We start from the raw sequence: 57,671 nt of genomic DNA on the forward strand, positions 1-57,671 counted from the left end.
GGCCGCGGCCGCCGGGCGGGCGAGCGCCACGGCCGCCGCCGCGGCACCGCCCAGTCGCAGAGCGCTTCGACGCGGCAGGTCGTACAACATGGCACCCTCACAGGAACGTGCGTCGGAGACGATAGGCCGAATGAAAGGTTTCACTCAGGTGCGCGGAAGGCTATGACTGCCCCTTCGGGGGCGTCAATACGTTCAACGACAGCTAATGCGCGGTGCATTGAAACGTTCAAGGGTGGCCATGCCACTGTCCGCCGACAGTGCGGGCAGGGTTCGCGCCCTCGCGCCGCATGCGACGCCTCACTCCGCCCGCCCCACCTGACCCCGCCCCGATCACCGAACGTCACCTGCGATCACAGCACAGACAACCAACCCCACCTTCCGAATAAAGGCTCAATCAACCCATCACATGGGATATGCCCGGAATGGTGCTACAGTGAGCTTGTGAATGTTTTCACGATCTCTCTGGAGGTGGCCCCGTGGTCACAGAAGCGGAATCCCAGGTCGACGCGCTCGTAGAAGCCGCCCGCAAGGCGCTCCTGGACTTCGACTCGCTCGGGCAGGCCGAGGTCGACCGAATAGTCGGCCAGGCGTCGCTCGCGGCCCTCGCCGCCCACGGGGAGCTCGCCGAACTGGCCGTGCAGGAGACCGGCCGGGGCCTCTTCGAGGACAAGGCGGTCAAGAATCTCTTCGCCTGTGAGCACGTCTCGAATTCGCTGCGCGGCCTGAAGACCGTCGGCGTCATCGGCCGCGACGAGCTGACCGGCATCACCGAGATCGCCGAGCCGGTCGGCGTCGTCGCCGCCCTCACCCCGGTGACCAACCCGACCTCGACCACGGTCTTCAAGGCGCTGATCGCCCTCAAGACCCGCAATCCGATCGTCTTCGCCTTCCACCCCTCCGCGCAGCGCTCCAGCGCCGCGGCCGCCCGTGTCGTGCGGGATGCCGCGATCGACGCGGGCGCGCCCGCGCACTGCGTGCAGTGGATCGAGCACCCGTCCGTCGAGGCCACCGGCACCCTGATGAACCACGACGGCGTCGACGTCATCCTCGCCACCGGCGGCAATGCGATGGTCAAGGCCGCGTACTCGTGCGGCAAGCCGGCCCTCGGCGTCGGCGCGGGGAACGTCCCGGCGTACGTCACCAAGTCCGCGAAGCTGGGCCGCGCCATCCATGACGTGGTGCTCTCCAAGGCCTTCGACCACGGAATGATCTGCGCCTCCGAGCAGGCGGTCGTCCTCGATACCGAGGTGTACGAACGCGGCATCGCCGAGCTGCGCCGCCTGGGGACGTACGTGGTGACGGCCGAGGAGAAGGTGCTCCTGGAGGACTTCGTCTTCCCGGGCGGGGCGAGCGGCCGGAAGCTGAACGCGGCGGTGGTCGGCAGGTCCGCCCGCTGGATCGCCGAGCAGGCGGGATTCGGCGTCCCCGAGGACACCCTCGTACTCGCCGCCGAGGTCGCATCGGTCGGGCCCCAGGAGCCGCTCACCCGCGAGAAGTTGTCCCCGGTGCTCGCCGTGCTGGAAGCGGGCAGCACCGAGCAGGGCATTCGACTCGCCCAGCAGATGGTGGAGTCGGGCGGGCTCGGGCACTCCGCCGCGATCCACACCGAGGACGAGGAGCTCGCCGAGGAGTTCGGCCGGCGGGTCAAGGCGATCCGGGTCATCGTCAACGCCCCTTCCACCTTCGGCGGCATCGGTGACGTCTACAACGCGTTCCTGCCGTCGCTGACCCTCGGCTGCGGGTCTTACGGACGCAACTCGGTCGCCGGCAACGTCTCCGCGGTGAATCTGCTCAACATCAAGCGGGTGGGGCGGCGGAACACCAACATGCAGTGGTTCAAGGTCCCGCCGCGGATCTACTTCGAGCGCAACTCGCTGCGCCACCTCGGCGAGATGGACGGAATGGGCAAGGTCACGGTCGTCACGGACCGCACGATGGGCGAGCTGGGCGTGCTGCGCAAGGTCACCGATCTCCTGGCCGGCCGCGAGCAGCCCGTCACCGTCCAGGTCATCGACGACGTCGAGCCGAATCCGGAGCTCGCCACCGTCGAGGCCGGCGCGGCCAGGATGCGGGACTTCGGACCGGACACGATCATCGCGCTGGGCGGCGGCTCGCCGCTGGACGCGGCGAAGGTGATGTGGCTCCTGTACGAGCACCCCGAGGTCGCCTTCGCGGACACCAAGGAGAAGTTCTTCGACATCCGCAAGCGCACGTACACCTTCCCGAAGCTCGGCGAGAAGGCGCGGCTCGTGGCCGTACCGACCACCTCGGGTACCGGCTCCGAGGTCACCCCGTTCGCCGTCATCTCCGATCCGGTGGCTGCGCAGAAGTATCCGCTCGCGGACTACGCGCTCACCCCGGACGTCGCGATCGTCGACCCGGTCCTGACCAGGACCCTGCCGCCGAACGTCACCGCCGACTCGGGCTTCGACGCGCTGACCCACGCCACCGAGGCGTACCTCTCGGTGTACGCGAGCGACTACACCGACGGCCTCTGTCTGCAGGCCATCAAGCTGATCTTCGGGAATCTGGAGCGCTGCGTCACCGACGGCGCGAACGACCCGGAGGCACGCGAGAAGATGCACAACGCCTCGACGGTCGCGGGCATGGCCTTCGCCAATTCCTTCCTCGGCCTGGTGCACGCGATGGCGCACACCCTGGGCAACACCTTCAAGGTCCCGCACGGCCGCACCAACGCCCTGCTCCTGCCGCACGTCATCCGGCACAACGGCACCGTCACCGGCAAGGCCACCCCCTGGCCGAAGGCCGAGACGTACCGGGCCCCGGAGCGGCTGCAGCAGATCGCGCAGATGCTCGGGCTGCCCGCCGCCACCCCCGAGGAGGGCGTGGAGTCCTACGCCGCGGCGGTGGAGGAGCTGCGTGCCAAGTGCGGGATGCCCGCCTCGTTCGCCGAAGTGGGCGTGGTGGAGCGGGAGTTCCTCGACGCCCTGCCGCAGCAGATCCGCAATGCCTACGCGGACCAGTGCGCCCCCGCCAACCCGCGGATGCCGATGCTCGGCGACATCGAAACCCTCATGAAGCAGGCCTACTACGGCACGGCCGCCCACGACAGCGAGAAGGATGCGTGACCCGGCGATGACCACCACACCCGCGGAGAAGAGCAGCACCGGCGCCTGGGACGGCTTCAAGGGCGGCCTGTGGCGCGACGCGATCGACGTCCGCGACTTCATCCAGCAGAACTACACGCCGTACGAGGGCGACGCGGACTTCCTGGCGGGTCCGACCCTGCGCACCCGGATGGTCTGGCAGCGCCTTGCGGCGATGTTCCCGGTGGAGAACGAGCGCGGCATCCACGACGTGGACGTGCACACCCCGTCCCGTATCGACGCCTTCGGCCCCGGATACATCGACCCGGACCGCGACCTCATCGTCGGCCTGCAGACCGATGCCCCGCTGAAGCGGGCGATCATGCCGAACGGCGGCTGGCGGATGGTCGAGTCCTCACTGCGCGACTACGGCTACGAGCCGGACCCGCGAGTGAAGGAGATCTACACCAAGCTCCGCAAGACCCACAACGCCGGCACCTTCGACGCGTACACCCCGGAGATCCGCGCCTGCCGCAGCTCGGGCATCATCACCGGGCTGCCGGACGCGTACGGCCGCGGCCGCATCATCGGCGACTACCGCAGGGTCGCGCTCTACGGCGTGGACCGTCTGATCGAGGCCAAGGAGGACGAGAAGGCCGCCGTCGGCGCGCACTGGCCGACCGATGCCAACATCCGGGACCGCGAGGAGCTCTCCGAGCAGATCGCGGCGCTCGGTGAGCTCAAGGCGATGGCCGCCTCGTACGGTTACGACATCTCGGGCCCCGCCACCAGCGGCCGCGAGGCCGTCCAGTGGACGTACTTCGCCTATCTGGCGGCGGTGAAGGAGCAGAACGGTGCCGCGATGTCGCTCGGCCGCACCTCCACGTTCCTCGACATCTATCTGCAGCGGGACATCGAGCGCGGGCTGATCACCGAGGAGCGGGCGCAGGAGTTCATCGACGACTTCGTCATCAAGCTGCGCATCGTCCGTTTCCTGCGCACCCACGACTTCAACCAGGGCTTCTCCGGCGACCCCACCTGGGTGACCGAGTCCATCGGCGGTGTCGGCGAGGACGGCCGGCCGCTGGTCACCCGCAACTCCTTCCGGTTCCTGCAGACCCTGTACAACCTGGGTCCGGCGCCCGAGCCCAACCTGACGGTCTTCTGGTCGCCCCGACTGCCGCAGGGATTCAAGGAGTTCGCCTCGAAGGTGGCCATCGACACCTCGGCCATCCAGTTCGAGTCGGACGAGCTGATGCGGCCCAAGTACGGCGACGACACCGCCATCGCCTGCTGTGTCTCGCCGTCCGCCACCGGGAAGCAGATGCAGTTCTTCGGCGCGCGGGTCAATGTCGCCAAGGCACTCCTGTACGCGATCAACGGCGGCCGGGACGAGAAGTCTGGCAAGGTCGTGGCGGAGGGCTTCGAGCCGATCACGGACGAGATCCTCGACTACGACACCGTCGCGGCCCGCTACGACCAGCTCCTCGACTGGCTGGCCCGTACCTATGTGCATGCGATGAACGTCATCCACTACATGCACGACAAGTACGCCTACGAGCGCATCGAGATGGCGCTGCACGACCATGCGCCGCTGCGCACGATGGCGTTCGGTGCCGCCGGCCTCTCGGTGGCCGCGGACTCGCTCGCGGCGATCAAGTACGCGAAGGTGCGGCCCGTCCGCGACGAGAGCGGCCTAGCCGTCGACTTCGAGATCGAGGGCGACCACCCGGCGTACGGCAACAACGACGACCGGGCGGACGAGCTGGCCGTCAGGATCGTGCAGGACTTCATGGCGAAACTGCGCCGGTACCCGACCTACCGCGACGCGGTGCACACCCAGTCGATCCTCACGATCACCTCGAACGTCGTCTACGGAAAGAAGACCGGCAACACCCCGGACGGCCGCCGCGCCGGCGAGCCGTTCGCCCCGGGCGCGAACCCCATGAACGGCCGCGACGAGCACGGCTACATCGCCTCCGCGCTCTCGGTCGCCAAGCTGCCGTACGACGACGCGGAGGACGGCATCTCGCTGACGAACACGGTGACCCCGGACGCGCTCGGGCGCACCCAGGAGGAACGGATCGGCAATCTCTCGGGCGTCCTCGACGGCTACATGCAGTCCGGCGGCTTCCACATGAACGTCAACGTCCTGGACAAGGCCATGCTCGAGGACGCCATGGAACACCCGGAGAACTACCCGCAGTTGACCATCCGGGTCTCCGGCTATGCGGTCAACTTCGTCCGCCTGACCCGCGAGCAGCAGCTGGACGTCATCAACCGCACCTTCCACGGGGCGCTGTGATGACGGCGACCACGCTCGACGCCGTGACTCCGGCCGGGGCGGCCGCGCGCCGCCCCGTCTCGGGCACGGTCCACTCCTGGGACCTGTCCACCGGGGTCGACGGGCCCGGCAGCCGCTTCGTGACCTTCCTGTCCGGCTGTCCGCTGCAGTGCCTGTACTGCCAGAATCCGGACACCCTGCGGATGCGCAACGGGCGCCGGGTGGCCGCGGACGAGATCGTCGCGGAGGCCGCGAAGTACCGGCGGTTCATCCGTGCCGCGGGCGGTGGCGCCACGATCAGCGGGGGTGAACCGCTGCTGCAGCCGGTGTTCGCCGGCGAGCTCTTCCACCGTTTCAAGCACGAGTTGGGCTATCACACGGCGCTCGACACCTCGGGGTACCTGGGCGCCCGCGCCACCGACGCGCTGCTGCGCGATGTCGATCTGGTGCTGCTCGACATCAAGTCCTGGGACCGGGACACGTATCGCAAGGTCACCGGCCGCTCGCTCGAGCCGACCCTGGACTTCGCCCGCCGCCTGGCCGATCTCGGCAAGGAGGTGTGGGTACGTTTCGTCCTGGTGCCGGGCCTGACCGACGACCCGGCGAACATCGAGCGGGTGGCCGCCTTCGCCGCCTCTCTCGGCAATGTCTCCCGGGTCGACGTACTGCCCTTCCACAAGCTCGGCGAGGCCAAGTGGGCCGCGCTCGGCATGGACTTCGCGCTGCGCGACACCCCGTCGCCGACACCGCGGGAGGTCGCCGAGGCGCGGGAGATCTTCGCCTCGCAGGGGCTCACCGCCGTCTGAAGCGTCGCAGGGCGGCCCTGCGCGGTCCGCCTCCCGCCCCGTGACGTACTCGGAGGCAGGAGGCGTACGGTCCCGGGTCAGATCGCGCGGACGCCCGCGAGCGCGCCGTGCGGGTCGAGGACGTATTTGCGGCTCGCGCCCTGGTCGAACTCGGCGTAGCCGCGCGGGGCGTCCTCAAGTCCGATCACCGTGGCGTTGACCGCCTTCGCGATCTGCACCTTCTCGTGCAGGATCGCCTTCATCAGGGCGTGGTGGTACTGCATCACGGGGCACTGGCCGGTGGTGAAGCGGTGGCTCTTGGCCCAGCCGAGGCCGAGGCGCACCTTCAGGGTGCCGGCCCGTGCGTCCTGGTCGACGCCGCCCGGGTCGTCCGTGACGTAGAGGCCCGGGATGCCGAGTGCACCGCCAGCCCGGGTGACGCCCATCAGGGCGTTCAGGACCGTCGCGGGCGCCTCCGGGGAGTCCTCCCCGTGGGCGCGCGCCTCGAAGCCGACGGCGTCCACCGCCGCGTCCACCTCGGGTTCGCCGAGGATCTGCGCGATCTGGTCCTCCAGGCTTCCGGCGGTGAGATCCACGGTCTCGCAGCCGAAACTGCGGGCCTGGGCGAGGCGTTCGGCGTTCAGATCGCCGACGATCACCACGGCGGCGCCGAGGAGCTGGGCCGATGCGGCGGCGGCGAGTCCGACCGGTCCTGCGCCCGCCACGTACACCGTCGAGCCCACGCCGGCGCCGGAGGTGACCGCCCCGTGGAAGCCGGTCGGGAAGATGTCCGACAGCATCGTGAGGTCGAGCAGCTTGGCGCGTGCGGCGTCCGGGTCGGGGAAGCGCAGCAGATTGAAGTCCGCGTACGGGACCATCACGAACTCGGCCTGACCGCCGACCCAGCCGCCCATGTCGACATAGCCATAAGCCGCCCCGGGGCGGGCCGGGTTGACGTTCAGACAGATGCCGGTCTTGCGCTCCTTGCAGTTGCGGCAGCGGCCGCAGGCGATGTTGAACGGGACCGACACGACGTCGCCGACCTCGAGGGCCTCCACGTCGGGTCCGCGTTCGACGATCTCTCCGGTGATCTCGTGCCCGAGTACCAGGCCCTCGGGGGCCGTGGTGCGGCCGCGGACCATGTGCTGGTCACTGCCGCAGATATTGGTGGCCAGGACCTTGAGGATCACCCCGTGCCGGCATTTGCGGCCGACGTTCTCGGGGGCCACCCCCGGTCCGTCCTGGAGCTCGAGAGTCGGGTGGTCGATGGTCCTGACCTCCACGGTTCCCGGCTTGAGATAGGCGACTGCCCGGTTTCCGCTCATGGCTCGCTCGCCGTCCCTTCGGCTTTCGGCAGCAGATGCTCGGCCCCCGCAGGGCGGAGTCTGCTACCGAGTGCGGGGTCCGGCCAGGGGCCGCGCACGCATCTGCTGCGCTCGTTCCGGGGGTACGACGAAACCGCGTACCGTGCCCCGTCGGGTGGGTGGACGGGGCACGGTACGCGGCGGATCTCACCGAGTGCTCCGAGAGAGCGCCCGGTGCCGGGTCAGCAGCTGAGGTTGTCGCCCGGGGTCGTGCCGAGCAGCTGCACGAAGCGCTGGTACAGGTCGATGCGGCTCTGCACCTGGCCCGGGTTGCCGCCGTCGCACTCCAGGGATCCGTTGATCGCGCGGATCGTCTCGCCGAAGCCGGCGCCGTTCACCATGGCGTCGTGCGGGGTCATGGTGCCGGGGCCGGACTGGGTGTTCCAGTACCACAGGCCCGTCTTCCAGGCGACGGCCGCGTCCTGCTCGACCTTCCACGGGTCGTTCAGGAGGTCGATGCCGAGGGCGTCACCCGCGGCCTTGTAGTTGAAGTTCCAGCTGAGCTGCACCGGTCCGCGGCCGTAGTAGGCGTCATTGCCCGCGGGGCAGCCGTAGGGCTGTGAATCGTCGCAGTAGTGGGGGTAGTTGTCCTGGTTCTCCTCGACGATGTGGACGAGGCCACCGGTCTCGTGACTGACATTGGCGAGGAAGGCCGCGGCCTCGCGCTTCTGTGTGGTCTCGTCGCCGGTGGTGGCGAACTCCGGGTAGGCGCTCAGGGCGTCGGTGAGTCCGCTGTAGGTGTAGAAGGAATTCCTGTTCGGGAACATCTCGTTGAACTGGGCCTCGCTGACGACGAAGTCGGCGGCGGCCGCCTTCTCCTTCGCGGGCTCGTCGACCGTCGCCTGCGAGGTCATGGGCATGACAACCAACAGCGCACAGGCCGCCACCAGGGCGGTCAGCAGTGCGCCCAGGCGCTTCTTCGGCATTCGAACCATGCGTGCACTCCTTGCTCGTGGGGGTGGCAACACCCAAGCCCATTGGTCTGGACCAGGTCAAGGTGTGGGGTGAAGTTGGCATAGTCGGCGCCGGATTCCGCTTTACGGCAAAGGCGTTCGCACACAGACATTCGCGCAAAGACGGTGCCGCAAAGGCCCGCGCCGCCCCGGACGTGGTGGGGCGACGCGGGCCGAACGGGCTTGACGCGTACGTCAGTTGAGGGTGTCGGGGTCGGGACCGGTGCGCAGGTCCCGGTCGAGCCCGGTGATGGCGTCGATCTCCGCGGGGCTGAGCTCGAAGTCGAAGACGTCGAGGTTCTCGCGGATCCGGCTCTCGGTGACCGACTTGGGGATGACCACATTGCCGATCTGCAGATGCCAGCGCAGGACGACCTGGGCCGGCCTCTTGCCGTGCGCGGCGGCGGCCTCGGTGATGGCGTCGTCCTTCAGGACGGCACCCTGCGCGAGCGGGCTCCACGCCTCGGTGGCGATGCCGTGCCGGTCGTGGAAGGCGCGCAACTCCGCCTGCTGGAGGCCCGGGTGGAGCTCGATCTGGTTCACCGCGGGGACGACGGAGGCGCTGCCGAGCAGCCGCTCCAGGTGCGCCGCCTTGAAGTTGGAGACTCCGATCGCACGGGTGCGCCCGTCGGCGTACAGCTTCTCCAGCGCGCGCCAGGTGTCGGCGTACAGATCACGGGCGGGGGTCGGCCAGTGGATCAGATACAGGTCGACGTGGTCGAGGCCGAGCTTGTCCAGGGAGGCGTCGAACGCGGTGAGCGTGCTGTCGTAGCCCTGGTCGGCGTTCCACAGCTTGGTGGTGATGAACAGCTCGTCGCGGGCGATTCCGGAGTCGGCGAGCGCCCGGCCCACGCCGCGCTCGTTGCCGTAGATCGCGGCGGTGTCGATGCTGCGGTAGCCGGCCCGCAGGGCGGCGGCGACGGCGGGGGTGGTCTCCTCGTCGGGGACCTGGAAGACGCCGAAGCCGAGCTGGGGCATGGCGACGCCGTTGTTGAGGGTGCGGGTGGGGACGGAAGTCACGAGGGGGCTCCTTCTCGGTGGTACGTGATCTGTAGTGCGTGTTCTGTGGCGTGTGATCGGTGGTGCGTGATCGGTGATGCGTGATCGGTGATGCGTGATCGGTGATGCGTGATCGGTGATGCGTGATTAGTCGTGATCAGTGGTGTGCGGGGACGGGGCGTTCGACGGGGATCGGGACCGTCACCGGCGCGGGGGCGCGGCGATCGGGTGCGCGGCGCTCCAGGGCGCTGGAGACGATCGCGAGGACCAGGGCCGCGCCGGCCAGTGCGGCGCCGACCCAGTTGGGCGCCGTGTAGCCGAAGCCCGCGGCGATGACGAGGCCGCCGAGCCAGGCCGCGAGGGCGTTGCCCAGGTTGAAGGCGCCGATGTTCACGGCCGACGCCAGGGTCGGCGCTCCGTGCGCGAAGTCGAGTACCCGCTTCTGCAGCGGCGGTACGGTCGCGAAGCCGAGCGCCCCGATGAGGAACACGGCGACGGCCGCGGTGATCTTGTTGTGGGCGCAGGCGGTGAACAGGGCGAGGACCAGGGCCAGGCCGCCGAGCGCCGTGAAGAGCATCGGCATCAGCCTGCGGTCCGCGAACCTCCCGCCGGTCAGGTTCCCGGCCACCATGCCGAGTCCGAACAGCGCGAGCAGCCAGGTCACGGAGGAGTCCGCGTAGCCTGCGACCTCGGTCATCATCGGCGCGATGTAGGTGACGGCGGCGAAGACTCCGCCGAAGCCGAGCACGGTCATCGCCATGGCGAGCAGCACTTGCACATTCTTGAACGCGATCACCTCGTGGCGCAGCCTGACGCCCTCCGGCTTGGGCAGATCGGGTACGAGCCGGGCGATGCCGGCGAGGCCGAGTACGCCGAGCGCGGCGACGACGAAGAAGGTCGCGCGCCAGCCGGCCCCCTGGCCGATGAACGTGCCGAGCGGTACGCCGACGACGTTGGCCACGGTCAGGCCGGTGAACATCATCGAGATGGCGGCGGCCTTCTTCTCGGGTGCGACCAGCTCGGCGGCGACGACGGCTCCGATGCCGAAGAACGCTCCGTGCGCCAGTGAGGCGACCACGCGGCCGACGAGCATGACGCCGAAGACGGGGGCGACGGCCGAGACGACATTGCCCACGATGAACAGGCCCATCAGCAGCATGAGCATGTTCTTGCGGGAGATCTTGGTGCCGAGGGCGGTCATGAGCGGTGCGCCGAACATGACACCGAGGGCGTATCCGGTGACGAGGAATCCGGCGGTGGGCACCGAGACGCCGAAGTCGGCGGCGACATCGGGCAGCAGGCCCATGATGACGAATTCGGTGGTGCCGATGCCGAAGGCCCCGATGGCGAGGGCCAGGAGCGCGAGAGGCATGGGGGTGGCCTTCCAAGCGAACGTTGCGGTAGCGCCTTACGAGCGAAGACAATAATTGCACACGCGGGCTAATTGCAAGCGCGCTATAGTGGCGTACGCCGCATCAAGCCTCGGAGGCCTTCACCGGACTCCGCGGACAGCCCCAGGAAGGACGCGTGACCATGACCGCCACCGACCCCGCGCTCACCGCCCTCGCCCAGGGCTGGTGCGCCCTCTCGCTGCTGCACGGCAGGATCGAGGCGCACATCGAGCGCGCGCTGCAGGCCGGGCACGGCCTCAGCGTGCGCGAGTACTCCCTGCTCGACGTGCTCAGCCGCCAGCACGACGGGGAGGGCGGCCATCTGCAGATGAAGCAGGTCGCCGACGCGGTCGTCCTCAGCCAGAGCGCCACGACCCGCCTGGTCACCCGCCTCGAGGACCGCGGGCTGCTGTCCCGGTACCTGTGCCCGACCGACCGGCGCGGCATCTACACCAATGTCTCCGAAGCGGGCCTCGCCCTGCTCGAAGAGGCGCGGCCCACCAACAACCGCGCCCTGCGCGAAGCGCTGGACGCGGCTGGCGGCGAGCCGGATCTGGCCCCGCTGGTCCAGGTCCTGGACCGGATGTCGGTCCCGGGCGGCCAGGCTGCCTGAGCGCGCTGGGGCTGAGTGCGCTGGGCGTCAGCGTCCGTACGGGAAGTTCCTTCGGACGTATGGGAAGTCCCGCCGGACGTACGGGAGTTCGGGGCGCCGGGGCGAGGAGTCGCCGGGCTCGGGTCTCGGGGTGAGGAGGCGGGTGAGGTGTGCGGCGGAGGCGTCCCAGGTCCACATCCGCTCGACCCAGCGCCTGCCCGCCGCGCCCATCGCCGCGCCCTCCGGTGTGCACAGCAGACGTCCGACCGCGTCGGCCACGGCCCGTACGTCTCGACCGTCGACGACCGTGCCGGTGCGGCCGTCAAGGACCGCGTCCGGGGCCCCGCCGGAGTCCCCCACGACCACGGGCAGACCGCCGGCCGCGGCCTCCAGATAGACGATCCCGAGTCCTTCGGCCTCCAGGCCGCCGCGGCGCGTACGGCAGGGCATGGCGAAGACGTCGGCGGCGGCGTAGTACCCGGGGGTCTCCGCGTGGCGTACGCCGCCGGCGAAGACGACCGATCCGGGCGGCTGTGCGTCGGCCAGGCGTCGCAGCCGGCGTGCGTCCGGGCCGTCGCCGACCACGAGCAGCACCGCTTCCGGGACGGTGCGCCGGATGATCGGGAGCGCCCGGATGAGCATGTCCTGGCCCTTGCGCGGGACCAGGCGGGCGAGGCTCAGGACGACCTTGCGCCCCTCGAGACCGTGGCGTGCCCGCAGTGCGCGTCCCTGCTCGGCCACGGCGTCGCCGCGGAACGCCGGCGGGTCCACGCCGGGGACGAGGCGGCTCATCCGGACGTCGGGATCCAGTGCCGGGGCGATCCGGTTACGGGTGTGGTCGCCGAGGTACGTGACGACGTCGACGCCGGAACCGATGCGCCTCAACAGGCCGCGGGCGCCCGGGACTCGGGCCCACCAGATCTCGTGGCCGTGGGTGGTCGCGACGATCCTCCGTACACCGGCCCGGCGGAGCGCCGGGGCCATCGCCCCGAGCGGGGCGGCCGCACCGAACCACACCCGGTCGCAGCCGTACTCCCGCACCAGGTCCAGCGTCCGGGCGGTGGCACGCGGAGTGGGCAGCAGGGTGCGGGCCGGGTCGCGGATCACCGGGAACGGCAGGGTGGCGTCGAATGCGGACGCGCCGGGCTCGGAGGAGGTGTGCACGACCACATCACCGCCCGGGAAGCGCGTGGCCATGGCGTGGACGAACGTCTCGATCCCGCCCTGCCGCGGCGGGAAGTCGTTGGTGACGACGAGTGTGGTGCTCAAGACGGCTGCTCTCCTCGGAGTCCGCACGGTGGCGGGCGATCGGGTGTCGGGGTTCCGGACGGGGTACGGGCCGGCGCGCCGGTGTCGCGATACGCACCCAGGCGACGAGGACCAGAGGCAGGACGAAGTAGCCGAACCGGCCCGCCGGCGCGCACAGGAAGGCGATGCACAGGCCTGCGGCGAGCCGGTCGACGGCCGTGAACGCGTCGGCGGGCGGGCGCAGCACCAGCGAGACGCCGACGGCCACACCGCCGCACACCAGCAGGGCGATCGCCGCGTACCAGCCGGGCGGGCCCAGATCGGCGAGGAGCCGGCCGGGCAGCGGGCTGTCCGCGGGTGTCGCGACGGCGGCGCGACCGGTCGGGAAGGCGACCACCTGGTCGAGCAACGGGCCCGGCGCGGCCAGGGCGAACGGCACCACGGCGGCGAGCACTCCGGCCGACCAGGCCGCCAGGCACCGGGTTGCGGCCCGGGCTCCCGACCGGGACGCGAGCAGGGCGCAGGCCACCGTGACAGCCGGTAGCGCCGTCCACTTGAGCGCGCAGGCGGCCGCGAGCGCCAGTCCCGCGGCGTACGGCCGGTCGCCGGCGGCGAGCGCGAGGCCCAGGCAGCACAGGCCGACCAGCGGCAGGTCCACGCCGCTGACGCAGAGCGGGAGCGCGACGAGCGGCGACGCGACGAGAACGCTCAGGGCGGCCCAGGGCGTCGAACTCCCTCGAGTTGGAGGCTTGTTGGGGCGGTGGGCTGCACCGCGGCGCAGCACCGCGCAGGCCCCCGCCAGGCATGCCACCAGGACCAGGGCGCACCACAGCCGGGGGTCGCCGAACAGACGGGCCGCCGCCGATTCCTCGCCGAGCAGGGCCGCGGGCAGGCCGAACAGGCTCATCCCGGGGAGGTACGGGTTGTAGTCCGTGACGGTCGCCGGGTCGGCCAGATACGGCGATCCGGTGGTCCGGAGCAGTGCGGCGGATCGTTCCACCACACCTACCTCGCTCTGCGCCCGTCCGGTGAGCGCCAGTTGGAGGAAGGGGACCGCGACCGCGCCGGTAAGGGCTGCGGCCGACGAATACGTACGGGTGCACCGTCCAGGGAGCACATGGGCGAGCAGGGCCGCGCTCAGATAGCCGATGGCGGCGGTCCGGCCCCAGAGGCGGTGCGGGGCGGGTTCGGCGAGCAGACCGACCGCCGCCGCGCAACAGGCCGCCGCCGCCCAGCCGATGGCCCACAGGGCGCGCCGGCTAGGGGCTCGCACGAGTCCGGCGCGGGCGGTGCGGACGGTGCGTGGTGGGGCGGGAGGGGTGGTGAGGGCGAGTGTTCCGACGGGTCGCTGAGGCACGCTGCCAGTCCAGCCGGGCGCGGGGACAAGGTCATGACAGCTGGGTCGAGACCTCGCGGTCGGGTTTCCCCGACCCTCGCGGCGGCCTCCGGTGCGTGGGCTGGCCTCCGGCCGGCCGGCGGTTGCGGTTTCCCGCAGCTCGAATCCCGCCGCTTCCGCTACGCGCGGGGCGCGGCTCTCCGCCGGCTCGGGCTGGGGCTTTTCGCTGGCGCAGACTGCGGTTTTCCGCCAGCCCGGGCTGCGGCTTTCCGCGCACGCGGGTTGGGGTTTTCCACCTGCACATGGGTGGTTTTCCCTACCGACAACGCCCGGTTGTGCGCACTACGTTGTGGACGATCACAGACGCGGGCGGCTCCGACGCCCAGGACGGTACGCGCTGCGCGGCGGCGCGGCGGGAAAGGCACAGCATGTCCACGGCGAAGGGACCCGGCGGGCCAGGCGGCCCCGACACGGCGGTGCGGGAGGCGCTCGCGCGGCGGCCGCGGCGCTTTCTGTTCTCGCTGTGGCCGCTGCTCTGTTGGGCCCACCTGTTGAGCGGGACGCTGTTCGGACTCGGGGTGCTCCTTGCACTCACCGTGCTGGTCTCGCTCGGCGCGATCCTCTCCGTGCTCGGCGTCGGCCTGCTGCTGCTCGTCTGCACCGCGCTGCTCGGCGTCCCCGTGGCGGCGGTGGAGCGGCACCGGCTGCGCCTCGTCGCCCCGGTGGCGATAGCCGATCCGTACGAGCGGCCGCAGGACGGCACGGCCTGGCACCGCCTCCGGCACCGGCTCACCCAGCGGGCCACCTGGCGCGAGCTCGGCTATGCGGCCCTGCTGGCGATCGTCTTCGCCGGGGCCGGTCTGGGCGTGCTCGTCCTCCTCGTCCTCAGCGCGATCCTCGTGTCCGTACCGGTGCTGGTGTGGGCGCTGGCGCCCGAGGCGGTGATGGTGATCCCGGGGCATGCCATCCCCAGTCCATGGGCCGCCGTCCCGTTCACGCTCGTGGGGCTCGCCGGCGTCGCACTGTCCGCGTACGCGGCCGGCTGGCTGACCTGGGCCCAGGTGCGTATCGCCTGGCTGTTGCTCTCACCGCGCCAGGACGAGACCTCGAGGCACGTCGTCGAGCTCACCCGTTCCCGGGCCCGGCTCGCGGACGCCTTCGAGGCAGAGCGGCGCCGCATCGAGCGCGATCTGCACGACGGCGCCCAGCAGCAACTCGTCGCGCTGACCATGACGTTGGGCCTCGCCGAGTTCGAGCTCGGCGACGCGCATCCCGAGGCCGCGGCCCTGATCGGCCGGGGCCGCGCGGAGGCTCGGCGCGCCCTTGACCAACTGCGTGATCTGGTCCGTGGCATCCATCCGCAGGTGCTGACCGATCACGGTCTTGCGGCCGCCGTGGCGGAGATCGCCCTGCGCACGCCCCTGGAGGTCACCGTCGGCATCGATCTGCCGAATCGCCTGCCCGGACCGGTCGAGACGACGGCGTACTTCACCGTGGCGGAGGCCTTGGCCAATGCGACCAAGCACAGCGGTGCGGGCCGCATCGAGATATCCGGCCGCCTCGACCGGGACCGGCTCGTCCTCGTGGTCACCGACGACGGGATGGGAGGTGCGGACCCGTCGAAGGGCACCGGCCTGTCCGGACTCGCGGACCGCCTGGCGATCCTCCGGGGCCGCCTGACCGTGGCAAGTCCGGTCGGTGGCCCGACCCGTGTCCGAGTGGAGGTCCCGTGCTCCGCGTAGTCCTCGCCGAGGACGCCGTCCTGCTCCGCGCCGGACTCGCCGAACTGCTGCACCGCGGCGGCCATGTGGTGGTCGAGGCGGTGGGCGACGGTACGGGCCTGGCCCGGGCGGTGGACGACCACCGCCCGGACGTCGTGATCACCGATGTACGGATGCCGCCCGGCTTCCGCGACGAGGGGCTGCGTGCGGCGCTCGAACTCCGCGCCCGGCACAGGAGTCTGCCGGTCCTCGTGCTCTCCCAGTACGTCGCGACGGCCTACGCCACGCAGCTGCTGAGCGGGGGCGGTCCGGGGGACGGCGGGCTCGGGTATCTGCTCAAGGACCGGGTCGGCGAGGTCGCAGAGTTCATGGACGCGGTGCGCCGGGTCGCCGGAGGGCAGACGGTGATCGACCCGGAGGTCGTACGGGTGCTCCTGGCGCAGCAGACCGCGGAGAAGCCGCTGAGCCGGCTCACGCCGCGCGAGCGCGAGGTGCTCACGCTGATGGCGGAGGGTCTCAACAACCAGTCCATCGCCCGCAGGTTGACCGTCACCGAGGCCTCGGTGGTCAAGCACTCAGGCAACATCTTCATGAAACTGGACGTCGATCCGACGGAGGGGAACCGCCGCGTCCTGGCCGTACTCGCGCATCTCCGCGGGGAGGAGGCCTGACGCACGTCAACGGCCGGCACGGCCGCACACCGGCCGGAGGACAGCTCGCCCGAGGACAGCGCGCCGGACGTCCGGACATTCCTCGCGGACTCTCGGCCATGGTCGCGGGTCGCCCGGCACGGCCAGGGTTGCCGTATGACACATGCGAACATCACGACAGGCACCGGCCCGACGACTGACACGAAGGCGGCGACGGACGCGGCCGGTAGGCCCGCCGTCGGCACGGTCCTGGTCACCGGTGGCACCGGCAAGACCGGCCGCAGGACCGTGGCGCGGCTCCGTGAGCTCGGCGTGGACACGCGGGCGGCGGCACGGTCGGGAGACACCCTGTTCGACTGGACGGACCGCGCCACCTGGGCCCCCGCACTCGACGGGGTCGACACCGTCCACATCGTCCCTCTCGACACATCGCCGTCCCCGACCCCGGCCTTCGTCGAGCAGGCCGTCGCCGGCGGTGTGCGGCGCATCGTGCTGCTCTCGGCCCGCGGCGTGGACGTGCCCGGCTACTTCGGGCCCGACCTCGCCAACGGCGGCCCGCATGCCGAGGGCGAAGAGGCCGTCCGGTCCTCCGGCGCCGCCTGGACGATCCTGCGGCCCGGATGGTTCGCCCAGAACTTCAGCGAGGGCTTCTTCCTCGACGGCGTACGGGCCGGCGAACTGGCCCTGCCCACCGGCGAGGGGAAGGCCGCCTTCGTCGATGCCGAAGACATCGCGGCAGTCGCCGTGGCAGCCCTCACGGAGGACGGCCACGACGGCCAGGCGTACGACCTCTCCGGCCCCCGAGCGCTCGGCATCGCCGACGCACTCGACGAGATCGCGAGAGCGACCGGCACCCGCGCTGCCCGCTATGTGCCCGTACGGGACACCGAGTTCCGGGCCGGCCTACTGGCACAGGGCGTCTCCGCGGAGGAGGCCGCGCTGTGGACGGAGGCGATGCGGCTGATCCGGACCAGCCAGGAGGCCCCGGTCGTGGACGGCGTACAGCGGGCACTCGGCCGCCCACCACGTGACTTCACCGCATTCGCCCAAACCGCGGCGAGGAACGGCGCCTGGAGCTGAGAGGGCGGGCCCCGGGAGGACGGGCGAGGGCCGGGTGCCGGGGCGTGGCCCGCACCCGGCCCTCCCCTCCGGCACCGCACACCCGCCCATCCGCCGCCCGACGCCTGCCCGCACGTGCTCGGACGCTCACCCCGCCGGCACCGCGCGTCCCGGCACCCCGCTGCCGCCCGCACCCTGCCGGTACGCGCTCGGGCTCTCACCCCGGAGCCGCTTGAACGCCGCGCTGAAGCCGAACGCGTCGGCGTAACCGACTCGCCGCGCCACGGCCGCCACCGTCAGTTCCGGGCGGGTCAGGAGATCGGCGGCCAGCGTCATCCGCCACTCGGTCAGATACGCCACGGGGCCGTCACCGACCAGTTCCGTGAACCGCTTCGCCAGGGTCGTCCTGGACGCTCCCGCCCGGTTCGCCAGCTCCGCCGTGGTCCACGGATGCGCGGGATCCGCATGGATCGCCCGCAGGGCAGGACCCACCACCTCGTCGCCGAGTGCGCCGTACCAGCCGGGCGGTTCGGCCTCCGGACGATCGAACCAGTCCCGCAGCGTGCACACGAGCAGCCAGTCGAGGAGCCGGTCGAGCACGATCTGGTGGCCCGGCCGCCCACCGCCGATCTGCGCCGCCAGATAGTCCCGCAGCGGAGCGCAGTCCTCCGTGTCGGGCACCACCACGACCGGCGGCAGCGCACGCAGCAACCGCTGCGGGACCTGCGCGCGTACGTCGTAGGCGGCAGCCAACAGCACGGTGGAGCAGTCCAGTTCGACGTCCAGGTCCACCGGCTCCGGCGCGTCCTCGCCCCAGTGCACCTCCCGGGCGCCGGTCACCTGCGCATCTCCCGGACGGGGCGCCGGATCGTCCGTGAAGGAGAACGGCGCCGGCCCTCGGACGATCGCCGCCTCACCGACCGCGATGTGCCGCGGCTCTCCCGTCTCCGGCACGATCCACCCCGCTCCCCGCAACGGCAGACACAACGTCAGATACGCACCGTCGGTGAACCGCAGCGACCACGGCGCCCACAGCACCGACCGCCCGAACACCGCACCCCTGCCCCGCACACCCTGCAACAGCTCGTCCACCAGGTCCATGCCGCCCACGATAGGCAGAGCCTCCGACAGTACGGCGCACGTCCCGGACGATCACCCATGCACGGCGGACGGACGCCCATGGTCCCGGCGCCGGCCCTCGGATGCACTGGTGCCATGACACCGACCACGCCCACACCCGCCCCCACGCCCACACGCACGACCGGGCAGCGCGCCTCCTCCGACATCCTCGTCCTCGGAGCCACCGGCAAGACCGGCCGCCGGCTCGTCGCCCGGTTGCGCGACACCGGCGGCGCACGCGTCCGGGCCGCCTCCCGCTCCGGCGAGACCGCCTTCGACTGGACCCGGCCCGACACCTGGGAGCCGGCGTTCGCCGGCGCCGGTGCCGTGTACCTCGTGGCGCCCGACGACCCTTCTCCCGTACGGGAGTTCGTGCAGCGCGCGACGGAGTCCGGCGTACGCCGCTTCGTGGCCCTGTCCGGCCATGGCATCGAGAAGGCGGGGCCCGACTTCGGCCAGGGCATGGTCGCCGGCGAGGAGGCCGTCCGTACCTCCGGCGTCGAGTGGACCGTCCTGCGGCCCAACAACTTCTTCCAGAACTTCGACGAGGATCTGTGGCTGCCACCGCTGCGGGCAGGCCGGCTCGCCCTGCCGATCGGGGCGATGCCGGAACCGTTCATCGACGCCGACGACGTGGCGGCGGTTGCGGCGAAGACACTGACCGAGGACGGTCACGCGGGCCGGGTCTACGAACTGTCCGGCCCGCGCGCCCTCACCTTCGCCGAGGCCACCCGGACCATCGCCGAGGCGGCCGGCCGGCCCATCCGCTACGAGGAGCTCACGCCCGCCGCCCACCGCGCCGAACTCGTCGCCGAAGGCTGGCCGGAGGCCGCCGCCGATGCGCTCGGCGCCATGTTCGCCCTGCACCGGGCGGGCCACACGGCCGAGGTGACCGACGACGTCCACCGGGTGCTCGGCCGCCCGCCCGCCGACCTGGCGCCCTGGGCGCAACGCGTCGCGGCACAGGGGACCTGGGCGCCCTGACCGGGTCTCACTTCCACGTCAGGACGGGGCCCGAGGCGGTGAGCGTGACGGGGGTGGCCGCGATCCGCCAGCTGCGGCCGTTGTCGTCGTTGCCCTGGAAGAAGAGATAGCGGTCGCCGTTGTGGACGAGCGTGCCGGGGTGGCCGCTCTCCGAGGAGTTCCAGGTGCCCGGTGCGCCGTTGGGGAGGAGGGGCTCGGTGCTGCCGCGCTCCCAGGTGGCGCCGTCGGTGCTGGTGGCCCAGCCGATCTGCTGCGGGGCGTTGTTGTAGGCGCCGGCGTAGAACATGCCGAAGCGTTCGCCGTCCCAGGTCAGGGCGGGTGCCTCGATGCAGTCCTGCTCCCAGGGCAGCTCGGGTCGCAGCGCCGGCCCGTCCGGCGTCAGATGGGTCCATGCCTCGGGGCCGAACCCGCTGTCGGCCGCGGCGGTCGCGGTGCCGACCATCTGCACCCGCATGTCCGGGTCGCGCGTCGCGTACGCGAGCAGCAGCCGGTCCCCGTACAGCACCGCGTCCGCGTCGATGGCCCGCCCGCAGGACCAGGCGAGCGGGGCCCGCAGCACGGGATTGCCCGGATGCGGGGCGAAGTCGATTCCGTCCGCGCTGCTCGCATGGCAGATCGCGTCGCGGCTGCCGGTGCCGTACGTCTGGAAGAAGAGGTGCACACGGTCCCCGATGACGACGGCGCCGGGCGCCGCGGCCCCGGCGGCGTCGTACTCCCCGAAGGCGCCGAGCACCCGGACAAGTGACCAGTCGACCAGGTCGTCGCTCTCGGCCACGCCGATGCTCCAGCGTTCGCCCTCGCCCGCCGAGCGGCCCGGCGGCAGTGTGAGGTAGAGCAGAAAGCGGCCCCCGAACCGTACGACCGAGGGATCCTTGGCGAAGGACCGGCCGTCCGGTCCTGGGGCGCCCCACGGCTGTCCCAGGGTGTGAATCTGCTGCTGCGTCACCATCGTTGTCAGCCCGCCTTGACCTCGAGTGCCTGCTCGTACTCCGCGCGCATCGCATCGCCGCCGCGCCGCCGCCACCGCCGGACCGTCTCGGGCCAGGCGCTCACCTTGGCCCGGCCGAGCAGGACGTCGTTGGTGGTGTCGTCGATGAACTTCCCCAGGAGTTCGCCCTTCTTGGAGGAGGTGGGTGAGTACAGTCCGTGGACCGGCCCGGGCTTCATGCCGGGCGTCACCGCCTTCAGGTTGCGGTACATCTCCTTGGTGCCGTCCGGGAATCCCGGCAGGTAGAGGGGCTTGGGGGATTCGGTGAGGTACTGGATCGGGAAGTCGCCGAGGCCGGTCTCGCTGTTGCCGACGGCGGTCATCCGCGGATCGCCGTCCTTGACCGTGTGGTGGATGCCCTCGATGCCGTACTTGCGGAAGGTGTACTCGTCCGTGCCGATCGGTGCCGAGCACCAGTTGAGGAAGTCGAGCAGCATCTCGATGCGCTCGGGTGCGGCGCGGCTGACGCCCGTGATGGCGTTGTTGGGGTTGAGGTACCAGGGTTTGGCGGGTGCCCCGTCGGGGCCGGGCACGATCGGCAGGCCGATCTCGAAGTCACCCTTGGCCTGTTGGTACAGGCCGGCGAGGGCCGAGTAGGTGTCCTGCATCATCGACACCGCGCCGGACTGGAACCAGGCCTTGCCGTTGTAGGAGGTGATGCCGTCCGGGTGGGCCAGCTTCTCCCTGACCATGCGCCGGCTGATGTCCAGGACCTCGAGCCATTCCTCCGTCTCCTTGAAGTACGTGAGCTTCCCGCCGTGCTCCGCCCAGTCGTTGGAGATGCCCATCATCGTGCAGAGAATGCTGGTGGGAACGGAGGCGAAGGCCCAGCGGTTGTTCCGGTCGTCGGACATGCTCCGGGCGACGGACATCAGCTCGTCCACAGTGGAGAACTCGGGGTCCACCCCGCGCTCACGGAACAGGTCGGCGCGCACCAGGAGCGCGAGCGCCGACAGCGCGCCCCGGGGCACTGGCAGCGCGAAGATGCGCCCCGAGAACACACAGCCGCGCCACGAATCCGTCGGAATGCTCGCCAGGAAGGGGTACTTGAGGATCGCCCGCCCCGACAGATACGGAGTGAGGTCCTGCGCCTTCGCCTCGAGCAGCTGCGGCAGATACGGCGTGCGGTCGGGGATGGTCCAGATGTCGCCGAGTGCGTCGCCGGCCACCTGGGTCTGGAACTTGTCGGTGTGGTCGGCGTGCGGGGTGATGGTCAGGCCGAGGTTCAGATTCGTACGGGCGTTGAGCTCCTGCCAGTACCGGTTGCGGTCGGGTGGCGGTGGAATCGGGGTGTTGATGGCCACCGAGCCCTTGACCTCGGAGCCGTCCCCGGGCTTGCGCGAGTACGCCCGCTCGGTGGTCCGCGGATAGCGCAGATAGGCGTCCGGCACCAAGGGGTTCACCGTGGGGAGGTCCGGCTCGGCGCCCTTCCAGCGGCGGTACACCGGGAGTTCGGCCGGTTTGTTGATGGCGGCGACGTCCGTGGACCTGGAGACGGTGGAGCAGCCGGTCAGGGCACTGGCCCCGAGCAATGCCCCGCCCACGAAGGTGCGGCGGCTGAGACGGTGCGGCACGGTCATCCTTTCACCGCCCCGGTCAGCATGCCCTTGGAGAAGTGGCGCTGCAGGAACGGATAGACGAGAAGGATCGGCACGATGGAGATGACGAGGATCGCCATCTGGATCGACTCCTGCGGAGGCAGCGCCTCGGCGCTCGCACCCAACTGCGAGCTGCCCAGCTGCGCTTCGTTCACCACGAACGTGCGCAGGACCAGCTGGAGGGGCCATTTCGCGGTGTCGTTGATGTAGAGGAGGGCGTTGAAGAAGTTGTTCCAGTACCCCACCGCATAGAAGAGCCCGATCACGGCGAGCACCGCACGTGACAGGGGCAGTACGACCCGCCAGAAGATGCCGAACTCGCCGGCGCCGTCGATGCGGGCGCTGTCGATCAGTTCTCGGGGGATGTTCATGAAGAACGACCGCAGCACGATCACGTTGAAGCCGCTGACCGCGGTGGGCAGGATCAACGCCCAGAGGGAGTCGAGCAGTCCGAACTGCTTCACCGTGAGATACGTCGGGATCAGGCCGGGGGTGAAGAGCAGGGTGAGCAGCACCAGCAGGAGCATCGCCCTGTTGCCCACGGTGCCGGAGCGGCTGAGCGCGTAGGCGAGCATCGTCGACAGGGTGAGGCTGACGAAGGTGCCTCCGAGGGTGACCAGACCGCTGACCACGAGGGCCTGGGTGACCACTCCCCCGGCGAACAGCGTGCGGTACGTGGACAGGTCGAGGGAGGTCGGCCACAGCACGAAGCCGCCGGCCTGGGTGACCTCGTGCGGGTCCGCCACGCTCGTCGCGACGATGCCGACGAAGGGGACGACGACGATCGCGCACAGCACGGTCAGGACGACACCCTTCAGGCCGCGTACGGGCAACGACGGTGCGTCCAGGGGGCGTTCACCCCGAGGGGAGCGCCGCGAGGGTTTCCGGGGCGGGCGGGAGCGCTCCCGCGGATCCGTAAGAGTGGTCATCGCTTCTCGTACACTCCCGACTCACCGAAGACATGGGCGACCTTGTTCGCGCCGTACACCAGCGCGACTCCGACGAGTCCCTTCACCAGACCGACGGCCGCGGCCACTCCCCACTGCCCGCCGACGATGCCGTTGTTGTAGACGTAGGTGTCGAGGACTTCGCTCGCCTCCCGGCCGAAGGCCTTCTGCTGGAGCAGGATCTGCTCGAAGCCGACGGTCAGGGAGTCGCCGAGCCGCAGGATCAGTAGCATGATGATGATTCCGCGCATGCCCGGCAGGGTGACGTGCCACAGCTGCCGCATCTTCGAGGCCCCGTCGACGCTCGCCGCCTCGTAGAGCGTCGGGCTGATCTGGGCGAGGACCGCGAGGAAGAGGATGGTGGCCCAGCCGGTGTCCTTCCACATCACCTGGCTGGTGATCACGGCGATGAACGCGTCGGGGTTGCCGAGGATGTTCACCGTGCCCTGACCGGCCGACCGCAGCGCGTTGTTGAGCATTCCGCCGCCGCCCAGCATCTGCTGGAAGATCGCGACGACGATCACCCAGGAGAGGAAGTGCGGGAGATACAGGATCGACTGCACGATCTTCTTGAGCCGCTCGGACATCAGGGAGTTGAGCAGCAGTGCGAGCAGGATCGGCGCCGGGAAGACGAACACCACCTGCACCAGGGTGATCGTCAGGGTGTTGCCCACGGCGTTCAGGAACTCCTGGTCGCCGTTGAAGATGACCGAGAAGTTGTCGAAGCCGACCCAGGCGCTGCGGCCCAGCGGGACGAACGGCAGGTACTCCTGGAAGGCGATGAAGTTGCCGAGCAGCGGCAGATAGGCGAAGGCCAGCATCACCCCGAGACCGGGCAGGGCCATCAGCAGGACGACCCGGTCCCGGACGATCCGCCGCAGCAGTCCTGCCCTGGGCGCGACCGGGATGCCCGGCTTCGCCGGATCGTCGCGGCCGCGCGCCGGCCCGTCCCGCCCGGTCCGCGGGAGCGGCACGGGGTCCGCGCCGGCCGGACGGCCGACGCCGCGACGACGTACTCCAGAGCTCATGGGTGTCTCGCTTCCGAGATGGCACGGGGATGACACGGGGATGGCACGACGCACTCATGTGAACGTTCATGTGAACGACCATGTGAACGTTCACTTGAGCGCAGAAGGTACAAGCGCTTTCTCCGGGGGTCCAGATGTGCGACGCCGCGGTCCTGCTTGCCGGTTCAGGCGTCGATCACGGCCTGCGCGGTGTCACCACGGCAAGCCATTGAGGTGAGTCGCGGCACGCTCGTGGTCCCAGGCGCCGTCGGCGACGACGACGCGATAGCGGTACGCGAAGGACTCCCCCGCCGGCAGTTCGAACTCCTCGAAGAACGCCCAGGAGAACGCGACCGACGGAATGGGCGTCGACCGCACGAACCAGTGCGAGGCGTGCACGGCGTCCGGCCCGAGATTCTCGGGCGCGTGCGCGAACAGGAGCGTGGAGTGGGCGTCGACGTCATCGTGCTCCGCGGTGAAGCCGACCCAATCCGCTTCGGTGGCCGCGGCGCCCATCGTCTCCTCGTCGGTGGCCGGTCCGGCGGGCGTCAGGACCTGCCCGCCGGTGAAGTCGCGCGGACCGCGCCACTGCAGACCGGTGTAGCCGGCCATCTCGCGCCCTGCGGTGGTTGGGGAGCCGAAGCGCAACGGGCCTGCGTCGGCACGGGTGTTGGTGAGATGGATGGACCAGTCGACGGCGTAGGCGCCGGCGTCCGGGTCGACGGAGTGCACCGTGATGCCGCGCCGCTCCCGCGCCCATTCGGCGCCGCCGTTCTCCACCCAGGTGAGGTGGGAGGCGAGCACCACCCGCTCGCCGGTGGCCTGCACCGCGTCGAATCCGTCGTGCCGCATGGCGCCGACCCGCTCGGGCAGCCGCTGATAGCCCTGCTCGGGACCGAGGTAGCTGACCCCGCCCCAGAAGTTCTGGCCGGACAGATGGCTCGCGGTCATCTGCAGGCCCTTGTGCCAGCGGTGGTCGTTCGGCCGGTAGCCGGAGGCCAGGCGGCCGGCGAGGGTGCGCAGCGGGTGGATGTACGGCTTGCGTGCCTCGTACGGGTCGGGGTCGGGGCGGTAGACGTAGGAGAGGATCTCGGTGTCGCCGGCCCGGACGGTGAGCCGGTCGCCGACGGTGTGGACGATGCTGAGCGGGGTGGTCACTGCTGCTCCTCGGTGGCTCGGCGCGCATGGGGCGCCCGGAGTCTGGGTGGTCGCCGTGCGTGGACACGGCGCACGGGATGGCTTGGCCCGGCCGGCGTTCACCGGATTGCCGGTGAACGCCGGCCAGCGCCTGACACGGCACCGGTTCAGGGCGGCGGGCGGATTCGAGCGCGCGGCCGGCCTCGGCTCAGCCGCGGCCGAACCGCAGCGTCACCATCTGGAACGGCCGCAGGGCGAGCGACCATCCGCCGCCGTCGGCCACCGCGGGCTGTGGGGCGTCCGCGAGCGGGCGCTCCAACAGGTCGGTCGGTACGGGGCGTTCGGCGGCGAAGCCGTCCACGCGGACCGTGGCCGTGGCCCGCCCGCCGTGCGCCTCGTAGAGCCGTACGACCAGGTCGCCGCTGCGGTCGTCGGCCTGCTTGACCGCGCTGATCACGACTGCTTCGTCGTCCACCGTCACAAGAGGGGCGATATCGGCGGCGGTTCCGGTGACGGTGTGCTCGGGGAGGTTGATCCGGGCGCCCTCGCGGACCGCGTCACCGATCGTGGCGCCCGGTACGAGTGCGTGCCGGAAACGGTGGACACCCTGGTCGGTCTCCGGGTCCGGATAGCGGGGCGCCCGCAGCAGGGACGCCCGCACGGTGGTCGTCGTCCCCGCGTCGGCGCCGTCGCGCACCGTGCGGGTGACGTCGTGGCCGTAGGTGGCGTCGTTGACGAGGGCCGCGCCCCAGCCCGGTTCCTCCAGGTGTACGAAGCGGTGGTTGCAGGCCTCGAACTTGGCCCACTCCCAGCTGGTGTTCTGGTGTGTGGGCCGGTACACGTGCCCGAACTGTGTCTCCGACGCGTACCGGTCGGCCTTCACATCCAGCGGGAACGACAGCTTCAGGAAGCGCTCGGTCTCGTGCCAGTCCACCAGGGTGTCGATGTCGAGCCGCTTGGCGTCCGCCGGCACCGACAGGAGCTGGGCGACGTACGAGTCGCCGAAGACGCGCTCGACGCGCACCGAACTCCCCTCGACACTCAGGTCCTTGACCTGGGTGAGGTCGCTGCCGGTGTTCCGGTAGAAGGAGTCGACGTCCCAGGCGTCCCACTGATTGGGGAAGTCCGGGTGCAGCTGCAGCAGATTGGCCGCCTCGCCCGGCGCCACGGCCTCCCGGCGGGCGGCGCGGTCGTACACGGAGACCACCAGGCCGCGGGCGTCGATCTCGACCCGCAGCAGACCGTTGTCGAGGACGTACCCGCCGCCCTCGCGCGGGACGGGGGTGACTGCGCCGCCGTCGCCGGGCCGGGCCGAGGCGCCGCCGGCCCGGATGCCGCGGCGGGTGTGCGGGGCGGAGTTGAACACCAGCTCCCGTCCGCCCGACGGGTCGCCGGCCAGGGCGCTCTGCGCCTGACCGATGATGTCCTGCAGTTCCTCGGCGATCCGCGCATAGGTCTCGCGCGCCTCGCGGTGCACCCAGGCGATGGAGGAGCCGGGCAGGATGTCGTGGAACTGGTGCAGCAGGACCGTCTTCCAGATGGCCTCCAACTGCTCGTACGGGTACGTGTATTCGGTCCGTACGGCCGCCGTGGTGGCCCAGAGTTCGGCCTGGGTCAGGAGGGATTCGCTGCGCCTGTTGCCGCGTTTCGTGCCGGCCTGGCTGGTGAGGGTGGCGCGGTGCAGTTCGAGGTAGAGCTCGCCCACCCAGACGGGCGGGTCGGGGTACTCGGCCTCGGCCTCGGCGAAGAAGTCGGCCGGTGCCGCCCAGTCGACCTTCGGTGCGCCTTCCAGATCGCGCATGCGCGCCGCCCGGGCGACCATCTCACGGGTGGTGCCGCCTCCGCCGTCGCCGAATCCGGTCGGCGCGAGGGACCGGGTGGCGACGCCCTTCTCTTTGAAGTTGCGTACGGCATGGGCGAGTTGAGCACCCGTCATCTCGCAGTTGTAGGTGTCGACGGGCGGGAAGTGGGTGAAGACGCGGCTGCCGTCGATGCCTTCCCAGGAGAAGGTGTGGTGCGGGAAGGGGTTGGTTTTGCTCCACGAGATCTTCTGAGTGAGCAGCCGGGTCGCGCCGGCCGCCCGGATGATCTGCGGCAGCCCCGCGGCGAAGCCGAAGGTGTCGGGCAGCCAGGCCTCGTCGGTCTCCAGGCCGAACTCCTCCAGGAAGAAGCGCTTCCCGTACACGAACTGACGGGCCATCGCCTCCGACCCGGGCATGTTGGTGTCCGACTCCACCCACATTCCGCCGGCCGGTACGAACCTGCCGTCCGCGACCGCCTTCTTCACCCGCGCGTACACCTCGGGCCGGTGCTCCTTGATCCAGGCGAACTGCTGGGCCTGCGACATGGCGAAGACGAAGTCGGGATCGTCCTCGATGAGCGCCGTCATGTTCGACGCCGTACGGGCCACCTTGCGCACCGTCTCGCGCAGCGGCCAGAGCCAGGCGGAGTCGATGTGCGCGTGGCCGACGGCGGTGATGCGGTGCGCGGTGGGGGCGGCGGGAGCGGCGAGCACGCCCGCGAGTTCGTCCCGCGCGGCCGCCGCCGTCGCGTTCACGTCCTGCAGGTCGAGGGCGTCGAGCGACCGGCTCACCGCGCGCAGGATCTCCCAGCGGCGGGCCCCGTCGACGGGCAACTCGGCCATCAGCTCGCCGAGCACCTCCAGGTCCACCACGAGGTTCCACACAGTCTCGTCGAGGACGGCGAGCCGCATCTCGCCGAGCACGTACAGGGGCGCGTCACCCGCGGTCGCCTTCTCGCCGAGCAGGGTCGGCTGGAACGGTACGCCGCTCGCCTCGAGATCGGGGTTGGAGGCGGCCTCGATGCGCCAGTGCACCTCTTCGCCGCCGGCCACCGGAGAGCCCACGCGTACCTGGGAGTTGAGCGGATGGATGCCCTTGACCGGGGTCCCGTCGGGCAGGTGGACGAGCCCTTCGCACTGGAAGCCCGGCTGGCGGGTCGTGAAGCCGAGGTCGAGGACGGCCTCGACGGTGCGGCCCGCCCACTCGGCGGGCACCGTGCCGGTGACCTTGAACCAGCTGGTCCCCCAGGGCGCGCCCCAGGCGGTGCCCGCGGTGATCGGCCGGGTCGGCGCGGCCAGTCCGTCGGCCACCGGGACGGGCTCGCCCGGAGTGGACCAGATCTCCACGTCCAGCGGTGTCGTGGCGGGGTGGATGGCCGGGCGGATGCGCTCCCGGAGGACGCGCTCCAGACGCCCTTCGACAAGCTTCCGGTCGTCGTGCATGAATGCATCTCCTGTGGCTGCGAGCGTGCGTGATGAGCCCGGAAAACCGGCTGGTCGATCGCGACCCTAGGATTCGAGTGAACGATCACACAAGGGTCGCGACACAGCTTTTCCAACGTTGGAATCGCCAGCGCCACCACCGCGCCCGGCGACCGGTCGGCGCACGTCGGCAGCCGATCGGCGCACCCGGACCACCGGCCGTCGCACCCGGGCCACCGGCCGACGCGCGTGGACCGTCAACCGGCATGCGTCGCCGATCAGTTCGTACGGGTCGGGGCCGGACCGGTCGACTCCCGCGGGATGAACCGGTGCAGCGCACCCGCCTCCACCGGCCCCACCGGCGCCTCTCCGCCGAGCCGGGACAGGAGCCGGCGGACGGTCTGCCGGCCCTGGCGTTCCCGGTCGACGCTGACGGTGGTCAGGGTGGGGCGGAAGTAGCTGCCGATCTCCCAGTCGTCCCAGCCGCAGACGCTGATGTCGCCGGGCACCTCGACACCCAGGCTCTGCAGCCCGCTGATCACACCGAACGCCAACTGGTCGGAGGCGGCGAAGACAGCCGTCGCACCGCAGTCCGCGATCACGTCCTTGGCCGCCTCCCAGCCGGACTGCACACTCCACTCGGCCTCGACCACGGCGCACGACTCGAGCCCCAACTCGTCCAGCGTCGCCTCGTACACGGCACGCCGCCCCTGGGCAGACAGCCACTCCCGCGGTCCCGTGACATGGGCGAATCGGCGGTGCCCCAGATCCGCCAGGTGCCGCACCACATCGGCCGCGATCGAGGCGTCGGCGAAGGCGCCGCGCGAGCGCATCTCGTCGTCGTACACGCCGTCGATCACGATGGGTACGCCGTACTCGGAGTCCTGCGCCAGGCCCTCGCCGAGCGAGGTGAAGGACAGTACGCCGTCCGTCCCTTCGCTCTGCAGCAGCGCCTCGAGCCGTGCGGTCCGCGCCGCGGCATCGCCCTCCAGGCTGACGACCTCGAGCAGATAGCCGGCCTCGTGCGCCTCCGCGGCCGCGCCGCGCAGCAGGGCGGGCGACATCCGCTCGGAGGTGCCGGGAAGGATGAGAGTCAGCCGGTTGGAGCGACGGGTGCGCATCGTCCTGGCCGCCTGGTTGAGCCGGTAGCCGAGCTCCTCGACCGCGTCCGCCACCTTGCTCGCCGTCTCCGGTCGCACCGTGGGGTCCTCGCGCAGAAACCGCGAGACCGTCTGGTGCGACACACCGGCCAGCCGCGCGACCTCCCGAATCGTCGGCCGCTTCTTCGCACCGGCCCCCCGGAGTACCGGCACCTCCTCCGCCATGGTCCTCACCTTTTCACGCGGCACCGGCGTCCGGAAGCCCTCTCATCAGGGGGCGCACGGCGGGCCCGGACTACGGGTACGGGCGGCTCGTGACCCGAACGGCATGTGACCGGCGTGTGACCGCAGGTGGACGGGCGGGACCGTATCGCGGCCTTTGCTCCGGTTCTCTGTTGCCGGAGGCCGGCAGTCGCGTGATGAACACGCACAACTGTTGGGCACCGCACGGGAGTTGGCAACGATGACATGTACGCGGCCGGCCCATCGGGCAGGCCGTGAGGCTCCCTTCCCCACCTCTCGCCAGACAGGAGTTCCCTCCACATGTCATCCATCCCGTCCACGTCACCCACCTCACCCGTGTCGTCCACCCGGCGCTTCAGCAAGCGCCGCCTCGGTCTCGCCGTGGCGGCCGCGGTCGCCGTCACCGCCGCAACCACCGCCGTCGCTCTGCCCGCCGGTGCGGCCCCCGCCGAAGGCGTCGTGCTCGGCGCCGGTGCACCCGGCGCGGTCGAGGGCGAGTTCGTCGTCCTGCTGGACGGCAAGGCCGGCACCGCGGCGAAGAAGGACCTCGCCCGACAGTACGGAGGCGAACTCGACCGCAGTTTCTCCTCCGTCAACGGCTTCTCCGCCGAGCAGCTCAGCCCGGCCGAGGCCCGGAGACTGGCTGCCGACCCGGCCGTCGACAAGGTCGTGCAGAGCAGGACGTTCACCGTCGACACCACCCAGCCCTCCCCGCCGTCCTGGGGCCTCGACCGGATCGACCAGCCCGACCTGCCGCTCGACGACGCGTACACGTACCCGGACAGCGCGGGCGAGGGCGTCACCGCGTACGTCATCGACACGGGCGTGCGCGTCAGTCACAACGACTTCGAGGGCCGTGCCAGTGACGGCTACGACGCGGTCGACGACGACAACGAGGCGCAGGACGGCCACGGTCACGGCACACATGTCGCGGGCACTCTGGCCGGTGCGGAGCACGGCGTCGCCAAGAAGGCCGACGTCGTGGGGGTACGCGTACTCAACGACCAGGGCTCCGGCACCACGGCCCAGGTCGTCGCCGGCATCGACTGGGTGACCGAGAACCACGAGGGCCCCTCCGTCGCCAACCTCAGCCTCGGCGGCGGCCCCGACGAGGCCATCGACACCGCCGTCCGTGCGGCCGTCTCCTCGGGGGTGACCGTCGCCGTCGCCGCGGGCAACTCCGCGGACGACGCCGCCAACTACTCCCCCGCCCGGGTCACCGAGGCGCTCACCGTCGCCGCGAGCGACAGCGCCGACGGGCAGGCCTACTTCTCCAACTACGGCAGCACGGTGGACCTCTACGCCCCCGGCGTCGACATAGTCTCCGACTTCAACACGGGAGACGACGCCACCACCACGTACTCGGGCACCTCGCAGGCCACCCCGCACGTGGCGGGCGCCGCCGCGATCCACCTCGCCGAGCACCCGGAGGCCACACCGGAGGAGGTGGCCGACGCCCTGAGCGCGAACGCCGCCGAGGACCGCATCACCGACCCGACCGAGGGCACCCCCAACAAGCTCGTCCAGGTCACCGAGTAACCGCCCGGCGTGTGGGGGCCGCCCCGTCCGACGGCCCCCACACCCACACCGCCTCCCCGACGGGGCGGCCGACGGCCCGTGGGGGTGCCGCCGGCCGCCCACCCCTTTCGGGATCGCAGGGCTCCGCCCCGGAATGCATTCCAGCCACGCGGTTCGCCCTTCGCGTCGGATGATGTCGGTACGTCGGGCGCGGATCTGTCCGTGGCAGATGCCGAGTAATGGGAGCCACCTGCGTCTTTCCGCGAGCAGCAAGCCCGGTGTGTTCCGATGGTTGACCGCTGTGCACGGCGGCTGCAACTCTGGATTCGATTCCAGGAGTTGACCACCAGAGCTGCGCCCCCGACCAACGGCACGACCGCCATCGTGGAAAGGCACCTGCCATGGCCCGCACCCCCTCCGGACTGACGCGACGCACCTTCCTGGGCACCACAGCCGCAACGGGAACGGCCGCACTACTCGGTTCCCCCGCATCGGCATCGGCACCGACTGCGGCGGACGCAGAGGCCTGGCCGTCGTACCCGGACGGTCGCCCCGTCGCGACCCGGCGGCTCGACGCGCAGGACGCCGGCCCGGTGCTGCGGCACGGCGACGGCCCGGACCGCTGCGACATCCACGGCGCGCGGGACGTCTGGGTGTACCGCTACCGCGGCACCCTGTACATGCACTACGACGGCGCCGGCGACGAGGGCTGGCTCGCCTGCCTGGCCACGAGCAGGAACGGCACCGACTGGACCAAGCACGGCCCGGTCCTCGAGCTCGGCGCACCCGGCTCCGACGACAGCAAGTCGGCCAGTTACGGCGTCACTTACCGGGCGGCACCCGGCGACTGGCACCTGTACTACCTCGGCACACCGAACGCCTCACCACCGCCCGACCGCGTCCCCGCCTTCCCGTACCTCACCATGAAGGCACACGGCCCCGGCCCCACCGGGCCATGGACCAAGCAGCCGGACGTGGAGCCGTTCCGCCCGCAACCGGACACCTACTACTCGCTGACCGCGAGCCCCGGCCACGTCGTCCGCCACCGCGGCGAGTACCTGCAGTTCTTCAGCGCCTCCGTACAGGACTCCACCAGTACGAAGCGGACCATCGGCATCGCCCGCACCCGCGACCTCAACGGACCGTGGCAGCCCGACCCCGAGCCGATCGTCCCGCTGGACGAACAGATCGAGAACGCCTCCCTCCATTACGAGCACGCGAACGACACCTGGTTCCTCTTCACCAATCACGTCGGGCTCGACGAGTCCGGCGAGTACACCGACGCGATCTGGGTGTACTGGACGCGCGACCTGAACCAGTGGGACGCACGGGACAAGGCGGCCGTCCTCGACCGGACCAACTGCGCCTGGTCGCCCTACATCATGGGACTGCCCTCGGTCGTCCCCCTGCACGGCCGCCTGGCGCTCTTCTACGACGGCCGCGCCGCGCGCGACGTCTCACACATGGGTCGCGACGTCGGACTGGCCTGGCTCGACCTGCCCCTGTGCCCGCCGTAGGCGCACCCCCCTACCTCCAGGCGCCCTCGGCGGGTTAGGTTAGGCATACCTAAGTTAGCCGCCCAGGTCTCGTCCACGCTCTGGAGCACCGGAATGCGCACCCCCACCACTCGCGCCAAGCAGCCGACCGCTGCCGAACGCGTCCATTCCATCCTGTATGCCGCGCAGTCGATGACCGTCGTCACCGACGGCGCGCACAGAGCCGTGCACCGCCTCGACGGTTCGGGGGCCATGGGCCACATCCATCTGCACCCGCCGACCGGCGAACCACCGGTGCACTCGGGGCCTCAGTCACGTATGCCGGTGCGCCTGGAGTTCACCGATGTCGCGCCCACCTCGGTCCGCGACCGGATCCGCGCCCGCCTCACCGTCACGGGTCTGCTCTGCGAGCCGTACGCGGACGACGAACCGGAGGGCACCTGCATGGAGTTCGGGCAGGCGATGCTCCAGGACACCACCGGCCGCCACTTCGTCACCCTCGACGAACTGAGCTGCTCCGCACCGGATCCGCTCGCGGCCCACGAGTCGGCCATGCTGACGCACCTCCTGGACGGTCACCGCGAACTCGTCCCGCTGCTGGTCCGGCTCGTCCGCCCGCGCCCCGCGAAGGGGATGCTGCGGGCGGTTCCGCTCGCCATGGACAGGTACGGACTGACGCTGCGCCTCGAATACCCGGCGACGCACGCGGACGTCCGGCTGCCCTTCGCCACCCAGGCACGGAGTCCGGAGGAAGCCGGACCGCGGGTCCGCGGGCTGCTCGCCGCCGCCCGGCGCGCCTCGCACCGCAACCGCCTGGGCGCCTGATCCGGCCGCCCCCACCGCTCCTCACCGCATCGCCTCGGCGCGGTCCGCAGCGTCCTCCTCGGTGAGGTCGTCGTCCTGGGTGAGGTGCAGGCGCCAGTAGCCGGTGAAGGCCACGGCGGACCTGTCCATGCCGCGGTCGTTCACCAGGTGGCGCCGTACGGACCGTACGAGCGAGGCCTCACCGGCGACCCAGGCCTGGCCGTCACCGGCGGGCAGTTCGGCTCGGCGCACCGCTTCGAGCAGGGCCGATCCCTGCCCCGCCGGATCGCCGCCGCGGTGCACCCAGCACACCTCGGCGTCGCCCGCGGTCCGCCATCGCTGTTCCTCGGCCGCGTCCGCCACCTCCGCGTACACCAGCGCACGCTCGCCCGGCGCCAGGGACTCGACGAAGGCGCCGATGGCCGGCAGCGCGGTCTCGTCGCCGACGAACAGCCGCCAGGATTCCCGCCGTTCGCCCCACGGGCGCGCCGACGCGGGACCGTACATCCAGGTCATGTCCCCCGGCTTCGCGGCCGCGGCCCACTTCGAGGCCGGACCCGCCCCTCCGTCCGCGCCGTGCAGCACGAAGTCGATCTCGATCTGCCGGCGCTCGGCCAGATGGCGCCTGACCGTGTACGAGCGCATCCAGGGCCGCTCGGCATCGGGGACGGCCAGATAGTCGCGGTACCACCGGGCGATGTCGCCGTCCTCCGGCGCCGGAGGCACCCTGAGCGGCTGATCGCCCTTCGCGAAGAACAGCTTGACCTGCTGGTCCGGCGCCACCGATGTGAAGTCGCGCAGGCCGGCACCTTCGAAGGTGATGCGCCGCATACGAGGGGTGAGATACGCGGCGCCGACGACGCGCAGTTCGGTGGAGATCATGGATCGGGTCATGACGGTGTTCCTCCGGCTGGCGTGGCGCGACCGCCTCGGTTCATGGACACGGGAGCACAAGCATCCTCACTCATTTACGACAGCTTGTCACTAAGTCGAGACCCGAGCCGCCACACGCACGGAGCATCGTGACCAAGGTCGCCCTTGCTTATTAATGACAGTGCGTTGCAAACTATGAGCGCCCGCTGAACTGCCGCGTACCGCAAGGAGCTTCCGCATGTCCGAGGAGTCCATCGCCCCGCCCGGCTCACCCCCTTCTCCGGGCGAGGCACCCCGCACTCTCGGCGCGCTGACCGCCCGGGTACGTCCACGGGTCGTCGCCGCCTCCGTGCTCGCGGCCGTGGCGGGGCTCGCCTCACTGGTCCCGTTCGTCGCCGTGTACATGCTGGCGAAGGCGCTCACCGCGGCCGAGCCCGACCGCGGCGAGGTATGGGTCGTCGTCGCCGTGACGGTCGCTTCGGTGGTCGTGCAGTTCGTCTGCCACGGTGCCGCCGTCTCGCTGTCCCACACGGCGGACATGGAGATGCAGTTGCTGCTGCGCCGCTCCATGGCCGCGCGGCTCGCCCGGGCGCCGCTCGGCTGGATCTCCGAGCGCGGCGCGGGGCGGCTCAAGAACACGCTCCAGGACGACGTCGAGGACATGCACTATCTGGTGGCGCACGCGCTGCCGGACTTCGTGGTGGCGGTGTCCACTCCACTGGCCGCGACCGTCTATCTGGCCTTCGTGGACTGGCGGTTGACCCTGATCTGCCTCGTCGGGATCCCGTGCTACCTGGTGGGCCACCGCGTCATGGCGCGCGTCGCCGGGTCCCGGATGGGGGCGATCGGCACGGCGATGGGCAAGCTCAACAGCGCCGTCGTGGAGTTCGTCCAGGGCATCTCCGTCGTCAAGGCGTTCGGGCAGACGAAGCGGGCGCACAGCCGCTTCGCCCGCGCCGCGGACGACTACCTGGAGGCGTTCAGTACGGCCAACCGCCCGTTGCTGCGCATCCAGTCACTCAGTACGGGACTGCTCTCCCCCGCGGCCACCCTGCTGGTCGTGATCCTCGCGGGCACCCTCTTCGTCAGCCAGGGCTGGCTCCCGGCCGTCGACGTCGTACCGTTCGTGACGCTCGGCCTCGGCCTGACCGCACCGGTCCTCGTGGTGGGCCTCGCCGGGAACTCGCTGCGCTCGGCACGAGCCGCGGCCGAGCGGGTCGGCGACCTGCTCTCCGTGCCGCCCCTGCCGGAGCCCGAGGCGCCCCGGACCCCCGCCGACAACCGCGTCGAGCTGCGCCGTGTCACCTTCGGCTACGAGCCGGACGCACCCGTCCTGCACGAGGTCGGCGCCGTGCTCGAAGCCGGCACCGTGACCGCCCTTGTCGGGCCTTCGGGGGCAGGCAAGTCCACGCTCGCGACGCTGCTGCCGCGCTTCGCCGACCCGCAGTCGGGCCAGGTCCTGCTCGGCGGCGTGGACGTCCGGGACATCGCATCCGACGAGCTGTACCGGCACGTCGGCTTCGTCCTTCAGGACGCACGGTTCCTGCGTACGTCGATCGCGGACAACCTGCGCCTCGCCCGGCCCGCGGCGACGGACACCGAACTGGCCGAGGCGATCCGCGCGGTGGCTCTCGACGAGCGGATCGCCGGGCTGCCGCGCGGCCACGACTCCGTGATCGGCGAGGACGCGCAGTTCTCCGGCGGCGAGGCCCAACGCCTCTCGATCGCCCGGGCGTTGCTCGCCGACACCCCGGTCCTCGTCCTGGACGAGGCCACGGCGTACGCGGACCCGGAGTCCGAGGCGGCCGTGCAGCGGGCCCTGTCCCGGCTGATCGCCGGCCGCACCGTGCTGGTCATCGCCCACCGCCTGAGCAGCATCGTCGACGCCGACAACATCCTCGTACTCGACGAGGGCCGGGTCGTGGAGCAGGGCGGCCACGCGGCGCTCCTCGCCTCGGACGGCCTGTACGCCGCCATGTGGCGGACCCACCAGCGGCACACGGAGTCCGCGGACGGACGCGTGCGGGCCGTCGGATCCCCCGCAGCCGGGCACGGACACGCGCAGATCGGAGCCACCCCGTGATCAAGCAGCTCTTCCAAGTGGTCGGCCCGTCCCTGCGACGCCGCCTGGCCCTGCAACTGGCCGTGCTCCTCGGCTACAGCGTCCTGCAAGGGGTCGCCTTCGTCCTCGTGGTCCCCGTGCTCCGCCGGCTGCTCGCCGGTGACGCCGACGGTGCGTGGCCGTGGGCCTGGGCACTGGCCGGCGTCGCCCTGGCGACCGCGGTGACGTACTACGTCCAGCAGATGCTCAGCTTCCAGGTGGCCCTGGTCGCCTCGCACCGCCTGTACCACCGGCTCGGCGACCACGTCTCCGCCCTGCCGCTCGGCTGGTTCTCGGGTGAACAGGTCGGCGGTCTGGGCCAGTTGGCCTCGCGTGGCGTGCCGCAGGTGCGGTCCCTCCTGGCGCATCTGCTGCAACCGCTCTGCACGGCGGTGGTGACCCCGCTGACGGTGGTGGTGGCGATGGCGTTCCTCGACTGGCGCCTGGCACTCGCGACGGCGCTGGGAGCCCCGGTCATGTACCTCACGTACCGCTGGGCGATGAGCACGGTCGCACGCGCCGACGAAGCGGCGGACAAGGCGGCATCCGAGGCGAACGACCGCGTGGTCGAATTCGTCCGCTCCCAGCCCGTGCTGCGCAGCACGGGCAGCTCGGAACGGGGCCGTGCACTGCTCGAGTCGGCGCTGAGTGAGCAGGACGCCGCCGGACGCCGGCAGTCCGCCGCCATGGCACCCGGCCGTACAGCCTTCATCGCGGTCGTCCACCTGGCGGTCGCCGCGGTGGTGGTCGTCGGCGCCGTCCTCGGCCTGGACGGATCGGTGGGCGTCGCCGAACTGGTGGCTCTCCTGGTGCTCGTGGTCCGCTTCGCCGAGCCGGTCTCCGGGATGGCCGAACTGGGCGGCAGTCTGCGCGCGGCGCGCGGCGCACTCAAGCGGTTCGACGAGGTGCTCGCGGCACGCCCGCTGCCGGAGCCGGCACACCCCGGAAAGACACCGGCGGACGCCTCGCTCGAACTGCGCGACGTCCGCTTCTCGTACGGCGCCGGCACGGGCGGCCGGCCGGTGCTCGACGGTGTGTCGGCGCGTCTGCCGCAGCACACCACGACGGCGGTCGTGGGGCCCTCCGGCTCCGGGAAGACCACCCTCATCCGGCTCCTCGCCCGGTTCTGGGACGTCGACGAGGGAGCGGTCATGGTCGGTGGCCGGGACGTCCGGCACCTGGGCACGGACACGCTGATGGACCAGTTCTCGATGGTCTTCCAGGACGTGTACCTGTTCGACGGGAGCATCAAGGAGAACGTGCTTCTCGGCCGTCCGGCGGCGGCCGACGAGGAGGTCGAGGAGGCCGCACGGCTCGCCCGCGTCGACGAGATCGTGGACCGTCTTCCGCAGGGCTGGGACACCCGGGTCGGTGAGGGCGGGACCGCGCTGTCCGGTGGCGAGCGCCAGCGGGTCTCGCTGGCACGGGCGCTGCTCAAGGACGCACCGGTGATGCTGCTCGACGAGGCGACCTCGTCGCTCGACCCGGCCAACGAAGCTGCCGTACAGGAGACGTTGGACGCCCTGTCCGGCAAGCGCACCCTGGTGGTCGTCGCACACCGGCTGCAGACGGTGGTCGGCGCCGACCGGATCGTCGTGCTCGAGGAGGGACGCCTCGCGGAGAGCGGCACACACGACGAACTGCTCGCTGTGGGAGGCCGCTACGCCGAGTTCTGGCGGGAACGCAGCAAGGCCCACGGTTGGCGGCTGCGTCCCGAGGACGGCACTGAGCTCACCCTGGAGGGCAGCCTGTGACGGGCGGCGCCCCGCCGTCGTCGTCGCCGCCGTCGCCGTCGCCGGACGAGCACGGGGCGCGCGAGGAGGCGGACGCGCCACCGCGGCGCCGTCTCGGAAAGCGGCCCGGCCGGCGGCCGCTCGTGGATCGCCGCCGCGCCGTGGATGCCGTGGCCGACCTGGGTTTCCGGGACATCACGGTCTCCTCGGTCGCCCAGCGCCTCGGCGTGCGCCCCTCCACGCTCTACCGCTATTTCGCCACTCGGGAGGAACTCCTTGCGCAGGCCGTGGACGCCCGGTTCGAGGAACCGGAGCAGAGCCCGGAGCAGGGCCCTGGCGCCCGGCACTGGCGCGACTGCCTGGCCGCTCAGGCCTGGGCCCTGTGGGAGGTGTACGCGCGCCACCCGGGACTCGCACAGGCCGTGACGGCGCTGCCCACGACTCCGCCGGCGATGACACGGCGCATCGACCGCACGGCGGTCCGGCTGCTCGACCTCGGCTTCAGCACGGAGGACGCCGTCCTGGCCGTCGATGTGATCGGCGAACTGGCCCTGGACACCTTTCTGCTGGGCCGCATCACCGAGGCTCCGGATGCCGGGGACGGGGCCGGGGACGTGGACATGGACATGGACATGGACCTCCGGTCGAGTACGGCCGGCGCGGACCGCCGGGCCAGGGTGGCCGCCGCGGCACCTTTGCTCGACCCGCGCCTGCGGGGCCTGATCCAGGAGGCCGTCACCGCGGAGCCCCGCGCCTGGTTCGCCCGCAAGCTGGACCTCGTACTCGACGGCCTGTCGCTGCGCGCTCCGGGCGAGCAGGACACCGAGGACCGGGGTGGCCACGGTCGCTCCGTGGCCACCCCGTGACGGGCCGGGGAGAAGGACGGGCGTCAGGGCCTCGTCCGTACCTGCTCCCCGGCCCGGGGTGCCGCCGTCGTCCGAGCTGTGGGCGGCTCCGGCGAGGGCGGCACCTGCTGCTCCTGTACGAGGCGGGCCCAGGCCACAAGCCGGGGGTCGCGCGCGAGTTCGGCGACCTTGAACCGGACGCCGTACGCGCTCCATTTGCTGACCACGGTCATCAGGCCCACCGAGTCCAGCCCCTGGGCGATCAGGTTCGCTTCGGTGTCGACCTCGGACTCGGGGCAGCGCAGGGCCTCCGCCACATCGCGGCGCATCACGTCGAGGCCGAGTTCCGTCCGGCCTGCCGCGACGGCGGCGACGACGGTCCCCGAAACGCTGCGCAGCTTCTCGCAGGTCTCGGTGAACTCCCGCTCGGGCACGGACTGTCCGACGATCCCCGCCCCGGCCCTCAGCCAGGTCCGGCCCCCCTGCTGGTACACCGACCGCAGGACCAGAGCGGCGTCGAAGGTGCCGTCCTGCCCGACGGTGAGGACGGCACCGCCGTACAGCCCGCGGGGCTCGGACTCGTACCGGCGGATCGCTTCGTACGCCTCGGCCTTGGGGATGCCCGCGACCGTGACCGCGGGGAACAGCGAGGCCAGCGCGTCCCAGCCGTCCTGTCCCGGGCGGAGCCGACCGTACAGATCCGATCCCAAGTGCTGTGCCGTGCCCCGCGGTTTGACCGTCATGTAGTCGGTGACCTGGATCGTGCCCGGCTCGCAGACCGCCTCCAGTTCCTCGAAGGAGGTCCGTACGGTCACGGCGTGTTCGTACACCTCCTTGGGGTCGGCGAGGAGTTCGCGGCGCAGTCGCGCGTCGCCCTCGGCATCGCCGGTGAGCGCCCGGGTCCCGGCCAGCGGCTGGGTGCGTACGCGTCCGTCGGCGTCGACGGCCAGGACGATCTCCGGGCCGAACCCTGCGGCGCGCAGTCCGCCCAGGTGGAGCAGGAAGGATCGGGCGGGCGTGTTCCGCCGCCGGCCGAGCAGATATGTCGAGGCGAGATCGACCGGCTCGGTGATCTGCACGACCCGGGACAGGATGACCTTCCGCAGGGTGCTGTCCCGTATCTCGCGCACCGCCCCGGCCACGGCCTTGCGGTACAGCTCGCCCTCGCCCTGTTCCAGGTCGACGTCCACGAGCGGAGCCGAGGCCGGGTGCACCGGATCCGCCTCGTCGGACGCCAGCGCCGCCACGGCGTGCTGCGCCTCCTCCGGGTCCAGGGTGCGCACGGTGGCCGTCGAGCCCTGGATGCGGATCTCGGTGCGGGGTACGACGAGCCGCAACAGCACGGTGTCGGCGGGGAGTTCGTCGAACGCGGGGGTGCCCGCGTAGGAGAGCTCGAAGTCGACGGTGCCGTAGGCGCGCCAGTCCTCGACGGGCAGGTCCGACAGGAGTTCCCGCAGGGCCGGGGCGGGATCGTCGGTCCACGGCACGGTCCGTTCCCCGTCCGGGCCGGTGCGGCGGACGCCGGTGCGGGTGACCGTCACTTCGGTGATCGCGCCGAGGGCGACCGACCAGGTGTCCCCGCGCTCGTACAGGACGCACGGTCCGTCACCGGCCTGGCGGGTGACGCGTACGGCGGCGGACAGCGGGTCTCCCGCGACGGGCGCCGAACTGGTCCGGTACTGCAGGGTGTCGGGCCGGGTCGGCATGGAGGGCATCGAGAACATCGAGGATATCGAGGACATCGGGCACATGGGGGACTCCCTTGCTGGGTGAGGTCAGTGCGGGACGCGGGCGCGGGCGTGGTCCGCCGCGATGACCGTCAGAGCACGGCGGTCGATCTTGCCGACGCCGGTGAGCGGCCAGGCCTCGACCGTCTCCACCTGCTGCGGCCGCTTGAAGGCGGCGACTCCCCGGTCGCGCAGGAACTCGCCGAGTGCTGCCGCGTCCGGAGCGCCGGCGGGCTGCCCGGCGTCCGGGGCCGCATCCGGGGTCGTATCCGGGGCCAGGAGGAGGCAGGCGCAGACGCGCTCCCCCAGGACGTCGTCGGGTACGCCGATCACCACGGCCTGTGCCACGGCGGGATGCGCCAGGAGGTGGTGCTCGACCTCCTCCGGAGAGACCTTCTCGCCCGCCCTGTTGATCTGCTCCTTCACCCGTCCCTCGACCACGAGATCGCCGCCGGGTGTGCGCCGGACCAGGTCGCCGGAGCGGTAGAAGCCGTCGGCGGTGAATGCGCGTGCGTTGTGTTCCGGTGCCCGGTAGTAGCCGCGGATCGTGTACGGGCCGCGGGTGAGGAGTTCACCGGTCTCGCCGTCCGGTACGGCGGTGTCGTCGCCGGCGACGATGCGGATCTCGTCGTCGGACGAGACGGGACGGCCCTGGGTCGTCGCCACGGTCTCCGGCGGGTCGTCGAGGCGGGTGGCGCACAGCAGCCCTTCGGCCATGCCGAAGACCTGCTGAAGTGTGCAGCCGAGGGCGTCCGGCAGGATCCGGGCGGTCGGCTCGGGCAGACGTGCGCCGCCGACCTGGACGAGACGCAGCCCTGCGAGGTCGCAGCCCACCCACTCCACGGCCCGGCTCCACAGCGCGGCGAGGGGCGGCACCAGGGCGGTGACGGTGACCCGCTCCCGCTCGATCAGCGGGAAGACCTCCGGCGGGCTGGCGTTCTCGGCGAAGACGGTCGCCGCTCCCGACATCAGCGCGCCGAGCAGCCCCGGGCAGGCGAGCGGTAAGTTGTGCGCCGCGGGCAGGACCGCCAAGTACACGTCCGCCGGGCCGAGTCGGCACAGTTCGGCCATGCGGCGGGCGTTGTAGGCGTAGTCGTCGTGGGTGCGCGGGATGAGTTTCGGCAGCCCGGTGGAGCCGCCCGACAGCAGGAGTACGGCCGGGCCCGAGGGGTCGGGATCGGGCAGCCGCACGGGTTCACGGTCCAGCGAGCCGTACGCGATCGCTTCCTCGACACCGTCCGGATCGCCGATCACGACCGTGTGCCGCAGCGACGGGCAGACCTCGAGCAGCGCGCGTATCACCGGCCGGTGGTCGTGGCCCTCCAGCTCGTCGGTGGTCACGAAGGCGACGGCTTCCGAGAGTTCGGCCAGGTGCTTCAGCTCGCTCTCCCGGTGCCCGGGCAGCGCGAGCACGGGCAGGGCACCGAGGCGGAAGAGTGCGAAGAGGAGGACGGCGAACTCGACGCGGTTGGGCAGCTGGACGAGGACACGGTCGCCCGGCCGGATGCCCGACTCGGCGAGTCCGGCGGCGGTCCGGTCGGCCCGGGTGTCGAGTCCGGCGAAGGTGAGCCGCGTGCGCGCGTCGATGAGCGCCGTCCGCTCCCCGTGCTGCGCCGCCGCCTCGCGCAGCAGGTGCCCGAGCGGAGCTCCGCGCCAGTGGCCGGCGCTCCGGTAGCGGGTCGCCTCGGGTCCGGGCCAGGGTACGAATCCGCCGGCCATCAGACGGGCCTGGCCTCGATGAGCGATTCGGCGTCCGGCCGCAGATCGGCCCGGGACAGGGCGAGTCCTGCCTGCTCGAACAGCAAGCGGTACTGCTCCGGGGTCCGCAGGCGTGCCTGGAGCAGTACGAACATGTACAGGTCCAGGGCGCGTACGTAGTGCGTCCGGTCGTCTGCGGTGGGCATGTGCCCGACGATGACGAGCCTCGATGCGGGGCTCATCGCCTCGCGGACTCGGCGCAGGATGCGGACGGAGTCCTCGTCGTTCCAGTTGCCGATGACGCGGGACAGCAGGTAGACGTCGCCGCCTGTCGGGACCCCGTCGAAGAAGCTGCCCGCGGCGACGGTGGCCCGGTCGGACACCCCGGCGTCCGCAAGGAGTTCGGCGGCCCCGCGGACCGCGTTCGGCAGGTCGAAGACCGTGCCGGCGAGGTGCGGGTGCTCGGTCAGCAGGCGGGCGAGCATGGCGCCCCGGCCGCCGCCCACGTCGACGACATGGGCGCCTTCGGGGAAGTCGTACCGGGCGTTGACGGTGTCACCGGCGGCGGACTCGGCCATCGCCCGGTGGAAGGCGGTCGAGAAGTCGGCGTGCCCGGGATCGGACATGTACTCCCAGGCCGACCGCCCGTGCGCGGCGTCGAAGGCGGGGGCGCCCGTGCGTGCCGTGTGGGCGCAGTGCGCCCAGGTCCGCGCGAACTCCTCCATGCCGGTCAGCCGGCACATCTCCCGCATGCTGTCGGGGCTGTCGCTGCGCAGGACCGCACCGACGCCGGTGAGGGCGAATCGGCCGTCCTCCTCGGCGGTGAGCACACCGGCCGCGGCGGCCGCGTCGAGGAAGCGGCTGAGCGCCTCCGGTTCGGCGGAGGAGAGTGCGGCGAGTTCGGCGGCGGTACGCGGCCGGTCCAGGTGGTCGGCGATGCCGAGGTCGGCGAGCGCGGAGACGGCGGCGGAGATCCAGCCTGCCGAGACGATCTCGATCAGGCGCAGACGGGGTGGCAGGACGGACTGCTGCTGGGACATCGGGATCCTGTTCGTTCGGGGAGACGAATGCGGTCGAGTCGGGAATCGGACGTCTGGCTTCAGGTGTCGGGCGTCGCGTGCCTCACGGCGCGGGGACGGTGGACGCGGGCGCGGTCGAGGTGTCGGCCGCCTCCGCCAGGAACCCGGCCGGGGTCAGCCGCTGGTTCACATAGAGGCGGCGTACGGAGAGTTGGGCGCCGAGCAGGTCGCGCACCTCTGCCGCGGCGCGCATGAGGAGCAGCGAATCGCCGCCGAGGTCGAAGAAGTTGTCGTCGGGGGTGATGCCGTCGATGCCGAGCAGCCGCTCCCACACGGCGACGACCTGGTGCAGCTGGTGCAGTCGGTCGTCGCCGGTCGGATCCGGGACGGTCGGCGCCCTGCGCGTGTGCCGCGCCTCCGGGGCGTCCGGATCGCCGGTCGACAGCACCGGGCCGCCCTTCGGTGTCCGGCCCTGCTCGGGCGGGTCGATCCAGTACCGGCGGCGCTCGAAGGGATAGCCGGGCAGCGGCACGGGCCGGGGGCGTCGGGTGGGCGGCCCGCCGAGCCGCCACGTGTCGCGCGCCCCGTCGGCCCCGTGCCGCCAGAGGGAGCCGATCGCCTCCAGGAGGAAGGCCTCGTCGGTCTGTTCGGCATAGGCGTGGCGGATCGCGGTGACGGTCGCCGCTTCGGGGCCGAGGACCTGGCGGGCCAGTTTGCCGAGCCCACCGCCCGGTCCCGCCTCGAGGAGCAGCGGGCCCGGGTCGTCCGCGCCGAGCGTGCGCAGGGCGTCGGCGAAGCGGACGGTCCGGCGGCAGTGGGCGACCCAGTAGTCGGGATCGGTCGCGTCCTGCGCCGTCATCCATGTTCCGGTGACGTTGGAGACATAGGGGATCTGCGGTTTCCTGAGCGGCAGTTGGGCGACCAGTTCCCGGAACTCGCCCAGTACGGGGTCGAGCAGCGGGGTGTGGACGGCCGACGGAGTACGCAGTCGGTGGTGGTCGACGCCGGCTGCGGCAAGGCGCTGCTCCAGGGCGAGGACGGCCTCGGCGGTGCCGGAGACGGTGCACGTCTCCAGGGAGTTGACCGCGGCGACGGCCGTGTCCGGACTGAGCAGCGGGGCCACCGCCTGCTCGCCCAGGCGCACGCTCAGCGTCAGACCGCCGACCTCGGCGAAGAGTCGTTCACGTTCCGCCATCAGCGGCAGTACGTCCTCGAGGGCGATGACACCGGACAGACAGGCCGCGGTGTATTCGCCGAGACTGTGGCCGAGAAGCGCGGCGGGTGCGAGCCCCTTGCTCTCCAGGAGCCCGGCGAGCGCGTACTGGGTGGCGACGATCGCGGGGAAGGCGGCGGGCCGAAGTCCCGTCGCCACTCCGTCGATTCGGGCGGTGTGCTCCCCCGGATCCGTCCCGCGGCCGAGCCCGGGTCCGGCTCCGGGTCCGGTGCCCGCCGGCCCGTACAGCGCGGTGCGCAGATCGTGTCCGAGGACCGGGCGCAGGATCCGGGCGCAGTCGTCGATGATGTCGCGGAAGACCGGTTCCCGTGCGTAGAGGCCCGCGCCCATGCCGTCGTAGTGGACTCCGCCGCCGGGCAGCAGCAGGCCGAGGGGCCGGTGCACGGCGGGGCGCGGCTCGGTGCGCGGCGCGGCGCGCAGCTGCTCGACGGCCTGTGCCAGGTCCCGTACGACCAGCGTGCGGCGCCAAGGGTGCGCGAGGCGGCCGCTGTTGAGCGTGTGCGCGACGTCCTGCGGCTCGAGCTCGGGATGCGTGTCGAGGTGCGCGGCCGTGTCCCGGGCCAGGGTGTCGAGTGCGGCCGGGGTGCGGGCGGACAGGGTGAGCAGGGTGTACGCCTCGTCGTCCGCCGGCTCGCGGGGCGGTGCTTCCCGGTCGGTGGCGGGGTGCGGGCTCGGTGGCTGTTCCAGGACCGTCGGTGGCTGTTCCAGGGCCGTCGGTGGCTGTTCCAGGACCAGATGGGCGTTGGTGCCGCCGATGCCGAAGGAGCTCACTGCGGCTCGGCGTGGGCCGGGGAGCCGCCACGGGGAAGCGCTGGTCGCCACCTCGAAGGGAGCGTCGTCCCAGTCGAAGAGCGGGTTGGGACGGTCGTGGTGCAGTGTGGCGGGGACGGTGCCGTGCTCGAGGGCGAGGACGGTCTTGACGAGTCCGGCGATCCCCGCTGCCGCGTCCAGATGGCCGATGTTGGATTTCACCGAGCCGATGAGGCATCCGCCGGGATGGCCGCCGGCCTGGTCGAACGCCACCTGCAGTGCGGTGAGTTCGATCGGGTCGCCGACCGGGGTGCCGGTGCCGTGGGCCTCGACGTAGCCGATGCTCGCGGCGTCGACGTCCGCCTCGGCAAGCGCCGCGAGGATGACCTCGGTCTGGCCCTGCGCGCTGGGAGCGGTGAAGCCGACCTTGCGGTCGCCGTCGTTGTTGACGGCGCTGCCGAGGATGACGGCGCGGACGGTGTCGCCGTCGGCGAGCGCGTCGTCGAGCCGTTTGAGTACGACGGCACCGGCGCCGTCGCCCTGGCTCATTCCGGCCGCGTCGGCGTCGAAGGCACGGACCCGGCCGTCGGGTGAGTACGGGCCGTCCTCGACGTGGCGGTAGCCGAGCCGGGCGTGCGGATTGAGGGCGACTCCCCCGGCCAGGGCCAGATCGCAGCGGTGCGCGAGCAGGTCCTGGCAGGCCGCGTGGACGGCGACGAGCGAGGTCGAGCAGGCGGTCTGCACATTGACGCTGGGACCCGTCAGGCCCAGGAGGTAGGAGACCCGGGTGGACAGCGTGCCGGGCGAGTTGCCGGACAGCGCGGCCATCTGGTCCAGGGAGCCGGGCTGCGCGGCGTACCAGGGCGCGAGGTTGGCGGTGTAGTAGCGGCTGAGTCCGGCGCCGGCGTAGACGCCCACCGGACCGGGGTTGCGGGACGGGACGTGTCCGCTGTTCTCGAAGGCGTGGTGGGCGACTTCCAGGAAGACGCGCTGCTGCGGATCGAGCAGGGCGGCCTCCGCGGGCCGGTAGCCGAAGTAGTCGGCGTCGAACCGGTCCATGCCGTCGATCTCCCGTACGACACGGACGTGGTACGGATCGTCGAGGAGGGCGGGGTCGCCGCCGGCGGCCAGGTGGTCCGCGTCGGTGAGCCGGGTCAGGCTGTCGCGCCCGGCGACGAGGTTGTCCCAGAACGCGTCGACGGTGTCGGCGCCCGGGAAACGGGCGGCCATTCCGATCACCGCGACGCTGAACTCGTGCGCCGGGGGCGGCTGTTGGTTGTCGCTCGACGGCTGTTGGTTGTCGCTCGGCGGCTGTTGGTTGTCGCTCGGCGGCTGCCGAGTGTCACTCGGCGACTGTCGGCTGTCACTCATGTGCGGGAACCTCCTCCGTGCGAGGTCCTGCGGGCGGCGGCGCGTCCCCGGGCGGCCCGTCGCCGTTCGACACGGGCCTCCTGCCCGGTGGCCGTGGGTGCGGGGGTGCCGTCCGGGCGGCTGTGGTCCGGCGGGCTCTCCGGGGTGTCGAGCAGGCGGGCCAGATCGCTCACCGTCGGGTGCGAGAAGAGGTCGACGACGCGGATGCTGCGGCCGAGTTCGCGTTCCAGGGCGGCCTGGACGCGCAGGGTGAGCAGGGAGTGGCCGCCGAGGTCGAAGAAGTTGTCCCGGGCGCCGACCCTGGGCACGCCGAGCACTTCGGCCCACACTCCGGCCACGACCCGTTCCAGGCCGTCCCGCGGGGCGAGGTACGGGGCGGCGACCGGGACCGCGGCCGGAAGTTCGGCCAAGGCGGCCCGGTCCACCTTGCCCGACGGCATCAGCGGGAACTCGGGCAGGATCTGCACCGAGTGCGGCACGGCGTACTCGGGAAGCCGTTCGGCGGCGAAGTCGCGCAGTTCGGTCTCCTGAGTGGCGGGCCGGTCCGCGGCGGCCAGGCAGTATGCGGCGAGATGGCCGGCGCCCGGGCTGTCCTCGCGCAGCAGGACCACGGCCTGCCGCACGGCCCGGTGCCGGCCGAGGACCGCTTCCACCTCGTCCAGTTCGATCCGGTAGCCGCGGATCTTGATCTGCCGGTCGGCGCGGCCGAGGAACTCGATGACGCCGTCGGGCCGGTAGCGGCCCAGGTCACCGGTGGCGTACAGGCGGGCGCCGGGCTCGGTGGCGAACGGGTCGGGCACGAACCGGTCCGCGGTCCGCCGGGAGTCACCGAGGTATCCGCTCGCCACCTGGACGCCACCGATGTGGATCTCGCCCGGGACTCCGGGCGGCACCGGGCGCAGTCCGGGAGCGAGCACATGGATCCGGGTGTTCGGGTTCGGCGTGCCGATGGTGACCCCGGTGCGGCGGCTCTCGCCCCGGTAGACCTCGCAGCTCACCCCGATGGTCGCCTCGGCCGGCCCGTAGCCGTGGTACATGGTGCTGTCCGGCAGACGCTCGCGGAAACGGGCGAAGAGTTCCGGGGTGAGCACCTCTCCGCCGCACCACACGTGGTGCAGGCTCGGTGCGGCCGCTTCGATGCCGGGGCGCTCGAGCATGGCGTCGAGCATCGTGGAGGTGACGTAGACGAAGTTGACGCGCTCCGCCGCCGTCACGGCGATCAGGGCGTCCGGATCCTTGTCGGCGCCCGGCGGGGCGAGCACCAGCCGGGCGCCGCAACTGAGCGGCAGGAAGATCTCGTTGACGGAGATGTCGAAGCCGAGCGGGGCCTTGTGCAGCACCGCGTCGCCGGGTTGCAGGGCGAGCAGCTGCGCCTGCCAGGGCAGCCGGTTGCGGATGGCCGCATGGGAGATCATGGCCCCCTTGGGGCGGCCGGTGGATCCCGAGGTGTGGATGACGTACGCGAGGGTCCCCGGCTGATGGACCGGGGCCCGGTCGCCGTCCTGCGGCGTGGCTCGATCGTCCTCGGTCGGATCGAGGACCGGGATCCCGGACCAGTGGGGCGCGGACGGCTCCGCCCGTGACAGCACCGCGACCGGTGCCGCGTCCGCCACCACCTCCGCGATCCGGCGGGTCGGCCAGGAGGGTTCCAGCGGGACGAAGGCCGCTCCCGTCTTCAGGGTCGCGAGCAGGCCTACGACCAGGGCGGCGGAGCGTTCCAGGTGCACCCCGACCAGCCGGTCCGGCCCTGCGCCCGCACGGGCGAGGCGGTGGGCCAACCGGTTCGCGGCCGCGTCCAGCTGCCCGTACGTCCAGCGGTGCCGGCCGTCGACGAGCGCCTCGGCCTCCGGATCGCTGCGCACGCGGTCCTCGAAGAGGCCGTGCAGGGTGCCGGGCGCCAAGAGCTCGGGCCGTGCGGTCGCGTTCCAGCCGTGCACGATGCGGTGCCACTCCTCGTCGGAGAGCATCGGCAGCTCGTCCACCGGGGTGTCGGGGTGCTCCGCGGCCGCGGTGAGCAGTCGCTCGAGATGCTGCAGGAGCCGCTGCACGGTCTCGGGCGTGTACAACTCGGTGCGATAGGTGGCGCCCAGTTCGGTGCCGGATCCGGTGTCCACCGTCTCGACGGCGAGGTCGAAGCGTGCGGTGCCGTTGTGGACGGACAGTTCCCGAGCCTCGATGCCGGGCAGGTCCAGGGCCCCGATGCCACTCGTACGGGACGAGAACATGGTGTCGGCCAGCGGAGTGTGCCCCGCACTGCGGTGCGGGCGGACGGCCTCCACGACACGGTCGAACGGCGTGCTCTGGTGCTGGTACGCGGCGAGGCACTCGGCCCGTACCCGCCGCAGCACTTCACGGAAGCCGGGCCGGCCGGCGACGTCGATCCGCAGGACGATGCTGTTGCCGAAGTTGCCGACGAGATCGCGCAGTTCGGGCGCGTCGCGATTGATCACCGGGGTGGCGACCGTGATGTCGGTACGGCCGGTGCAGCAGCGTCACGTATCCGGTGAGCAGCGCCATGTAGGCAGTGGCCGACTCGGCCCTGCCGAGCTCGGTGAGCCGGTCGTGCACTCCCGCCGCGAGCGGCCGGGTGGCGCGGGCGCCTGCCTCGCCGGGGACGGGGGGCCTGGGCAGATCGGCCAAGGGGGCGGCCGGCGCAGGCGGAGGGGTGAGCCTGTCCCGCCAGTAGTCAAGTCCCTCGTCCGGTTCGGTCCCTGCCCGGTCTTCCTCGTATGCGTGGTCCCCGTACTGGAACGGCAGCGGCGCGAGGGACGGTGTGCTGCCGTCGGCCGCGGCGCGGTAGGCGGCGGACACCTCGGTGAACAGCGGCCGCCAGCTCAGGTCGTCGCAGGCGACGTGGTGCAGGACGACGGCCAGGAGATGGTGGTCGGGGGCGAGGCGGTAGAGGTGCAGCCGCAGGGGTGTGTCGACGGCCGGATCGAAGGGGCGCGCGGCGTCCGCCGCGGCCGCGGCGCGCGCGGCCCGCACACGGGCCTCGGCGTCGGCTGCACGGTCCGTCAAGTCGTCCACGGCCAGCGGCACTTCACTGTCGGCCAGGACCTGCTGGACCGGCGTGCCGTCCGGGCCCGCGCGATAGACCGTACGCAGGATCTCGTGGCGCCCCGCCACGGTGCTGAAGGCTGCTTCGAGGGACGCCGTGTCCAGCGGACCGGTGAGCTCTGCCGCGACGGCCAGGTTGTACGCGGCACTGTCGGGACGGGCGTGCTGGTGGAACCACATGCGGTACTGGGCGGAGGACAGCGGGGTGGCATCGGGGTCCCGTCCGTCGCCGACTGCCTTGTTCCGTACGGGAGTCGAGGCGTCGTGCTGCGCCAGCAGGGTGCGCAGCAGCCTGCGTCGGGCCGCTTCGCCGCCTTCGGCGCGCGGCAGGGGTTCGGGGGTGTCGGCGGTCATGGCTGCTCCTCGCCGGGTGCTGTGGTGTGCGCGGTGGTGTCGCTCAGGGCGCGGCCGACGTCCTCGTCGCTGAGCCCGGCCAGCTCCCGATACAGGCGCGCCACCAGGTCCAGGCGTCCAGGGGCGCTCTCCTGGCGGCGCATCTCGGCCGCCATGCCGGTGACCGTGAGCGTGCCGAAGAGCGAGCGTGCGGTGAGGTGTTCCCCTTCGAAGATCGCGCGGAGGTGGGTGAGGAGCCGGGCGCCGAGCAGGGAGTCGCCGCCGAGCGCGAAGAAGTCGTCGTCGACTCCGACGTGTGCGAGTCCGAGCAGCCGGGCCCATTCCTCGGTGAGCAGGTGTTCCAGGGGCGCGGGCGGGGCGTCGCCCGCCGCCTCCGGCGCATGGGCGAGGTCCGGAGCGCGGGCCGCGAGTGCCGCGCGGTCGACCTTGCCGTTGGCGGTGAGCGGGAAGTCCTGCACGGACGCGAAGGTCGCCGGGATCATGTGCTCGGGGAGCCGCTCGCCCAGGTGTCGGCGCAGTTCCCTCGGCGTCGGCGGGGTGGCGTCCGGCGCGTGGCGCACATGTGCGGCCAAGGCGCTCGGTCCGCTGCGCCCGGGGATCGGCACGCCGGTGACGACGGCGCGGTCGACTGCGGGGTGGGCGGTGAGTGCGGCTTCGACCTCGCCGGGTTCGATGCGCTGTCCGCGCACCTTGATCTGAAGGTCGGCGCGGCCGACGAACTCCAGGCTCCCGTCGGGCAGATGGCGTCCGAGGTCGCCGGTCCGGTAGAGCCGCTCGCCGGTGACCGGGTGCTTCAGGAAGGGCGAGTCGGTGCCCCCGTCGTCCTGCAGATAGCCGCGCGCGAGGCCCACGCCCGAGCAGTACATCTCGCCCGTCACACCGTCGGGCCGCTCGTGCAGCCGCTCGTCGAGCAGGTGGTAGACGGTGTTCGCGATCGGTTTCCCGTACGGGATGCTGGGGCGGGCCGGATCGGTGGGGCCGACCGGATGCCAGATGTTCCACAGGGTGGTCTCGGTGGGACCACCGACGCTGACGAGCCGGGTGTGCGGGGCAAGCCGGGCGAGGGTGCGGGCGGTCTCGGGCGGTATCCAGTCCCCGCCGGTGAAGGCGAGTCGCAGGGTCCGCAGCGCGGGCGCGGCGTCGGGGTGGTCGAGCAGCATCTCCAGCATGGCCGGCACCGAGTTCCACAGGGTGACGCCGTGTTCGGCCATCAGCTGCGCCCAGTGGGCGGGGTCGCGGACGGCGTCGGCGTCGGGCAGTACGAGGGTGCCGCCGGCTCCGAGGACGCCGAGCAGGTCGAAGGCGGCCATGTCGTGGTGGAGTGCGGTCAGTCCGAGCACCACGTCGTCGGGGCCGATCGCGAAGGTCTCCGCCGTCTCCCGCAGGGCGTTGGCCATGCCCCGGTGCTCGATCATGACGCCCTTGGGGGTTCCGGTGGATCCGGAGGTGAACAGGACGTAGAGCAAGTCGTCGTGTTTCTGGGCCAGTTGGTCCGGGCCGGGTGGCACGGCGTCCGGCAGCGGGCCGTCCACGGCCAGCGCGTGGGTGCCCTCGGGCAGGGCGATCGGCGCGGCCCCGCTCCGGGTCAGGACGGTACGAACGCCGGCGCGTTCCAGCAGCTTCGTGATGCGGGCGGTGGGCTGTGCGGGATCGAGCGGCAGGTAGGCGGCGCCGGCGAGCAGGACACCGTGGACCGCGACGGCCTGCTGCCATCCCTTCTCCACGAGGACGGCGACGACATCGCCCGGCCCGCTCCCGCGAGCGGTGAGCGCGGCCCCCACCCGGGCGGCGCCGTCCAGGAGTTCGCCGTACGTGAGCGTGCGCGTGGGTGTGATCACGGCCGGGTGGCCGGGGCGGCGCTCGGCCCACTGCAGGAAGTCCGCGTGCACCGGCGCCTCGGGCAGTGGCCGGACGCGGCCGCGTGCCGCGGTGCGGCGCGCCCGCTGCTCGGGCGGCAGGACGTCCGGCTCCCGGCTCGTCCACACGTCCTCGTCGTGGGTGAGCCGGTCGAGCAGCAGCCGGAACGCCTCGAACATCGCGGCGGGCATGCCGTCGGGAAACAGCTCTTCCACGACGTCCCAGTTGTGCACGAGACGGCCCTGCCGCTCGTCGAGCTGCACGTCCAGGTAGACCTGCGGAGTCTGCGAGAGGCCGTACACCTGGGTCAGGTCGCGGTCGAGTGCGGTGTCACCCGCCTCGGCCCAGGCCAGCGTGCTGGTGAGCACCACGGGCATCTGGGCGTGCTCCATCCCGCCCTGGACCCGGGCCAGTTCACGCAGCATCCAGGCGCCGCTGACCTCACAGTGGCTGAGGTCCTCCCACAGGCGCTGCTGTATCCGCTCGGCGCGCTCGGCGAAGGTGTCTGCGGCCCGCTGGTCGACCTCGATCAGCGAGAAGGAGGCGAACTCACCGACGAGCCGGTCCACTTGGGGGTGGGTCGGCGTCCGGTTCATCCGCGGGACGTTGAGCGTGAAGCGGGGTTCTTCGCTCCAGGCGGCGAGGACCTCCGCGAACGCCGCGAGCAGCAGCGCCGACGGTGTGAGTCCGGCTTCCCGGCCCCTCGCCTTGAGGGTGTCCCAGTCGGTGCGCTCCAGGACGGCCTCGTGGCGTACGAAATGCGGCTCGGCGACGGTCGCGGGGTCCGCGGCGAGCGGAAGACGCGGGGGGCCGGGCAGGTCCGCGACGCGCTTGCGCCAGTACGCCTCCGACTCCCGGCGTTCCTCGCTGTCGTCCGCGGCCTCCGCTTCGAGCACGTACGCACGGAAGCTGGTGGTGAGCGCCGGGAGCGGCGCGGCCGGGTCCTCGTAGAGCCCGGCCAGCTCCCCGTACAGCACATGCCAGCTGGCGAAGTCGCAGACGAGGCCGTCGAATCCGATGAACACCCGGACCAGGTCGTCGCGGAGTCTGGCGACGGTCACACCGAAGAGCGGCCAGCGGCCGGCCGGCCGCACCTCGTGCGAGAGCCTGTCGCGCAGGGCGGCGAGTTCACGGTCGCGTGCCGGCTCGCTCAGCTCTCGCAGATCGACGACGCCCGGGGTGAAGGCCGGTGCGTCGGGGAGTACGCGCTGGGTGAGCGTGTCGGGGTCGATGACGGCGCGGAGCATGTCGTGGCGTTCCACGAGCAGCCGCCATGCGGTCGTGAAACGGCCGAGGTCCGGATCGCCCTCGAACTCGAAGTAGGCGTGGGTGGACACGTTGCCGAGTTCGAAGACGTCTCCGCGGCCCAGCAGATAGGCGCGTTGGGTGTCGGTCAGCGGGAACGGCTCGAAGCGGTCCGTGGTCGATCGCCGGAGGGGTTCTGTGGTCATCGCGCGCCCCGCTGCAGTTGCGGACGCGGATCGGGCCAGAGCCCGGCGATGCGGTCCAGGCAGGCCTCCCGGGTGTCCGGCTGTCCGACCGCGTGCCAGCCCCGTGGAAGGGCACGCGCCGCGTCCCACACGGAGTACTGACCGTCGCCGTTGACCACCACCGTCCAGTCGGCGCCGGCCTTCGCTTCGCTGCGCACCGGTGCGCCGGCTCCCGTGTGGAACGGGCAGTGCTCTCCCGCAGCAGCGGGGTTGTTGTCGTCCTCCAGGAAGTACTGACGCCACTCACGGTTGTCGTCGTCGCCGTACGCGCCGAGGAAGGGCGAAGGGTCGACGGCGTCGTACTTGCGGAGCCTGGACCGGATCGTCCTGCGCGCGGCCGCACCACGCGGGGTGTCCGCCTCCAGTCCCTCGAACACCCACCGCGGCTGGAACGTGATCATGAACTGGTCGGCCCTGCGGCTGCGACGGCGGTCGTGGGCCGGTGTGTTGCACACGACGAAGACGGGTGTGCCGCCGAAGGCGAATTCCCACATGCTCTCGTCGGGATCTGCGGGCAGATCCGCCGGCCACGGCTGCGAGTCCTTGGCGACCAGATAGCGCAGCACCGACCAGAACCGTTCCCGATAGGCGTCCATCGGCAAGGGTTCCTTCTCGGGCCGGAACAGCACCACGAGAGAGGTCTCCTTGCTCAGCGAGCGGTACTCCTCCAGATACCGGCGCAGCAGATCGGGCAGCCGCGACCAGTCGTCCTGCCGGTCCGTTCCGTCGACGTATCCGAGGCGCAGGGTCTTCTTCCGTGCCGCCGCGACGCCGAAGGTGCACGGGAAAAGGTCGGTCTCGGAGAGAACGGACCGCAGGAACTGCTCGGCGCTCCGTGCACCCCATTCCGGGGTGTCGCCGATGGTGATCTCCTGAATCGACTCCAGGGCCGATTCGATCTTCTCTCCACTCGAACGTTTCTTGTTTTCGGGCATGCCGATGCCACACTCCGCTCGCACGAGAAAAAGGCAGGGAAAGGACGGGAGTCCGGTCAGTCGGTGACGAACTCCCGGAACATTTCCTCGGGAATGATCGGCTGGTGGTACACACAGGTTCCGGAGAGGACCACCGATCCGTGCAGCCGCGAGGTGGGAATGAGGAGCTTGTCCCCCTCGGAAAGGGCGATGCGATGCGTGACGTTGTTCCAGAAGTGCATCTGCCCGCTCTCGACCATCACCAGGCGGTGCTCGTCGTGGACGTGTGTCGTGGAGGTCTCCTCATGGGTCTCCACGAACGTGTCCAGATCGACCTCGATGTTCTCGGTGACCAGCTTGTGCTGGATGCCTTCCGCAGCGGTCTTGTAGTCCTCGATGCGGTCGGCCCAGACGAGCTGCTCGGTGAGGTCGTCGTCCCAACGGGCGGCGATCCGCGCGGCGTCGGCGAACCCCCGGTGGAAGGAGGTGACTACGTTGTCGCCGAAGCGCTCGGGCAGCGGTCCGAGGAAGCGCTCGACCAGAGCGGCGGCCTCCTGGGGGCCGATGGCCGCGACCTTGTCGAAGTAGGCGGCACCCAGGTCGAGGGCGTCGCGCAGCGCGTCCCGCAGCGGCGCCGCCGAGGCGGCGAGGTCCACCAGGAGATGGGTGACGGCGCCGAGGAACTCGGGCAGCCGGTCGCCGGCGAGCGCCAGGCCGAGCAGGTGGTTGCCCCGGGCGAGCGAAGTGCCGAGGGAGAACTGCCAGTACGCGGCGGGCGAGCTCGTGAGCCCCGCGTCCTCGAACATCGACCGGTAGTCCGGGGCCGCGAGGACCCAGCCGCGCCGGATCTCCTCGAGTGCGGCCTGCAGGCCGGGGTGCGCGAGCGTGGTCTCGGCGAGCGCGCCCCGGCCGATGGCGTGGTGCACGGCCGGCAGGAAGACGCCCGACTGGATCAGCAGGAAGGTGGCGGCGCTCCGTGCGTCCTTGCGGCCGGCCGCGGTCGCGAAGGCACGGTGCGGCTCCGCGGTACGGCGCTCGCAGTACTCCCGCACCACGTCCTGCACCGCCCCGACGGTCGGCTCGGCGAGCTCCGTGCGGTCGTCGTCCAGGTGAGCGAAGAGATGGTTCTCCAGGACCGGCCTGGCCAGCATGCCGAGCAGGCGGTTCTCGTACGAGCGGAACTGCTTCCCGTCGGCGGCGGCGGCCGCGTCGGCCCGCCCGGGCAGCAGCGCGTTCTCGGCGTCGTAGACGTTGCGCAGCATGCGGTGCCCGAGCAGTCCGCTGAGCAGCAGCTGGCGTTCGGCGGGAAGCACCGGGGCGTAGTCCAGCCACGCCAGATCGTCCGGCCGGACCGGGCGCCTGAAGGGGTTGTCCGGGGTGGTGAGTTCCTCTGCGGTCGCGGCGCGGAAGGCCGCGTTCGCCGTGTATGCCTTGAGTACGGAGTTGGGGTCGGCGGCGAGCTCGCCGAGAATGCGCGTGACGGGGTAGGGGGTGGTCTCTTCAGGCTGACAGGGCCTTTCACTGACTTCAGTGTGCTGTGGAGGACTGAGGTCGCGCTGAACAGACGAAGGCAGCCGGGACACCGGATCCGGGCATGCGCACAGGGACGCGCACACCGGACGTATCGCCGAACACCTTGATGGGAACGACCGCGGTACGGCCGACGGGAGAGCCGGTGTTTCCCGGCGAACTCGAACAGAACAGCCGCGTGGGCGCGGCCGGTGAATGTCGCTCCGCAATACCTGCCGTATGCGAAAGCCGGCGGCCCCACCGATTCGAGAACGAATCAGGCAGTGCGGGCCGCTGCAGCGACATGAGATGTGGATGACCGAACGCCATTTCGGGCGAACACCCATCCGACACCGGGAAGCATATGCACACTCAAACGCCGAACACAAGGATCGATCCGAACCGTGGACCGATCCCGCGACCACCGCCGACGGAATCCATAATTCCGCTGCGCGATCCGTCCAACTCCCTACACCTGAGGGCGATTTCCGGTCAGCGGGAACGAGCCCGCGATTCCGTCGAGAATCACTTCGATCTTGCGGTTGAGCCAGTCCTCGGGGCGTCCGCCGATGACCCGCTCGAAGGCGTCCGCCACCGGCCCCGGCGCTTCACCCCTGACGTCCTCGAGCATCCTGCGCCGCAGCTGGGCGGTCTCCTCCGCGCCCGTCGCCGGCCGGCCCTCCTGCTGCCCGGCGAGGAAGTAGAGCAGCACCTGTTCGTTGACCAAGTCCTGAGCCAGGACGGCGGATTCGGGATCCATCCCGAGCTCCACGAGCACGGCCGTGGCCCGAGCACCCTGGCGCGCGTACTCCACGAGCCCTCCGCGCAGCGCCGCGACATGGAGAGCCAGACCGGGGTGCTCGTCGAACATGCGGAACGTGGTACGCACCAGCGCCCGCAGATACGGTCGCCAACTCGCGTACGGAGGCGGCCACTCCATCGAGGCGACCACATGGTCCGCGGCAGCCGCGAGCAGCGCCTCCTTCTGCGGGAAGTAACGGTAGAGCGTGGAGTGCTTCACCCCGAGATGCCGGGCCACCGCACTCATGCTGAGCTCCTCGAACCCCACCGCGACGGCTGCTTCCACGATGGATCGCCGCCCCACCTGGGGCGGGCGGCCGAGCTTGGGGACGTGCAGCCGGGCACTGAGCTCGGCATGCGGACGCTGCCGATCGGCCGGTGGACTCTGCGGGTCGGCGGGACGACGGTGCGGGTCGGCGGGAGTACGCGACATACGGCCATTGTCTCCGAGCCGGAACCCTGGCGGTAACCGGGGCACACCCCCTCGCGGGGACTGGATCCGGCCATTTAATTACAGCAAGTCGCTAATAAGTTAGGGTACCCGTGGTAGCTTGCCGGTTGACTGCGATCGCACCTGCCGCGGCCGCATTCACCAGCCCGCCCACCCATGACGTCCCGACCGCCGAGGAGGCGACACTTCCGGCGGTTCGGCCCCGGAGCAGCAGGTCACGACAGCAGGTCAGGACAGCACAGAGGGGAAGCATCGGATGACCCGCACGACGCGCCGCCGACTCCGTCCGCCACC

At 71.4% G+C, this 57,671-nt stretch carries 38 protein-coding genes and 1 pseudogene; 14 read left to right on the top strand and 25 right to left on the bottom strand.

Going from position 1 to position 57,671, the window contains the following annotated elements; all coding sequences use genetic code 11:
• Positions 1 to 476: 476 nt before the first annotated feature.
• From adhE to pflA, 3 genes are read left to right on the top strand one after another with little or no spacing between them, the layout of a single operon-like run.
• Entirely contained in the window at positions 477 to 3,089 is a 2,613-nt protein-coding gene (adhE, locus tag DY218_RS22045) for a bifunctional acetaldehyde-CoA/alcohol dehydrogenase (protein WP_128557855.1), read from the top strand.
• Positions 3,090 to 3,096: 7 nt separating this feature from the next.
• Complete coding sequence (gene pflB / locus DY218_RS22050; RefSeq protein ID WP_128557856.1) at positions 3,097 to 5,352, top strand: formate C-acetyltransferase; 2,256 nt, start codon at positions 3,097 to 3,099, stop codon at positions 5,350 to 5,352.
• Positions 5,352 to 6,137 carry a pyruvate formate-lyase-activating protein gene (gene pflA / locus DY218_RS22055; RefSeq protein WP_128557857.1) on the top strand — a complete coding sequence of 262 codons (786 nt, stop codon included), beginning with the start codon at positions 5,352 to 5,354 and terminating at the stop codon, positions 6,135 to 6,137. The genes pflB and pflA overlap by 1 nt, the downstream gene beginning before the upstream one ends.
• Positions 6,138 to 6,214: 77 nt before the next feature.
• Here pflA and fdhA read toward each other — a convergent pair whose 3' ends face one another.
• The 4 genes from fdhA to DY218_RS22075 form a co-directional block, all read right to left on the bottom strand.
• Positions 6,215 to 7,441: a formaldehyde dehydrogenase, glutathione-independent gene (gene fdhA, locus DY218_RS22060; protein WP_128557858.1), complete on the bottom strand. Its 1,227-nt coding sequence runs from the start codon at positions 7,439 to 7,441 to the stop codon at positions 6,215 to 6,217.
• Positions 7,442 to 7,662: 221 nt separating this feature from the next.
• The gene (locus tag DY218_RS22065; protein ID WP_407703674.1) at positions 7,663 to 8,406 is read right to left on the bottom strand and encodes a chitinase; all 744 of its coding nucleotides are present in this window, start codon (positions 8,404 to 8,406) and stop codon (positions 7,663 to 7,665) included.
• Positions 8,407 to 8,628: 222 nt separating this feature from the next.
• The gene (locus DY218_RS22070; protein ID WP_128557860.1) at positions 8,629 to 9,453 is read right to left on the bottom strand and encodes an aldo/keto reductase; all 825 of its coding nucleotides are present in this window, start codon (positions 9,451 to 9,453) and stop codon (positions 8,629 to 8,631) included.
• Positions 9,454 to 9,589: 136 nt separating this feature from the next.
• The gene (locus tag DY218_RS22075; RefSeq protein WP_128557861.1) at positions 9,590 to 10,804 is read right to left on the bottom strand and encodes an MFS transporter; all 1,215 of its coding nucleotides are present in this window, start codon (positions 10,802 to 10,804) and stop codon (positions 9,590 to 9,592) included.
• A gap of 161 nt (positions 10,805 to 10,965) precedes the next feature.
• Between DY218_RS22075 and DY218_RS22080 the strand changes: the two genes are divergently transcribed.
• Entirely contained in the window at positions 10,966 to 11,436 is a 471-nt protein-coding gene (locus DY218_RS22080) for a MarR family winged helix-turn-helix transcriptional regulator (protein ID WP_128557862.1), read from the top strand.
• Between the two features lie 27 nt (positions 11,437 to 11,463).
• On the opposite strand, the gene DY218_RS22085 is transcribed toward DY218_RS22080, so the two are convergent.
• Both DY218_RS22085 and DY218_RS22090 read right to left on the bottom strand, forming a co-directional pair.
• Positions 11,464 to 12,684, bottom strand: a complete 1,221-nt coding sequence (locus tag DY218_RS22085; RefSeq protein WP_128557863.1) for a glycosyltransferase family 4 protein — start codon at positions 12,682 to 12,684, stop codon at positions 11,464 to 11,466.
• On the bottom strand, positions 12,587 to 14,020 hold the full coding sequence (locus tag DY218_RS22090) for a glycosyltransferase 87 family protein (RefSeq protein ID WP_233521797.1): 1,434 nt from the start codon (positions 14,018 to 14,020) through the stop codon (positions 12,587 to 12,589). Before DY218_RS22090 ends, DY218_RS22085 begins: the two co-directional genes overlap by 98 nt.
• 407 nt (positions 14,021 to 14,427) lie before the next feature.
• On the opposite strand from DY218_RS22090, the gene DY218_RS22095 reads away from it, so the two are divergent.
• The 3 genes from DY218_RS22095 to DY218_RS22105 all read left to right on the top strand — a co-directional run bounded on the left by DY218_RS22095 (position 14,428) and on the right by DY218_RS22105 (position 17,450).
• Complete coding sequence (locus DY218_RS22095; protein ID WP_128557864.1) at positions 14,428 to 15,741, top strand: sensor histidine kinase; 1,314 nt, start codon at positions 14,428 to 14,430, stop codon at positions 15,739 to 15,741.
• Positions 15,729 to 16,391: a response regulator gene (locus DY218_RS22100; RefSeq protein ID WP_128557865.1), complete on the top strand. Its 663-nt coding sequence runs from the start codon at positions 15,729 to 15,731 to the stop codon at positions 16,389 to 16,391. Before DY218_RS22095 ends, DY218_RS22100 begins: the two co-directional genes overlap by 13 nt.
• Positions 16,392 to 16,526: 135 nt before the next feature.
• A complete protein-coding gene (locus DY218_RS22105) occupies positions 16,527 to 17,450 on the top strand; it encodes an NAD(P)H-binding protein (RefSeq protein ID WP_128557866.1) in 924 nt (307 codons plus the stop codon).
• 126 nt (positions 17,451 to 17,576) lie between these two features.
• Here DY218_RS22105 and DY218_RS22110 read toward each other — a convergent pair whose 3' ends face one another.
• Complete coding sequence (locus DY218_RS22110) at positions 17,577 to 18,530, bottom strand: AraC family transcriptional regulator (protein ID WP_128557867.1); 954 nt, start codon at positions 18,528 to 18,530, stop codon at positions 17,577 to 17,579.
• A 114-nt stretch (positions 18,531 to 18,644) separates the two neighbouring features.
• Here DY218_RS22110 and DY218_RS22115 point away from each other — a divergent pair, with 114 nt between their 5' ends.
• The gene (locus DY218_RS22115) at positions 18,645 to 19,532 is read left to right on the top strand and encodes an NAD(P)H-binding protein (RefSeq protein ID WP_128557868.1); all 888 of its coding nucleotides are present in this window, start codon (positions 18,645 to 18,647) and stop codon (positions 19,530 to 19,532) included.
• Between the two features lie 7 nt (positions 19,533 to 19,539).
• Here DY218_RS22115 and DY218_RS22120 read toward each other — a convergent pair whose 3' ends face one another.
• From DY218_RS22120 to DY218_RS22150, 7 genes are all read right to left on the bottom strand, one after another.
• Positions 19,540 to 20,481, bottom strand: a complete 942-nt coding sequence (locus DY218_RS22120; protein WP_128557869.1) for a glycoside hydrolase family protein — start codon at positions 20,479 to 20,481, stop codon at positions 19,540 to 19,542.
• A gap of 5 nt (positions 20,482 to 20,486) precedes the next feature.
• Positions 20,487 to 22,100 carry a type 2 periplasmic-binding domain-containing protein gene (locus DY218_RS22125; RefSeq protein WP_128557870.1) on the bottom strand — a complete coding sequence of 538 codons (1,614 nt, stop codon included), beginning with the start codon at positions 22,098 to 22,100 and terminating at the stop codon, positions 20,487 to 20,489.
• Complete coding sequence (locus DY218_RS22130; protein WP_128557871.1) at positions 22,097 to 23,047, bottom strand: carbohydrate ABC transporter permease; 951 nt, start codon at positions 23,045 to 23,047, stop codon at positions 22,097 to 22,099. The genes DY218_RS22125 and DY218_RS22130 overlap by 4 nt, the downstream gene beginning before the upstream one ends.
• A complete protein-coding gene (locus DY218_RS22135; protein WP_128557872.1) occupies positions 23,044 to 24,093 on the bottom strand; it encodes an ABC transporter permease in 1,050 nt (349 codons plus the stop codon). Before DY218_RS22135 ends, DY218_RS22130 begins: the two co-directional genes overlap by 4 nt.
• Positions 24,094 to 24,285: 192 nt before the next feature.
• The gene (locus DY218_RS22140) at positions 24,286 to 25,230 is read right to left on the bottom strand and encodes a DUF6807 domain-containing protein (protein ID WP_128557873.1); all 945 of its coding nucleotides are present in this window, start codon (positions 25,228 to 25,230) and stop codon (positions 24,286 to 24,288) included.
• Between the two features lie 187 nt (positions 25,231 to 25,417).
• Positions 25,418 to 28,453 (bottom strand): alpha-mannosidase, encoded by a 3,036-nt coding sequence (locus DY218_RS22145; protein ID WP_128557874.1) that lies wholly within the window; start codon positions 28,451 to 28,453, stop codon positions 25,418 to 25,420.
• 257 nt (positions 28,454 to 28,710) lie between these two features.
• Positions 28,711 to 29,757, bottom strand: a complete 1,047-nt coding sequence (locus DY218_RS22150) for a LacI family DNA-binding transcriptional regulator (protein ID WP_128557875.1) — start codon at positions 29,755 to 29,757, stop codon at positions 28,711 to 28,713.
• Positions 29,758 to 30,075: 318 nt separating this feature from the next.
• Here DY218_RS22150 and DY218_RS22155 point away from each other — a divergent pair, with 318 nt between their 5' ends.
• The 3 genes from DY218_RS22155 to DY218_RS22165 all read left to right on the top strand — a co-directional run bounded on the left by DY218_RS22155 (position 30,076) and on the right by DY218_RS22165 (position 33,614).
• Positions 30,076 to 31,314 carry a S8 family peptidase gene (locus tag DY218_RS22155; protein WP_128557876.1) on the top strand — a complete coding sequence of 413 codons (1,239 nt, stop codon included), beginning with the start codon at positions 30,076 to 30,078 and terminating at the stop codon, positions 31,312 to 31,314.
• Positions 31,315 to 31,694: 380 nt separating this feature from the next.
• Complete coding sequence (locus DY218_RS22160) at positions 31,695 to 32,810, top strand: twin-arginine translocation signal domain-containing protein (RefSeq protein WP_128557877.1); 1,116 nt, start codon at positions 31,695 to 31,697, stop codon at positions 32,808 to 32,810.
• Between the two features lie 93 nt (positions 32,811 to 32,903).
• The gene (locus DY218_RS22165) at positions 32,904 to 33,614 is read left to right on the top strand and encodes a DUF2470 domain-containing protein (RefSeq protein WP_128557878.1); all 711 of its coding nucleotides are present in this window, start codon (positions 32,904 to 32,906) and stop codon (positions 33,612 to 33,614) included.
• 21 nt (positions 33,615 to 33,635) lie between these two features.
• Here DY218_RS22165 and DY218_RS22170 read toward each other — a convergent pair whose 3' ends face one another.
• Positions 33,636 to 34,487: a siderophore-interacting protein gene (locus DY218_RS22170; protein ID WP_128557879.1), complete on the bottom strand. Its 852-nt coding sequence runs from the start codon at positions 34,485 to 34,487 to the stop codon at positions 33,636 to 33,638.
• 217 nt (positions 34,488 to 34,704) lie between these two features.
• Here DY218_RS22170 and DY218_RS22175 point away from each other — a divergent pair, with 217 nt between their 5' ends.
• From DY218_RS22175 to DY218_RS22185, 3 genes are read left to right on the top strand one after another with little or no spacing between them, the layout of a single operon-like run.
• The gene (locus DY218_RS22175; RefSeq protein WP_128557880.1) at positions 34,705 to 36,549 is read left to right on the top strand and encodes an ABC transporter ATP-binding protein; all 1,845 of its coding nucleotides are present in this window, start codon (positions 34,705 to 34,707) and stop codon (positions 36,547 to 36,549) included.
• The gene (locus tag DY218_RS22180) at positions 36,546 to 38,321 is read left to right on the top strand and encodes an ABC transporter ATP-binding protein (RefSeq protein ID WP_128557881.1); all 1,776 of its coding nucleotides are present in this window, start codon (positions 36,546 to 36,548) and stop codon (positions 38,319 to 38,321) included. The genes DY218_RS22175 and DY218_RS22180 overlap by 4 nt, the downstream gene beginning before the upstream one ends.
• Positions 38,318 to 39,166: a TetR/AcrR family transcriptional regulator gene (locus DY218_RS22185; protein WP_128557882.1), complete on the top strand. Its 849-nt coding sequence runs from the start codon at positions 38,318 to 38,320 to the stop codon at positions 39,164 to 39,166. The genes DY218_RS22180 and DY218_RS22185 overlap by 4 nt, the downstream gene beginning before the upstream one ends.
• A gap of 23 nt (positions 39,167 to 39,189) precedes the next feature.
• On the opposite strand, the gene DY218_RS22190 is transcribed toward DY218_RS22185, so the two are convergent.
• The 10 genes and pseudogenes from DY218_RS22190 to DY218_RS34610 form a co-directional block, all read right to left on the bottom strand.
• Positions 39,190 to 40,887: a salicylate synthase gene (locus DY218_RS22190; protein ID WP_128557883.1), complete on the bottom strand. Its 1,698-nt coding sequence runs from the start codon at positions 40,885 to 40,887 to the stop codon at positions 39,190 to 39,192.
• A gap of 33 nt (positions 40,888 to 40,920) precedes the next feature.
• On the bottom strand, positions 40,921 to 42,591 hold the full coding sequence (locus DY218_RS22195; RefSeq protein WP_128557884.1) for a (2,3-dihydroxybenzoyl)adenylate synthase: 1,671 nt from the start codon (positions 42,589 to 42,591) through the stop codon (positions 40,921 to 40,923).
• Positions 42,591 to 43,610, bottom strand: a complete 1,020-nt coding sequence (locus DY218_RS22200) for a methyltransferase (RefSeq protein ID WP_128557885.1) — start codon at positions 43,608 to 43,610, stop codon at positions 42,591 to 42,593. The genes DY218_RS22195 and DY218_RS22200 overlap by 1 nt, the downstream gene beginning before the upstream one ends.
• A gap of 82 nt (positions 43,611 to 43,692) precedes the next feature.
• Complete coding sequence (locus DY218_RS22205; RefSeq protein WP_128557886.1) at positions 43,693 to 46,944, bottom strand: type I polyketide synthase; 3,252 nt, start codon at positions 46,942 to 46,944, stop codon at positions 43,693 to 43,695.
• The gene (locus DY218_RS22210) at positions 46,941 to 48,911 is read right to left on the bottom strand and encodes a non-ribosomal peptide synthetase (protein ID WP_233521808.1); all 1,971 of its coding nucleotides are present in this window, start codon (positions 48,909 to 48,911) and stop codon (positions 46,941 to 46,943) included. Before DY218_RS22210 ends, DY218_RS22205 begins: the two co-directional genes overlap by 4 nt.
• 36 nt (positions 48,912 to 48,947) lie before the next feature.
• Positions 48,948 to 50,355: pseudogene (locus DY218_RS22215) on the bottom strand (condensation domain-containing protein); the annotation flags it as partial.
• The gene (locus tag DY218_RS22220; RefSeq protein WP_128557889.1) at positions 50,352 to 53,663 is read right to left on the bottom strand and encodes a non-ribosomal peptide synthetase; all 3,312 of its coding nucleotides are present in this window, start codon (positions 53,661 to 53,663) and stop codon (positions 50,352 to 50,354) included. The pseudogene DY218_RS22215 and the gene DY218_RS22220, both read right to left, overlap by 4 nt.
• Positions 53,660 to 54,637, bottom strand: coding sequence for a YqcI/YcgG family protein (locus DY218_RS22225; RefSeq protein WP_128557890.1), 978 nt, complete (start codon positions 54,635 to 54,637; stop codon positions 53,660 to 53,662). The genes DY218_RS22220 and DY218_RS22225 overlap by 4 nt, the downstream gene beginning before the upstream one ends.
• A gap of 56 nt (positions 54,638 to 54,693) precedes the next feature.
• Complete coding sequence (locus DY218_RS22230; RefSeq protein WP_128557891.1) at positions 54,694 to 56,199, bottom strand: cupin domain-containing protein; 1,506 nt, start codon at positions 56,197 to 56,199, stop codon at positions 54,694 to 54,696.
• A gap of 395 nt (positions 56,200 to 56,594) precedes the next feature.
• On the bottom strand, positions 56,595 to 57,359 hold the full coding sequence (locus tag DY218_RS34610) for a TetR/AcrR family transcriptional regulator (protein WP_199566824.1): 765 nt from the start codon (positions 57,357 to 57,359) through the stop codon (positions 56,595 to 56,597).
• Between the last annotated feature and the right edge of the window lie 312 nt (positions 57,360 to 57,671).

Source organism: Streptomyces triticagri (genome assembly GCF_003429565.1).
Classification (GTDB): domain Bacteria; phylum Actinomycetota; class Actinomycetes; order Streptomycetales; family Streptomycetaceae; genus Streptomyces; species Streptomyces triticagri.

Excerpts from the sequence above, each read along its gene's own strand:
- DY218_RS22200 (WP_128557885.1), bottom strand. The coding sequence starts at position 43,610 with ATGTCCCAGCAGCAGTCCGTCCTGCCACCCCGTCTGCGCCTGATCGAG.
- DY218_RS22105 (WP_128557866.1), top strand. The coding sequence starts at position 16,527 with ATGACACATGCGAACATCACGACAGGCACCGGCCCGACGACTGACACG.
- DY218_RS22145 (WP_128557874.1), bottom strand. The coding sequence starts at position 28,453 with ATGCACGACGACCGGAAGCTTGTCGAAGGGCGTCTGGAGCGCGTCCTC.
- DY218_RS22205 (WP_128557886.1), bottom strand. The coding sequence starts at position 46,944 with ATGAGTGACAGCCGACAGTCGCCGAGTGACACTCGGCAGCCGCCGAGC.
- DY218_RS22155 (WP_128557876.1), top strand. The coding sequence starts at position 30,076 with ATGTCATCCATCCCGTCCACGTCACCCACCTCACCCGTGTCGTCCACC.
- DY218_RS22125 (WP_128557870.1), bottom strand. The coding sequence starts at position 22,100 with ATGACCGTGCCGCACCGTCTCAGCCGCCGCACCTTCGTGGGCGGGGCA.
- DY218_RS22080 (WP_128557862.1), top strand. The coding sequence starts at position 10,966 with ATGACCGCCACCGACCCCGCGCTCACCGCCCTCGCCCAGGGCTGGTGC.
- pflA (WP_128557857.1), top strand. The coding sequence starts at position 5,352 with ATGACGGCGACCACGCTCGACGCCGTGACTCCGGCCGGGGCGGCCGCG.
- DY218_RS22130 (WP_128557871.1), bottom strand. The coding sequence starts at position 23,047 with ATGACCACTCTTACGGATCCGCGGGAGCGCTCCCGCCCGCCCCGGAAA.
- DY218_RS22110 (WP_128557867.1), bottom strand. The coding sequence starts at position 18,530 with ATGGACCTGGTGGACGAGCTGTTGCAGGGTGTGCGGGGCAGGGGTGCG.
- DY218_RS22075 (WP_128557861.1), bottom strand. The coding sequence starts at position 10,804 with ATGCCTCTCGCGCTCCTGGCCCTCGCCATCGGGGCCTTCGGCATCGGC.
- DY218_RS22210 (WP_233521808.1), bottom strand. The coding sequence starts at position 48,911 with ATGCTCTCCGACGAGGAGTGGCACCGCATCGTGCACGGCTGGAACGCG.
- DY218_RS22170 (WP_128557879.1), bottom strand. The coding sequence starts at position 34,487 with ATGACCCGATCCATGATCTCCACCGAACTGCGCGTCGTCGGCGCCGCG.
- DY218_RS22175 (WP_128557880.1), top strand. The coding sequence starts at position 34,705 with ATGTCCGAGGAGTCCATCGCCCCGCCCGGCTCACCCCCTTCTCCGGGC.
- DY218_RS22115 (WP_128557868.1), top strand. The coding sequence starts at position 18,645 with ATGACACCGACCACGCCCACACCCGCCCCCACGCCCACACGCACGACC.
- DY218_RS22065 (WP_407703674.1), bottom strand. The coding sequence starts at position 8,406 with ATGCCGAAGAAGCGCCTGGGCGCACTGCTGACCGCCCTGGTGGCGGCC.
- DY218_RS22225 (WP_128557890.1), bottom strand. The coding sequence starts at position 54,637 with ATGCCCGAAAACAAGAAACGTTCGAGTGGAGAGAAGATCGAATCGGCC.
- DY218_RS22160 (WP_128557877.1), top strand. The coding sequence starts at position 31,695 with ATGGCCCGCACCCCCTCCGGACTGACGCGACGCACCTTCCTGGGCACC.
- DY218_RS22190 (WP_128557883.1), bottom strand. The coding sequence starts at position 40,887 with ATGTCCTCGATATCCTCGATGTTCTCGATGCCCTCCATGCCGACCCGG.
- DY218_RS22150 (WP_128557875.1), bottom strand. The coding sequence starts at position 29,757 with ATGGCGGAGGAGGTGCCGGTACTCCGGGGGGCCGGTGCGAAGAAGCGG.
- DY218_RS34610 (WP_199566824.1), bottom strand. The coding sequence starts at position 57,359 with ATGTCGCGTACTCCCGCCGACCCGCACCGTCGTCCCGCCGACCCGCAG.
- DY218_RS22120 (WP_128557869.1), bottom strand. The coding sequence starts at position 20,481 with ATGGTGACGCAGCAGCAGATTCACACCCTGGGACAGCCGTGGGGCGCC.
- DY218_RS22165 (WP_128557878.1), top strand. The coding sequence starts at position 32,904 with ATGCGCACCCCCACCACTCGCGCCAAGCAGCCGACCGCTGCCGAACGC.
- DY218_RS22195 (WP_128557884.1), bottom strand. The coding sequence starts at position 42,591 with ATGGCCGGCGGATTCGTACCCTGGCCCGGACCCGAGGCGACCCGCTAC.
- fdhA (WP_128557858.1), bottom strand. The coding sequence starts at position 7,441 with ATGAGCGGAAACCGGGCAGTCGCCTATCTCAAGCCGGGAACCGTGGAG.
- DY218_RS22220 (WP_128557889.1), bottom strand. The coding sequence starts at position 53,663 with ATGACCACAGAACCCCTCCGGCGATCGACCACGGACCGCTTCGAGCCG.
- DY218_RS22095 (WP_128557864.1), top strand. The coding sequence starts at position 14,428 with ATGTCCACGGCGAAGGGACCCGGCGGGCCAGGCGGCCCCGACACGGCG.
- pflB (WP_128557856.1), top strand. The coding sequence starts at position 3,097 with ATGACCACCACACCCGCGGAGAAGAGCAGCACCGGCGCCTGGGACGGC.
- DY218_RS22135 (WP_128557872.1), bottom strand. The coding sequence starts at position 24,093 with ATGAGCTCTGGAGTACGTCGTCGCGGCGTCGGCCGTCCGGCCGGCGCG.